At 70.3% G+C, this 56,593-nt stretch carries 50 protein-coding genes and 1 pseudogene (2 of these 51 only partly in view); 34 read left to right on the top strand and 17 right to left on the bottom strand.

Features of this window, described 5'->3' with window-relative positions; translation table 11 throughout:
• Positions 1–318: the beginning of an NAD(P)-dependent oxidoreductase gene (locus JI746_RS28220; RefSeq protein ID WP_330893024.1), read on the bottom strand. Its footprint begins 660 nt before the window's first position; the window shows 318 of its 978 coding nt (coding positions 1–318); its start codon is at positions 316–318; its stop codon lies beyond the left edge, outside the window.
• A gap of 82 nt (positions 319–400) precedes the next feature.
• On the opposite strand from JI746_RS28220, the gene JI746_RS17060 reads away from it, so the two are divergent.
• Both JI746_RS17060 and JI746_RS17055 read left to right on the top strand, forming a co-directional pair.
• The gene (locus JI746_RS17060) at positions 401–1,753 is read left to right on the top strand and encodes a hypothetical protein (protein ID WP_236599912.1); all 1,353 of its coding nucleotides are present in this window, start codon (positions 401–403) and stop codon (positions 1,751–1,753) included.
• Between the two features lie 51 nt (positions 1,754–1,804).
• A complete protein-coding gene (locus JI746_RS17055; RefSeq protein ID WP_201691182.1) occupies positions 1,805–2,704 on the top strand; it encodes an alpha/beta fold hydrolase in 900 nt (299 codons plus the stop codon).
• Positions 2,705–2,752: 48 nt separating this feature from the next.
• On the opposite strand, the gene JI746_RS17050 is transcribed toward JI746_RS17055, so the two are convergent.
• From JI746_RS17050 to JI746_RS17040, 3 genes are all read right to left on the bottom strand, one after another.
• Positions 2,753–3,211 carry a hypothetical protein gene (locus JI746_RS17050; RefSeq protein WP_201691181.1) on the bottom strand — a complete coding sequence of 153 codons (459 nt, stop codon included), beginning with the start codon at positions 3,209–3,211 and terminating at the stop codon, positions 2,753–2,755.
• Positions 3,212–3,315: 104 nt separating this feature from the next.
• A complete protein-coding gene (locus tag JI746_RS17045) occupies positions 3,316–3,837 on the bottom strand; it encodes an MOSC domain-containing protein (RefSeq protein WP_201691180.1) in 522 nt (173 codons plus the stop codon).
• Between the two features lie 8 nt (positions 3,838–3,845).
• Positions 3,846–4,112, bottom strand: a complete 267-nt coding sequence (locus tag JI746_RS17040; protein WP_201691179.1) for a KTSC domain-containing protein — start codon at positions 4,110–4,112, stop codon at positions 3,846–3,848.
• Positions 4,113–4,269: 157 nt separating this feature from the next.
• On the opposite strand from JI746_RS17040, the gene JI746_RS17035 reads away from it, so the two are divergent.
• Complete coding sequence (locus JI746_RS17035) at positions 4,270–4,545, top strand: hypothetical protein (protein ID WP_201691178.1); 276 nt, start codon at positions 4,270–4,272, stop codon at positions 4,543–4,545.
• 182 nt (positions 4,546–4,727) lie between these two features.
• On the opposite strand, the gene JI746_RS17030 is transcribed toward JI746_RS17035, so the two are convergent.
• Entirely contained in the window at positions 4,728–4,874 is a 147-nt protein-coding gene (locus JI746_RS17030) for a hypothetical protein (protein ID WP_201691177.1), read from the bottom strand.
• 262 nt (positions 4,875–5,136) lie between these two features.
• On the opposite strand from JI746_RS17030, the gene JI746_RS17025 reads away from it, so the two are divergent.
• The gene (locus JI746_RS17025) at positions 5,137–5,442 is read left to right on the top strand and encodes a hypothetical protein (RefSeq protein ID WP_201691176.1); all 306 of its coding nucleotides are present in this window, start codon (positions 5,137–5,139) and stop codon (positions 5,440–5,442) included.
• On the opposite strand, the gene JI746_RS17020 is transcribed toward JI746_RS17025, so the two are convergent.
• Positions 5,443–6,408, bottom strand: a complete 966-nt coding sequence (locus tag JI746_RS17020) for a threo-3-hydroxy-L-aspartate ammonia-lyase (RefSeq protein WP_201691447.1) — start codon at positions 6,406–6,408, stop codon at positions 5,443–5,445.
• Between the two features lie 142 nt (positions 6,409–6,550).
• Here JI746_RS17020 and JI746_RS17015 point away from each other — a divergent pair, with 142 nt between their 5' ends.
• Positions 6,551–6,826 (top strand): hypothetical protein, encoded by a 276-nt coding sequence (locus JI746_RS17015; protein ID WP_201691175.1) that lies wholly within the window; start codon positions 6,551–6,553, stop codon positions 6,824–6,826.
• 81 nt (positions 6,827–6,907) lie between these two features.
• On the opposite strand, the gene JI746_RS17010 is transcribed toward JI746_RS17015, so the two are convergent.
• Entirely contained in the window at positions 6,908–7,183 is a 276-nt protein-coding gene (locus JI746_RS17010; protein ID WP_201691174.1) for a hypothetical protein, read from the bottom strand.
• 202 nt (positions 7,184–7,385) lie between these two features.
• Between JI746_RS17010 and JI746_RS17005 the strand changes: the two genes are divergently transcribed.
• Positions 7,386–7,826, top strand: a complete 441-nt coding sequence (locus JI746_RS17005) for a DUF7673 family protein (RefSeq protein ID WP_201691172.1) — start codon at positions 7,386–7,388, stop codon at positions 7,824–7,826.
• A gap of 12 nt (positions 7,827–7,838) precedes the next feature.
• Here the strand turns inward: JI746_RS17005 and JI746_RS17000 are convergent, their stop codons facing one another.
• Genes JI746_RS17000 through JI746_RS16990 form a run of 3 tightly spaced genes read right to left on the bottom strand, consistent with a single transcriptional unit; the run spans position 7,839 to position 12,079 of the window.
• A complete protein-coding gene (locus JI746_RS17000; RefSeq protein WP_201691170.1) occupies positions 7,839–9,494 on the bottom strand; it encodes an alpha-amylase family protein in 1,656 nt (551 codons plus the stop codon).
• On the bottom strand, positions 9,491–10,669 hold the full coding sequence (locus JI746_RS16995) for a serine hydrolase domain-containing protein (protein ID WP_201691168.1): 1,179 nt from the start codon (positions 10,667–10,669) through the stop codon (positions 9,491–9,493). Before JI746_RS16995 ends, JI746_RS17000 begins: the two co-directional genes overlap by 4 nt.
• Before the next feature lie 3 nt (positions 10,670–10,672).
• Positions 10,673–12,079, bottom strand: coding sequence for an amidase (locus JI746_RS16990; protein WP_201691166.1), 1,407 nt, complete (start codon positions 12,077–12,079; stop codon positions 10,673–10,675).
• 120 nt (positions 12,080–12,199) lie between these two features.
• Between JI746_RS16990 and JI746_RS16985 the strand changes: the two genes are divergently transcribed.
• The 3 genes from JI746_RS16985 to JI746_RS16975 all read left to right on the top strand — a co-directional run bounded on the left by JI746_RS16985 (position 12,200) and on the right by JI746_RS16975 (position 15,759).
• On the top strand, positions 12,200–13,819 hold the full coding sequence (locus JI746_RS16985; RefSeq protein ID WP_201691164.1) for a toll/interleukin-1 receptor domain-containing protein: 1,620 nt from the start codon (positions 12,200–12,202) through the stop codon (positions 13,817–13,819).
• 100 nt (positions 13,820–13,919) lie between these two features.
• Entirely contained in the window at positions 13,920–14,525 is a 606-nt protein-coding gene (locus tag JI746_RS16980; RefSeq protein ID WP_201691162.1) for a hypothetical protein, read from the top strand.
• Positions 14,526–14,538: 13 nt separating this feature from the next.
• Positions 14,539–15,759 (top strand): glycosyltransferase, encoded by a 1,221-nt coding sequence (locus JI746_RS16975; protein ID WP_201691160.1) that lies wholly within the window; start codon positions 14,539–14,541, stop codon positions 15,757–15,759.
• A gap of 24 nt (positions 15,760–15,783) precedes the next feature.
• Here the strand turns inward: JI746_RS16975 and JI746_RS16970 are convergent, their stop codons facing one another.
• Positions 15,784–16,965 (bottom strand): acyl-CoA dehydrogenase, encoded by a 1,182-nt coding sequence (locus JI746_RS16970; RefSeq protein ID WP_201691159.1) that lies wholly within the window; start codon positions 16,963–16,965, stop codon positions 15,784–15,786.
• Between the two features lie 113 nt (positions 16,966–17,078).
• Between JI746_RS16970 and JI746_RS16965 the strand changes: the two genes are divergently transcribed.
• Entirely contained in the window at positions 17,079–17,975 is an 897-nt protein-coding gene (locus tag JI746_RS16965; protein WP_201691157.1) for a LysR substrate-binding domain-containing protein, read from the top strand.
• Here JI746_RS16965 and JI746_RS16960 read toward each other — a convergent pair.
• Together JI746_RS16960 and JI746_RS16955 are read right to left on the bottom strand one after the other, a co-directional pair.
• Positions 17,965–19,095 carry a 6-phosphofructokinase gene (locus JI746_RS16960; RefSeq protein WP_201691156.1) on the bottom strand — a complete coding sequence of 377 codons (1,131 nt, stop codon included), beginning with the start codon at positions 19,093–19,095 and terminating at the stop codon, positions 17,965–17,967. The two genes, JI746_RS16965 and JI746_RS16960, sit on opposite strands and share 11 nt — an antisense overlap.
• Positions 19,096–19,227: 132 nt before the next feature.
• Positions 19,228–19,598 (bottom strand): annotated as a pseudogene (locus JI746_RS16955) (c-type cytochrome).
• On the opposite strand from JI746_RS16955, the gene JI746_RS28375 reads away from it, so the two are divergent.
• From JI746_RS28375 to JI746_RS16915, 8 genes are all read left to right on the top strand, one after another.
• Positions 19,520–19,858 carry a hypothetical protein gene (locus JI746_RS28375; RefSeq protein WP_408004113.1) on the top strand — a complete coding sequence of 113 codons (339 nt, stop codon included), beginning with the start codon at positions 19,520–19,522 and terminating at the stop codon, positions 19,856–19,858. The pseudogene JI746_RS16955 and the gene JI746_RS28375 overlap by 79 nt on opposite strands.
• 179 nt (positions 19,859–20,037) lie before the next feature.
• Positions 20,038–20,565: a hypothetical protein gene (locus tag JI746_RS16945; protein WP_201691153.1), complete on the top strand. Its 528-nt coding sequence runs from the start codon at positions 20,038–20,040 to the stop codon at positions 20,563–20,565.
• Positions 20,566–20,635: 70 nt separating this feature from the next.
• Positions 20,636–21,172, top strand: a complete 537-nt coding sequence (locus tag JI746_RS16940; RefSeq protein ID WP_201691152.1) for a glycine zipper 2TM domain-containing protein — start codon at positions 20,636–20,638, stop codon at positions 21,170–21,172.
• Between the two features lie 22 nt (positions 21,173–21,194).
• Positions 21,195–21,431: a PepSY domain-containing protein gene (locus JI746_RS16935; protein ID WP_201691151.1), complete on the top strand. Its 237-nt coding sequence runs from the start codon at positions 21,195–21,197 to the stop codon at positions 21,429–21,431.
• A gap of 3 nt (positions 21,432–21,434) precedes the next feature.
• On the top strand, positions 21,435–22,106 hold the full coding sequence (locus JI746_RS16930; RefSeq protein ID WP_201691149.1) for a response regulator transcription factor: 672 nt from the start codon (positions 21,435–21,437) through the stop codon (positions 22,104–22,106).
• Positions 22,107–22,125: 19 nt separating this feature from the next.
• Positions 22,126–23,457, top strand: coding sequence for an ATP-binding protein (locus JI746_RS16925; protein ID WP_201691147.1), 1,332 nt, complete (start codon positions 22,126–22,128; stop codon positions 23,455–23,457).
• Positions 23,458–23,580: 123 nt separating this feature from the next.
• Positions 23,581–23,856, top strand: coding sequence for a YkvA family protein (locus tag JI746_RS16920; RefSeq protein WP_201691145.1), 276 nt, complete (start codon positions 23,581–23,583; stop codon positions 23,854–23,856).
• 100 nt (positions 23,857–23,956) lie between these two features.
• Positions 23,957–25,345, top strand: coding sequence for a sensor histidine kinase (locus JI746_RS16915; protein WP_201691143.1), 1,389 nt, complete (start codon positions 23,957–23,959; stop codon positions 25,343–25,345).
• Positions 25,346–25,715: 370 nt separating this feature from the next.
• On the opposite strand, the gene JI746_RS16910 is transcribed toward JI746_RS16915, so the two are convergent.
• Positions 25,716–27,140 carry an FAD-binding oxidoreductase gene (locus JI746_RS16910; protein WP_201691141.1) on the bottom strand — a complete coding sequence of 475 codons (1,425 nt, stop codon included), beginning with the start codon at positions 27,138–27,140 and terminating at the stop codon, positions 25,716–25,718.
• A 122-nt stretch (positions 27,141–27,262) separates the two neighbouring features.
• Between JI746_RS16910 and JI746_RS16905 the strand changes: the two genes are divergently transcribed.
• From JI746_RS16905 to JI746_RS16895, 3 genes are all read left to right on the top strand, one after another.
• The gene (locus JI746_RS16905; RefSeq protein ID WP_201691139.1) at positions 27,263–28,498 is read left to right on the top strand and encodes a four-carbon acid sugar kinase family protein; all 1,236 of its coding nucleotides are present in this window, start codon (positions 27,263–27,265) and stop codon (positions 28,496–28,498) included.
• A complete protein-coding gene (pdxA, locus tag JI746_RS16900; protein ID WP_201691137.1) occupies positions 28,495–29,514 on the top strand; it encodes a 4-hydroxythreonine-4-phosphate dehydrogenase PdxA in 1,020 nt (339 codons plus the stop codon). Before JI746_RS16905 ends, pdxA begins: the two co-directional genes overlap by 4 nt.
• Positions 29,515–29,737: 223 nt before the next feature.
• On the top strand, positions 29,738–30,067 hold the full coding sequence (locus JI746_RS16895) for a hypothetical protein (protein WP_201691135.1): 330 nt from the start codon (positions 29,738–29,740) through the stop codon (positions 30,065–30,067).
• A gap of 4 nt (positions 30,068–30,071) precedes the next feature.
• Here the strand turns inward: JI746_RS16895 and hutH are convergent, their stop codons facing one another.
• Both hutH and hutU read right to left on the bottom strand, forming a co-directional pair.
• Complete coding sequence (gene hutH, locus JI746_RS16890) at positions 30,072–31,628, bottom strand: histidine ammonia-lyase (RefSeq protein WP_201691133.1); 1,557 nt, start codon at positions 31,626–31,628, stop codon at positions 30,072–30,074.
• Positions 31,625–33,328 carry a urocanate hydratase gene (hutU, locus tag JI746_RS16885; protein ID WP_201691131.1) on the bottom strand — a complete coding sequence of 568 codons (1,704 nt, stop codon included), beginning with the start codon at positions 33,326–33,328 and terminating at the stop codon, positions 31,625–31,627. Before hutU ends, hutH begins: the two co-directional genes overlap by 4 nt.
• 54 nt (positions 33,329–33,382) lie before the next feature.
• Here hutU and hutI point away from each other — a divergent pair, with 54 nt between their 5' ends.
• From hutI to JI746_RS16845, 8 genes are all read left to right on the top strand, one after another.
• Positions 33,383–34,603: an imidazolonepropionase gene (hutI, locus tag JI746_RS16880; protein ID WP_408004108.1), complete on the top strand. Its 1,221-nt coding sequence runs from the start codon at positions 33,383–33,385 to the stop codon at positions 34,601–34,603.
• Positions 34,600–35,397, top strand: coding sequence for an N-formylglutamate deformylase (gene hutG, locus JI746_RS16875; RefSeq protein WP_201691127.1), 798 nt, complete (start codon positions 34,600–34,602; stop codon positions 35,395–35,397). The genes hutI and hutG overlap by 4 nt, the downstream gene beginning before the upstream one ends.
• Positions 35,390–36,742, top strand: a complete 1,353-nt coding sequence (locus JI746_RS16870) for a formimidoylglutamate deiminase (protein ID WP_201691125.1) — start codon at positions 35,390–35,392, stop codon at positions 36,740–36,742. The genes hutG and JI746_RS16870 overlap by 8 nt, the downstream gene beginning before the upstream one ends.
• An 86-nt stretch (positions 36,743–36,828) precedes the next feature.
• On the top strand, positions 36,829–37,428 hold the full coding sequence (locus JI746_RS16865; RefSeq protein ID WP_236599911.1) for an NUDIX hydrolase: 600 nt from the start codon (positions 36,829–36,831) through the stop codon (positions 37,426–37,428).
• Positions 37,429–38,236: 808 nt separating this feature from the next.
• Positions 38,237–49,444: a peroxidase family protein gene (locus JI746_RS16860; protein WP_201691123.1), complete on the top strand. Its 11,208-nt coding sequence runs from the start codon at positions 38,237–38,239 to the stop codon at positions 49,442–49,444.
• A 76-nt stretch (positions 49,445–49,520) separates the two neighbouring features.
• Complete coding sequence (locus tag JI746_RS16855; RefSeq protein WP_201691121.1) at positions 49,521–49,841, top strand: hypothetical protein; 321 nt, start codon at positions 49,521–49,523, stop codon at positions 49,839–49,841.
• 43 nt (positions 49,842–49,884) lie between these two features.
• On the top strand, positions 49,885–51,564 hold the full coding sequence (locus JI746_RS16850) for a type I secretion system permease/ATPase (RefSeq protein ID WP_201691119.1): 1,680 nt from the start codon (positions 49,885–49,887) through the stop codon (positions 51,562–51,564).
• Positions 51,565–51,589: 25 nt separating this feature from the next.
• A complete protein-coding gene (locus tag JI746_RS16845; protein ID WP_201691117.1) occupies positions 51,590–52,924 on the top strand; it encodes an HlyD family type I secretion periplasmic adaptor subunit in 1,335 nt (444 codons plus the stop codon).
• 6 nt (positions 52,925–52,930) lie between these two features.
• Here the strand turns inward: JI746_RS16845 and JI746_RS16840 are convergent, their stop codons facing one another.
• Positions 52,931–54,256, bottom strand: coding sequence for a class I SAM-dependent methyltransferase (locus JI746_RS16840; RefSeq protein ID WP_201691115.1), 1,326 nt, complete (start codon positions 54,254–54,256; stop codon positions 52,931–52,933).
• A gap of 350 nt (positions 54,257–54,606) precedes the next feature.
• On the opposite strand from JI746_RS16840, the gene JI746_RS16835 reads away from it, so the two are divergent.
• The 5 genes from JI746_RS16835 to JI746_RS16815 all read left to right on the top strand — a co-directional run.
• Entirely contained in the window at positions 54,607–55,119 is a 513-nt protein-coding gene (locus JI746_RS16835) for a hypothetical protein (protein WP_201691114.1), read from the top strand.
• Positions 55,120–55,220: 101 nt separating this feature from the next.
• Entirely contained in the window at positions 55,221–55,556 is a 336-nt protein-coding gene (locus JI746_RS16830; protein WP_236599910.1) for a hypothetical protein, read from the top strand.
• A 40-nt stretch (positions 55,557–55,596) separates the two neighbouring features.
• Positions 55,597–55,827 (top strand): DUF2630 family protein, encoded by a 231-nt coding sequence (locus JI746_RS16825; protein ID WP_201691110.1) that lies wholly within the window; start codon positions 55,597–55,599, stop codon positions 55,825–55,827.
• Between the two features lie 5 nt (positions 55,828–55,832).
• Positions 55,833–56,066: a hypothetical protein gene (locus JI746_RS16820; protein WP_201691108.1), complete on the top strand. Its 234-nt coding sequence runs from the start codon at positions 55,833–55,835 to the stop codon at positions 56,064–56,066.
• A gap of 23 nt (positions 56,067–56,089) precedes the next feature.
• A protein-coding gene (locus JI746_RS16815; protein ID WP_201691106.1) for an alpha/beta hydrolase family protein crosses the window boundary here: on the top strand, positions 56,090–56,593 show its 5' portion. The gene runs 174 nt beyond the window's last position; only the first 504 of its 678 coding nucleotides appear in the window; it begins with the start codon at positions 56,090–56,092; the stop codon falls past the right edge of the window.

The following is a 56,593-nucleotide window of genomic DNA, read 5'->3' as shown; positions in this document are numbered from 1 at the left end:
TCCGGCCGGCCCGGCGATCACCTCGGCCACGGCGGCCGAATGGGGCAGCATCGTGATCACCACGTCGGCCTCGCTCGCCACGTCGGCGACGTCCCGCGCGGCGCGCGCGCCGGCCGCCACGAGGTCCTGCACCGGCCGCGGATCGATGTCGTGCACGACCAGGCGGAAGCCCTTGCGGCACAGGTTCAAGGCCATGCCCCGGCCCATGCGGCCCAGGCCGATGAATCCGGTCAGGCGCTTGCTGCTGTCGTCGGCCATGGTCGCTCTCCACGCCCTGTGGCCAGGGCTGCGCCGTCCTTGTAGCCCAGGGCGCCGCACGCCCGGGAGCGGGGAAACCACGTGGCGGCGGGTGCGCTCCCGCGGCCTGCGCGCGCTGCTTCGCTCTGCCACACTGGGCCACTTGCAAGCCGCCCAGGACCTCCTGCTCGCCGCGCTGCGCGAGGCGCCGCGCCGCTACCGCCTGCCGCCGCTGCCGGCGGACCCCGCCGCGGCGCGCGCGGCCGGCATCGAAGCGGCGCTGGCCTTCGCGATCGAGGCGGCGCGCCTGGCCGCCGAGGCCGGCCGGCCGGCAGGCGATGGGGTGCCCGGCCTCTTCACGTGGGCGCTCGGTGCCTTCCTGCGCGAGGCGATGGCGCCGCAGGGCGGCGACGCGTCCTTCCAGGCGCTCGTCCTGCAGGCGCACGACGCCGCCGTCGGCGAATACGTGCGGCTCTCGGGCGGCGCGGCGGCCGACCGGCGCAGCGTGCGCAGCCTCGTCGACGCGATCGCCCACCCGGGCAAGACGCGCGCGCTGGCGCCCGGCGCCGTGCGCGATCGGCTCGCCACGCTGCATGCCCTGGTGAGCGCGGACGCATGGACCGCGCTGCGTGACGCGCTGGAAGATGCTCTGCCCTCAGAGGATGCCGACCTGGCGTGCGCGCTGGCGCCACTGCGCGGGCACGCCAGCCTGCAGCGGCTCGTCCGGCGCGAGTCGCTGCAGGGCGGCGCCACCGTGCAGCGTTACCTGGCGCTGTGCGAGCGCCGCGGCCCCTGCGCCGGCAGCCGGGCCGCCGCCGCCCACGGCCGCAGTGCCGCCCGCGCCGGTGACGATGCCGAGCGCGCCACCATCGAAGCCTTCCGGCAACTCGCGGCGCTGCTGCCTGCGCGCGCCGCGGGCGCGTACCGCGTGCTGCGCAGCCTGCGCCCGCCGCCCGGCTTTCCCGGTGACCGCGGCAAGGCCAAGGACGAATGGGATGCGGCCATCGCCAGCGTGGCGGCCGAAGGCGCCGAACTCCTCCTGCTCGCCGAAGTCAAGGCCGCGCCAGCCGCCGCCAGTTCCGACTTCTCGCGGCTGCACCGCGGCCTGCAGCGGCTGGCGCAGGCCGACCCGGCGCGCGACTACGCCTTCACCAGCGCCGACGACGAGGTCCGCCTCCACGGCGCGTCGCTGCGCCGCTTGCAGCCGCCCGGCCGCGAGCTGCCGCCGCACGTGATCTATTGCTGCACGGCGGCGGCCGAGACGCGGCCGCCGCTGTTGTCGGCCGCCAGCAAGGCCGTGCTCGCGGCGGAGCCCGCCAGCCTCCGCTACGCGCAGCAGCTGGCGTGCGGTGCATCGCCGCAGCAGGCGCAACTGCTGCCCGTCTGGGACGCGCTCACGCAGGCCCCGCGGCTGCGCGCCACGCTGCACCAGGACGCAACCGCGCGGCTCGTGCGCGGGGCGATGCTGCATCCGCAGGACCTCGTCGCCAGCCTCGCCGCGCTCGCCCACGGGTGAGCGCGGCGAAAGCGCTTTGGCATTTCGCCGTCGCAGTGGCAAGCTCGCCCCATGCAAGCCCTGCACACCACGCGCGCCGGCGTCCTCGAAGTCGCTTCGTCCCGGTGCGGTCCCGCCGACGGACCGCCGGTGTTCCTGATGCACGGCTTCCCGTACGACATCCACGCGTATGCGCAAGTCGCGCCCCTGCTCGCGGATGCGGGCTGCCGCGTCATCGTGCCTTACCTGCGCGGCTTCGGGCCGACACGCTTCCTCGACTCCGGCACACCGCGCTCGGGCGAGCAGGCTGCGCTCGGGGCCGACCTGCTGGCCCTGATGGACGCGCTGCAGGTGCCGCGTGCCGTGCTCGCCGGCTACGACTGGGGCGGGCGCGCGGCCTGTGTCGTGGCGGCCTTGTGGCCCGCGCGTTGCGCCGGGCTGGTCTCGTACAACAGCTACAACATCCAGGACATCGCCCGCGCGCTGGAGCCGGACACACCGGCCAACGAACAGCGCCTCTGGTATCAGTACTACTTCCATTCCGAGCGCGGGCGCGCCGGGCTGGCGCAGGACCGGCGCGCGCTCACGCGCCTGCTGTGGCAGCTCTGGTCGCCGACCTGGCACTTCGACGATGCGAGCTTCGAGCGTTCCGCGGCCGCCTTCGACAATCCCGATTTCGTCGAGGTGGTGATCCACTCCTACCGGCACCGCTTCGGGCTGGTCGCCGGCGATCCCGCCTATGCCGACATCGAGCGGCGGCTGGCCGCGCAGCCGGCGATCACCGTACCGACGATCACCTTCGACGGCAGCGATGACGGCGTGCGCCCTCCGGCGCCGGCGCAGGCGGCTGCGCACCGCTTCACCGGCCCACGCTCGCACCGGGTCGTGCCGGGGGTGGGCCACAACATGCCGCAGGAAGTGCCGCGGGTGTTTGCGGATGCGGTGCTGGAACTGGTGCGCGGCGCGGGCTGAGCCCTCCCCCGACCCTTTCCCCAGGGGGAGAGGGAGCAAGACCGGCTCTCAGCTTTCCTCCAGTTCGAAGCGGGTCCACGCGTGCGCCAGCTGGTGGCGCAGCGAACTCTGGCGCTGGTCGTAGGCGGCGGCCGGTTCGTCGGTGGTGGGCGCCACGCCTGCCAGTGCGCTTTCGAAACTGATCTGGTAGGACCGCAATGCGCTGCGCGCCGCCTTCCTGCGCACGCCGCGCAGAGCCGCCTCGAGTTGCAGGCGGCTGTCCTGCATCCCGGTGGCGATGCAGCCGCTCAGTTTCTGCGCGTTGACGATCGAGATGCTCTCGCGATAGCGCACTTCCACCCAGCGCGAGCAATTGGCCAGGAGCTGGCGCGTGAAGTTGCGGTAAGCGTCGACGCGTGCGTTGCAACAGGGCTGCAGTCGGCCATCCGACGCTTCGTCGGCCAGCGAGACGAAGGGCAGACACGCCAATGCAAGCGCCGCGGCGACGGCACGTCGGTTCTCTCGCATGTTCTCTCCCTTTACTGCGGGGCAGGGTAGCCCTCGCACCATGGGGTGCATAACGCCCGAAGGTGCCTCCCCCGTGCAACGCAAGGTGACATCATCGGCGCCTGTTACACCGGGTGCTGGACCACGAAGCAGGCCACCGGATCGCCCTGCGCCATCGTGCCGCCTTGCAGCACGCGCGCCGTCAAGCCGCCATGGCCGCGGAGGGCGTTCCAGGCACCGGGGCCGAAGACGTCCTCCATCTTCGAGCACGGCTCGCAAGGCCCGCTGATCTCCAGCAGCACCTCGGCCCCGATGCGCAGGCGCACGGCCTGGTCGCGGAACATCGCACGCGCGGCCAGCAGGTTGAGGCCGGAGACCACGAGATTGCGCCGCAGGTCGGCAGGGTCCACCGCGGCGCGCCGCAGCAGCGCGGCGAGCACGGGCAGGTGCTCGGACTGGAACAGCGTCACCTGGCGCTTGCCGCCGCCGCGACCGGCCGCCGCCCGATCGCCCGCCAGGCCCAGCCCCTCCAGCGCCTGTACGGATGCGATTGCCTGCGCCCGCTGCCCGCGGGCGGGTCGCAGCAGGATGCTTTCCAGTCGACCCGCATAAGGGAACGCGGTGGCGAGTGCACGCAGGTCCTTCATGCGCCGCGCTAGTCCTCGCCAAACAGGTCGCCCAGTGTCTTGCCGCCGGGGCGCGGCGCCAAAGTGCGGGGCGTGCCCTTCGGATACTCCTCGGCGATGCGGTCCTCCCAGTAGGTGGCGGGGTTCGGTGCGCTGCACAGGCGCCGGAACACCTCCTCGGGCACGTGCTTGTAGGCCAGCACGGAACCGTTTTCCCAGTGCAGGTCGAGCTGCCGCGTCCCGGCGTCGTAATCGGCCCGGCGAATCCGGCCGCTGGCGAAGGCTTTTGTTAGCATTTGCAACTCCGGTGGACCTTGGTGTCGGTCGAATGCACTCTAGATGCCTTGCCGTCGGTCGACGGCCGGTCGGACGGGCCTGCAAAAAGGCACTTTCGTCCATTGGTCCCCAAACACCTCGCTAGTAACATTTTTCACAGTTCCTAGGGGGAGCCCAATGAGACTGAATCTTTGCGACTGCGGTGTCGCTTACCTGGTGCGATTGAACCGATCCTTCTGGATGCGGTTCGTGCCCGGCCGCCGCCATTATTTCTGCGTGCGCTGCAAGTCGCACCAGCTGCTGTCACGGTACGGGTTGCGGCGCGCGTTCCCGAGCCTGCCGCCGCAGATGGATACCTCGGTCACCGCGCCGGGTGCCCTCGAACAGCCGGCCCCGCCGTCGGAACTGTTCGCGGCCACCACGCGGGTGCCGACCCGCGTGCGGACACGCTAGGCGGCGGCCGGCTCCCCCTCCTGCGGCGCCAGGCGCCGCCAGGGCCGCTCCCTCTCGATCCGGGCCGCGACGGAAAACAGCACCCCCTCGGACTCCGCGCGTCCCAGCAGTTGCGCCCCCACCGGCAGGCCCCCCCTTGCAGGCCGGCGATGGCGCCGGCGGCCGGCCTTCGCCCGGGCCGCTCAGCCCGAGATGTTGTGGTAACGCTCGACCTGGCAGGCGTAGCTGTTTTCGCCGGCGTCGCAAGGCGAGGGCTGCGCGTGGTAGGGCGTCATGCTGGAGCAGGCCGCCAGCGGCAGCAGCAGTGCGAGCAGGAATTTCCTGGCCATGTCTCCTCCGTGGGAAGTGCGCGCTGTGCGGCGCAAGGCGGCTGCCAATGTACGGCAGACCCGGCTCCCCTGCACGGCGCGTCCGGTCACCTCCCAGGAGGGATTTGGCCTAGGCGCAGCACCGAATCCGGGCCGGATGTCAACCCACGTATCTGAGTGTGACAGTCGCTGTTGCGCCGATCCCCTCTCGGGGCGAGGTCGGCACCAGCGGCATCTTGTCATGGCCGAGCGGGCCCGCTAAAACTGAAGACGGAGGCCCGACATGTTCCAAACCAGACGTACCCATGACACCGCCCTCCTCAAGCTTCTCGCCAGCGTGGCTGCGCTGGGCCTCGTTGCCTGCGTGCTGGGGGTTGCCATGCTGGGCATGAACACGCTCGCGCGCAGCCCGATGCTGGCCACCAGCGTGCTGCTCGTGGCCGGCGCCCTGGCCGTGGGCCTGCGCCGGCTGGTCGCCGAGATCGCGGACCGCCGCGCCTCCGAAGACCTGGGCGCCTCGGAGCTCACCACGCTCACCTTCCCGCCGGAATCGCGGGTGCACCGTACGCGGCCCTCGCCGCTGCGCTGATCACTGCGCCAGCAGTTCGCAAAAGCGCGCCAGGTCCACGTTCCCGCCGCTGACGATCACGCCCACCCGCGCGCCGCGCAACTGCTCGCGGCGCGCCCGTGCCGCGGCGAAGCCCAGGCAGCCGGTCGGCTCGAACAGCACCTTCATGCGTTCGGCGGCGAAGCGCATGCAGGCGACCAGTTCGGCGTCGCTCGCGGTGAGGATGTCGTCCACGTTGGCGCGGATCAGGGGAAAGGTGATGTTCCCCAGGTGCTGCGTCTGCGCGCCGTCGGCGATCGTGCGCGGCGTGGCGATGTGCACGATGGCGCCGCTGCGAAAGGATTGCTGGCCGTCGTTGCCCGCCTCGGGTTCCACGCCGTAGATCCGGCATTGCGGCGCCAGGGCGCGCGCGGCCAGCGCCGTGCCGGCCAGCAGCCCGCCGCCGCCCAGCGGCACGAACAGGTGGTCGAGCGGCCCCACCTCCTCCAGCAGTTCCTTGGCGGCCGTGCCCTGCCCGGCGACCACGTCGGCGTGGTCGTAGGGCGGCACCAGCGTGAGGCCGTGCTCCCGGGCGAGGTCGCGGCCGATCTGCTCGCGGTCGTCCTTGTAGCGGTCGTACAGCACCACGTTGCCCCCGTAGCCCCGGGTGGCCGCCACCTTGGCCGCGGGCGCATCGCTGGGCATCACGATGGTGGCCGGCATGCCGAGGATGCGCGCGGACAGTGCGATGGCCTGCGCATGGTTGCCCGACGAGAAGGTCACCACGCCGGCGCGGCGTTGCGCGGCGTCGAAACGCGACAGCGCATTGAAGGCGCCGCGGAACTTGAAGGCGCCCATGCGCTGCAGGTTCTCGCACTTGAAGAACACCTGCGCGCCGAGCTCCTCGTCGAGCGTGCGCGAGGTGAGCACGGGCGTGCGGTGCGCATGGCCGCGGATGCGCTCGGCCGCGGCCAGCACCTCCTCGTAGCCGGGCAGGTTCAGGGTCATGGTTTGCAACGATCGCCTCCTTGCATCTGTGTGCGGCAGGTCCATACTAGCGGCCCCGATGCCGAAGGAGCTCGCGATGTGCTACCTCGTTCGTCAACAGCAGCCTGAATTCGAACCCCGGGGCGTGTCGCAGCCTCCGGGCATGCCCGGTGTGCGTCCACGCTGGGCGGGCGCCGGCGCCATCGCGGTGTTCGGCGGCCTGGCGCTCGCGGGGGCCCTGCTCACCACGCCGTCCATGGCGCCGCAGGCGCACGATGCGAAGGAGCGCGCCGCACCGCTGACGACCGCGGAGCGCTCGACGCCGCTGCCCGCCGGCGGCAGCGTGCAGGAGACCTCGCTGCAGATGGACGACGGCGTACCGAGCAGCGTCGGCGACACGCCGAGGGCTTCTGCCGGCAACTGCCACCACGGGCTGTAGCCGCGCGAGCGCCGGCCGGCAGCCAGCCGGCGGCGAAGACGGGCGTTGCAGGGACCTGACTGCGCCGGGCGCAGCCGGGGTTCAGTGTGCCTTGGTGCGGACGGCAGCCGTCCGGGCGGTCGGCTGCGCGCCGGCCTGGGCGCGGGCTTCGGCGCGCTGCTGTGCGCGTGCCAGGGCCTCGTCCTCGCGCTCGTGGGCGTAGAAGCGGTAGGCGGCGCCCAGCATCACGATCGAGAACAGGGCCATGTAGCGGTGTTCGTTGCGTTTCGTCGCGCTCAGCAGGGCCGCCATCAGGGCGAGGGCGCCGGCGACGAGCAGCAGTTTGACGTCGGTCTGCAGGTTGCTGAGGAATTCCATCGATGCTCCCGGGGGGAGGCCTCACACTACCTGACCACGGCCGGGCTGACCAGCCGGAGACCCTCCGGCGGCCCGGAAGTGTGGCGCCGGCGGTACGCCACCTGCCCAGGAATGCCCTCTTACCAGCCGGCCGCCTCCTGCAGTACAAAAACCGCACGGCCGGTGCGTGCCAGCCGCCGGCGGCCAACAAAGGAAAGCGGCCATGAACCACGCGGAACGCGAGCGGCGGCACCACGCGAGCCTGGAACGCATCAACCGCGTGCAGCTGGTGGTCGGCCGCGGCGACCGCATGCGCGTCGACCACGAAGGCACCCTGCTGGAGCGCGCGCGCATGCTGGCCGAGGAAATGCGCTCCCACCAGGCTACCGAGCTCGGGCTCGCCGCCTTCGACCGGCTGCTGCGCCGGGCGGAGGAGCGCGACGCGCGCCATACCCGCGACATCCTGGCCTTCGTCTCCGCGCTGTGGAACAACCGGCCGCTGCCGTTGAACACGCTGCGCGGGCTGGACGTGCCGGTCGGCGACGACATGCTGGCCGTGCTCGACGCCTTCCGCTATGCCCGGCTGGACCTGGTCGAGGCCGTCGAGGGCGGGCCCCGGCGGGTCGCCCGGCTGCTGAACGAACGCAAGCTGTCACGGGCCTGAGCGCGGCCGGCCTCAGGCGCTGGTGCGGTCCAGCAGGTAGCCCAGGCCACCCGCCCGGTACCAGTGGTAGCCGTAGGGCTCCATCACGATGCGGTGTACCCCGCGGCCGTCGGCCTCGCTGTGGTCCTGCGTCAGGAGGTTGATCAACTGCCGCCCCTTCTGGTCGACGGAGCGCATCCGGATCTCCGTGGCTTCGCCGAGGAAGTTGTGGATGACCACCACCGCGTTGTTGCGCCAGTCGTAGCGCAGCGCCAGCACGCCCACGTTGCCGGTCTCCAGCACGGTGAAGTCGCCCCACCCGAATTCCGGGACTTCCTTGCGCATGCGGATGATGCGTTCCGTCCAGTTCAGGAGCGATTCGGCGTCGCGGCGCTGGTCGGCCGCGTTGATCTTGCGAAAGCCGTAGGGACCCTCTTCGAGCACGGGCAGAACCGGCTTGCTGGCGCGCGTGAAGCCCGCGTGCGGCTCGGTGGACCACTGCATGGGCGTGCGCGCGCAGTTGCGCTCGGGCAGCGCGAGGTCGTCGCCCATGCCCAGCTCGTCGCCGTAGCGGATCACCGGCGTGCCGGGCAGGGTGAACATGAGGCTGTAGGCGAGTTGCAGCTTGCGGGGGTCGCCACTGAGCATGGGCGCCAGGCGCCGGCGGATGCCGCGGCCATAGAGCTGCATGTCCTTGTCCGGCCCGAGCGCGTCGAAGACCTGCTGGCGCTGGTCCTCGGTGAGCCGGCCGAGATCGAGCTCGTCGTGGTTGCGCAGGAAGTGGCCCCACTGCGCGTTCTCGGGCCGGCCCCGCGTCTGCTCCAGCGCCTTGACCAGCGGCTGCGCGTCGCCGGTGGCCAGGGCATAGAAGACGCGCTGGTTGACCCAGAAATTGAACATCATCTGCAGCCGCTCGCCGTCGTCGCCGAAGTAGTGCACGTTGTTCTTCGGCTCGACGTTCGCCTCGGCCAGGATGATGGCGTCGCCGCGGCGCCACTGCAGGAACTCGCGGAACTCGCGCAGCATCTCGTAGCGCTCGCGGCTCTTGATCTCCGGCCCCTTGGTCTGGATCACGAAGGGCATCGCATCCATGCGGAAGCCGCACACGCCCAGTTCCAGGTAGAAGCCCATGATCTTGCGGATCTCGGCCAGCACCAGCGGGTTCTGCGTGTTCAGGTCCGGCTGGAACTCGTAGAAGCGGTGGAAGTAGTACTTGCCGGCGACCGGGTCGCGCGTCCACGTCGTCTTCTGCACGCCGGGGAACACCATGCCCTTCTCGGCATCGGCCGGCTTCGTGTCCGACCAGACGTAGAAGTCGCGGTACTTCGACGCCGGGTCCTTGCGCGCTTCCTGGAACCAGGGATGCTCGTTGCTGGTGTGGTTGATGACGAGGTCGATCATCACGCGGATGCCGCGCTGCTTGGCCTGGTTGGTGAAGTCGACGAAGTCGCCCAGCGTGCCGAAGCAGGGATCGACCTGGTAGTAGTCGCTGATGTCGTAGCCGTCGTCCTTGCGCGGCGACTTCTGGAACGGCATCAGCCACAGGCAGGTGACGCCCAGGCCCTGCAGGTAGTCGAGGCGGCGCGACAGGCCCTCGAAATCGCCGATGCCGTCGCCGTTCGAGTCCATGTAGGTCCCGACGTGCAGGCAGTAGATGATCGCGTTCTTGTACCAGAGGTCCTTGATCATGGGCTGCTTCCTTCGAGGGCCGCGCACACCAGCGACTTGAATTCCGGCCAGAAAGGCAGGTCGGAGCCCATGTAGCGCTGCGCCATGAGCGCGACCGCGACCTTGCGGGAGGGCCAGATCCACCACTTGGTGGCGGCCAGGCCGCCCCACTGCAGGTCGCCGGGGCGGCTGCTGGGGTCGGCATCGGACGCTTCGACCGTCACCGAGCCGGCATAGCTGTGGCCGCGGCCGATGGTGCGCGGCGCGTCGGGAAAGCCGATCCAGAGGCCGGGCGGCAGCTGGTTGTCGAACACCAGCGGCAGCGATTTCGCCTGCAGCAGGGGCGCGCCTCCGTTGGCGAGCGCCGCCAGCAGCCGGCTGAAATCGCCCAGGCTGGTGACCAGGCCGCCGCCGGCGTTCAGGCGCGGCACCGGTTGCAGGTAGGCGCCGGCAAACGGCAGGTGGTCGGCGCGCCGCAGTCCGCGCTTCATGGGATCGCGCAGGTCGCCGATGTACAGGCGCGCAAGGCGGCCCTGCTCGCGCGGCGGCACGAAGAAGAAGGTGTCGTGCATGCCGAGCGGCGCGAAGACGTGGCGCTGCAGATGCACGTCCAGCGCTTCGCCGGCGACGACCTCGATCACGCGGCCCATCACGTCGGTGGCGACCGAGTAGTTCCAGTCGGCGCCGGGCTGGAACAGCAGCGGCAGGCGTGCGAGCACCTCCACCATCTGCGCCAGCGTGAGCGCCGGATCGGCCAGGCCCGCGGCCATGTAGGCCTTGGCGATCGGCGCATTCGGCTGCAGGAAGGCGTAGGTGAAGCCGGCGGTGTGCGTGAGCAGGTGGCGCAGTCGCACGGGCTCGCGCAGCGCCTCGGTGTCGTCCAGCGACTGCGCGGCCGGCCGCAGCGCGCGCAAGGCGCGCAGGGCCGGGATGTATTCGCCGACCGGATCGTCCAGGCCGATGCGGCCCTGCTCCACCAGCCACAGCGCCGCGCAACTCGTGACCAGCTTGGTGTTGGAAAAGACGCGGAACAGGTGATCCTCGCGCAGCGGGACCTGCGCTTCGCGGTCGGCCCGGCCGAGGCAGTTCCGCGCGACCAGCTCGGTGCCGCGCAGCACGGCATAGGAGGCGCCGGCGAGTTCCTCGTTGGCTATCCGCCGCCGCAAGGCGGCATCCACCGCGGTGAAGTCCGGCATCCTTCAGACGAGCCGCGGCGCCGCGATCGGATGCAGCCGTTCGATGGCGCTGGCCACGCGCAGGATCGCGCCCTCGCCGTCCAGCGGACCGACGATCTGCAGCCCGATCGGCAGACCACCGCCATCGAAGCCGACGGGAAACGAGGCCGCCGGATGGCCGGTGAGGTTGAACGGATAGGTGAAGTACGACCAGTCCACGGCATTGCGCCCTGCATGGCCCGGAGGGACGTCGACGCCGACCGGAAGCGCCGTGACCGGCAGCGTGGGCGTGAGGAGCACGTCCACGGTGCGGAACACGGACTGCGCCCGCGCCCACGTCTCCTCGCGCAAGGCCGCGAGTTCGGCCTCGGCCGGGGGACCGAAGGCCTCCAGTTGCGCGACGGCCGCGCGCAAGGCCGGATTCACCAGTTCCCGCTGGGCGGGGGTGGGCGCGAGTTCGGCCAGGCGCTCGCCGATGCGGCCGTAGAACAGGCGGTTCCACGCCGGGCCGGGGTCCCGCGCGAACGGCGGCTGCAGCTCCATCACCTGCGCGCCTTCGGCCTGCAGCTGCCAGGCGGCCTGCTCGCAGGCCTCGAGCACCGCAGCGTCGGCGCGGCCGTAGCCCAGTGCGGGACACCAGCCGATGCGCAGGCCGCGCAGCCCCTCGTCGAGACTGGCGAGGAAGTCGGGCACCGGCGAGCGCAGCGAGGCTTCGTCGCGCGCGTCGCGGCCGGCGATCACCGACAGCACCAGGGCCGCGTCGCGCACGCTGTGGGTGATCGGTCCGACGTGCGCCAGCGCCGGCGCAGCCGACGGCGGCCACACCGGGACCCGGCCGAAGCGGGCCTTGATGCCGAACACGCCGCAGAAGCTGGACGGGATGCGGATCGAGCCGCCACCGTCCGTGGCCAGCGCCACCGGAACCATGCGCGCCGCGACCTGGGCCGCCGCCCCGGAACTGGATCCGCCGGGCGTGCGCTCGGCGTTCCAGGGGTTGCGGGTGACGCCCGTCAGCGGCGAATCGCCGACCGCCTTGGACCCGAGCTCGCTGGTGGTGCTCTTGCCGACGATGCAGGCGCCGGCATGGTGCAGCCGTTCGACCGCAGGCGCGTCGTGCTGTGCGACGTTGTCGGCCAGCAGCTTCGAGCCGAAGGCCTGCCGCACGCCGCGCACCGCGATCAGGTCCTTGACGCTCACGGGCACGCCGGCGAGCGGGCCGGGATCGCGCGCGCCGGCGATCAGCTTGTCGGCGTGGTGGGCCTGCTGCAGGGCCGCTTCGGCCGTGAGGGTGGCGAAGGTGTTGAAGCGGGGTTCGAGCTGCTCGATGCGATCGAGGAAGGTGCGCATCACCGCGACCGCCGTGATCTCCCGCCGGCGCACCGCCGCCGCGATCTCGGCCGCACTGGCCTGGGTGACGTGGGACAGGTCCATCGCAGCCTCCGCGGTACGTGGGCCGACGATGATGCCAGAGCGCACCGGCCTTGTCATGGCCTGCCACCCAGCACATCCGCGTGCTAAGGTCCGGGTCCGAGCGCACACGGGCCCCGAGCGATGGACCAGCGGTTCGAAGCCGAAGCAATGCCGCAGGCCGGTGCCGGCGGCCTCAAGATCTTCGTTTCCTATTCGCGCAAGGACCTCGCGTTCGCCGACCAGCTGGTGGCCTCGCTCGAAGCGCTTGGCCACAAGGTGGTGATCGACCGCAGCGGCATCCAGGGCGCGGAGCGCTGGGAAGCGCGCCTCGGCCAGATGATCCTCGAGGCCGACACCATCGTGTTCATCCTCACGCCCGCGTCGGCGGCCTCGCCGGTGTGCCGCTGGGAACTGGAGCAGGCCGGCGCATCAGGCAAGCGGATCGTGCCGGTGCTTGCGGGCGCGTTGGCGCCCGATACGCAGGTACCGGGGACGCTCGGCACGCTGAACTACATCCACTTCTATGCCGAACCGTCCTTCCCGGGCGCGGGCTGGGGCAGCGGTCTCGCTCGGCTGCAGGCCGCCCTGCGGGTGGACATCGAATGGATCCGCGAGCACACCCGCGTCGCCGAAATGGCGGCGCGCTGGCAGGCAGAAGCTTCGGCGCCCGACTTTCTCGCGCGCGGCTCCGAGCTGGCCCATCTGCAGCAGTGGCGCGATGCGCGACCGGCGGGCGCCCCGGAGCTGACGGGCGCGCAGCGGTCCTTCCTCCAGGCCAGCGAGCAGGCGGAGGCGTACCGGCTGGACGAAGAGCGCCAGCAGATCGAGCGCATGCGCCGCGCCCAGGAGGGGCGCGAGCAGGCGCTGCAGGCCAGCACCCGCGCGCAGGAGGATAGGGCGCGCGCGCTGCGGCTCGTGGTGCGGCGAACCATCGTCGGAATCGCCGTGACGGGCGTGCTGACGCTGGCTGTCGCGGGCGCGGGCTACGTGGCCTGGCGCAATGGCGAGAAGACCAAGGTGGCCCTCAGGCAGGTGCAGGAGGAGCGCAACCTGCAGGACCGGCTGATCCGGCTGGCGCACAACCGGGACTATCCGGCGCCGCCGTACAGCGTCGACACGCTTGCCCGCCGCTACGAGGGCGAAACGCCGGAGCATTTCGGCACCGATTTCATCGGCGGCAGGTACTACGGCACGTTCCGCATCCGGGCCGACGCGCAGATGGAGGAATTCCTCGGCTTCCTGGACCAGTGGAAACCGGAGCAGGGCGCGCGGCTGGTGGCGTCCGGCGCGGCGGAAGCGGCGCGCCGGGGCGATCCGGCCTTCGAGCGCGCCTGGCACGCCCTGGGCACCGAGGCTGCCAGCGCCGAAGACTTCGCCCGCCTGCAATCGGCGTTCGTCGAAAAGACCGTCTACCGGCCGCTGGTCCGGCGCCTGGGGGCCGGCGCGCGGACCGACGGCGCGGCCAGCCCGGTGCAACTGGACGTCGAGCGGCGCTCGATCGCGCTGCAGGCGGTGATGTTCTCGATCGCCGTGCAGTACGGGCCCAACAGCCCTTTGGTGCGCGATGCGCTCGGGGGGCTGGGCAACTTGTCGGAGCAAAGCGATGAGACCATCATTCGCAGGCTCTACGCCTACCGCGACAAGGTCGAACAGTATTTTCCGGGGATCGAGGCGCAGAGTTCGAACTTCGCGGCCCTGATCCGCGAACGTAACCACTGGGAGCTCACGGATGCCCTCCACATGCTCAAGCAGCCGGGTTGATGCACCCCGCTCCCTGTTTGCGTCGCTGCTGCTCGGACTGGCCGCCGCCCCTTGCGCGCTCGCAGCCGACACTGCAACTTGCGCCCTGACGGCGCCGAAGGTGCAGGCGGCCGCCGCCATCCGCTTCGAAATCACGCTCGATTGCACGGCGCAGGCGCAGGCCGGGGCGGCAAAGCCCTTCCCGGTCGGCAGCGACGTGGTCGTCGGCCTGACCGTCTACGCGGGCCCCAAGGTCCCCAGTTCGCTGCGCAACGACAGCGCCAACTTCCAGCGCCGCGAGCTCGATGCGGCCGCAAACGTGCGCTCGGCGCTGGAGCGCGCGACGCGGTCCACTGCGCTGGTGGGAACTGCGCCGAAGTGGATCGTCCTGAGCGACGACGCGGCGGCTTCCCATGACGTCACCCCCAAGAAGGTGCGCATCGAACGGGCGGGCTGGTCCACCACGCTGCAGTTCGACGTCGATCCGAAAGCCATCGCCGGCAAGGATCATTTCCTGTTCGCCGCCTGGCCGGCGGCAGCGCTGGTGCCGTGCGACAAGAAGAGCACTTATGCGCGCAGCGGTTGCAAGCGCGACGGCCAGGTGATCGACACGGGCGACGGCGTCAAGCCGCTGGCGGCCTATCCCGGGCTGGAGATCAATCACTTCGAGCATCCCAGCGGCGAAAGCTGGGATTCCGAGCGCTGGATCGTGGAGCGCTTCCGCTGACCGCCGCGCCACGATGATCGCGCGCGCCGCGGAGCTGACGCTGGTCCTCCTGTGGGTGCGGATGGTGCTCACATGCATGCTGGGCGCCTGGGCGTGCCGCAGGCGCAGGACGGGTCCACCGCGCGACGCGCCGGACCCGGGTGAGCCCGCGTCCTTCGCCACGGCGCGCGTTTCCATCGTCGTCCCCGCGTTCGACGAGGCGCAGGCGATCGAAGCCACGCTGCGTGCGCTGCAGGGCCTGGTTCCCGCGCCGCTGGAGATCATCGTGGTCGACGACGGATCCGGTGACGCGACTTGCGCCATCGCGCAACGCTGCCTGGACTGCGACGGTCAAGGACGGGTGATCCGCCTGGCGGCCAACGCGGGCAAGGCAGCCGCGCTGCGGATCGGGATCGCGGCTGCACGCGGCGATTTCGTCCTGACCGTCGACGCCGACACCTGCCTCGCGCCCGACTCCCTGGCCGCCGCCCTCGCCACCCTGCAGCATCGACACGCCGACGCCGTGGCGTTCTGCCTGGAGGCGGCGCCGGCGAACGGCATGCCGGCCAAGCTGCAGCGGCAGGAATACGCGGCCTCGCTCGACTTTGAACGGGCGGCGCAGGATGCCGTCGCCGCGATCTCGGTCCTGCCGGGAGCGGCGTGCCTGTTCCGCCGCGAAGTGCTGCTGCGGCATCCGTTTTCCGCCCGCACCCGGACCGAGGACGCGGATCTCACGCTCACCCTGGCCCGCCACGGGGCCTGCATCGTCCGGGCGCCGGAGGCCGTCGCCCGCACGCTCGTTCCTGCGTCATGGTCGGGGCTGGTCGCGCAGCGCACGCGCTGGATCACCGGGCACGTGCAATGCTGCGCCCGGCAGGCGGCGCGGCTGCCGCAGGCGACGTGGCGCTTTCGACTGCTGGTGTTTCCCAACTTCGTGCTGTCGACGTTCCTCGCGCCGGCCGGCGCGCTGTCGCTGCTCGCCTTGTGGGCCGGCGGCGGCGGGCGCCTCCTGCCGCTGGACGCGTGGGGCGCCACGGCCGTCTCCACCCTGCTGGTCTACCTGCAGCGAGGCGTGGGACTGCGCTGCGCGCCGCGCCGCTTCCGACCGCTGGTGCGCCACTTCGTGCTGGAGCCGGCAGTCAGCGGCCTGGTGGGCACCGTCTGCTTTGCCTGTGCCGTGCGTGATCTGCTGCTGGACGCCCTGCGCGGCTCGCTGGGCCGCGCGCGCGGCACCGCGTGGCGCGCCGGCAAATGAGCCGGGGCGCCCCGCCGCGGCGCCTCAGCTGAACGCCTGGATCCCCGTGATCGCGCGGCCCAGGATCAGCGCATGGATGTCGTGCGTGCCTTCATAGGTGTTCACGACTTCCAGGTTCACCAGGTGGCGCGCCACGCCGAATTCGTCGCTGATGCCGTTGCCGCCCATCATGTCGCGCGCCATGCGGGCGATGTCCAGCGCCTTGCCGCAGTTGTTGCGCTTGAGGATGGAGGTGATCTCCACCGGCGCCGGACCTTCGTCCTTCATGCGGCCCAGGCGCAGGCAGCCCTGCAGGCCCAGCGAGATCTCCGTGAGCATGTCGGCCAGCTTCTTCTGCACCAGCTGGTTGGCGGCCAGGGGACGGCCGAACTGCTTGCGATCCAGCACGTACTGGCGCGCGCGGTGGAAGCAGTCCTCCGCCGCACCCATCGCGCCCCAGGCGATGCCGTAGCGCGCCGAGTTCAGGCAGGTGAACGGGCCCTTGAGGCCGCGCACTTCGGGGAAGGCGTTCTCCTCCGGGCAGAACACCTCGTCCATCACGACCTCGCCCGTGATCGAGGCGCGCAGGCCGACCTTGCCGTGCACGGCGGGGGCGGACAGGCCCTTCCAGCCCTTTTCCAGCACGAAGCCGCGGATCTGGCCGCCGTCGTCCTTGGCCCAGACGACGAACACGTCGGCGATCGGGCTGTTGGTGATCCACATCTTGCTGCCCGAAAGCTTGTAGCCGCCATCGACCTTGCGGGCGCGGGTGATCATGCTGGCGGGATCGGAGCCGTGGTTCGGCTCGGTCAGGCCGAAGCAGCCGATCCACTCGCCGGTGGCGAGCTTGGGCAGGTACTTCTGCTTCGTCTGCTCGTTGCCGAATTCGAAGATCGGCACCATCACGAGCGAGGACTGCACGCTCATCATGGAGCGGTAGCCGGAGTCGACCCGCTCGACCTCGCGCGCCACCAGGCCGTAGCAGACGTAGTTCAGGCCGGCGCCGCCGTACTGATCGGGGATCGTCGGGCCCAGCAGGCCCAGCTCGCCCATCTCGCGGAAGATCGACGCGTCGGTCTTCTCGTGGCGGAAGGCTTCCTGCACGCGCGGCAGCAGGCGGTCCTGGGAATAGGCGCGGGCGGCGTCGCGGACCTGGCGCTCGTCGTCGGTGAGCTGCTGGTCCAGCAGGAAGGGATCGCTCCAGGAGAAGGTGGCTCGCGTGCTCATGGTCGTGAAGGAAGCTGATGGATGGCCCGATGTTAAGGGAGCGCACCCCGCCGACGAAAGCGAAAGTTTCTGCAGCAGTTATGCTCGCCTTTCATGACTGATGAGGGGGACGCGTGCGACGCAAGCTGCCTTCGACCCAGACGCTCGCCTGCTTCGAGGCCGCGGCACGCCACCGCAGCCTCACGCGCGCCGCGCAGGAGCTGGCCCTGACCCAGGGCGCGGTGTCGCGCCAGCTGGGCCAGCTGGAGGAATTCCTCGGCGTGAAGCTGTTCCGCCGCGCCCAGCACGGGATCGCGCTCACGCCGGCCGGCGAGGACTACGCGCGCAACGTGTCGCTGCGGCTCGATGCGATGGAGCGCGACGCGCTGGACCTGATGGGTCGCCAGGGCCAGGGCGAATCGGTGACGCTGGCGGCGGTGCCGACGTTCGCGACCCGCTGGCTGATCCCGCGGCTGGCGCAACTGGCCCGCGAGCAGCCGGACCTGAACGTGCACATCGCGGCGCGCACGCGGCCCTTCCTGTTCGCCGACAACGAGTTCGACGGCGCGATCTACGCAGGCACGCCGCAGCAGCTCGCCCAGTGGGCCGGCACCCACGCGACGCTGCTGCTGCAGGAGGAAGTGGCGCCGGTGTGCAGCCCGGCGCTGCTCAAGGGTCGCCGGCCGGTGGCGCCGCGCACGCTGGCCAGCCTGCCCCTGCTGCAGCAGTCGACCCGCCCCGACGCCTGGCGCGACTGGTTCGACGCGCAGGGCATCGATGCGCCCAAGGCCATGGCCGGCCCGCGTTATGAGCTTTTCTCGATGCAGGTGGCGGCGGCCACCTGCGGCATGGGCGTGGCGCTGCTGCCCACGCTCCTGATCCAGGCCGAGCTCGCCGCCACGGCGCTGATGCCGGCCTGCGAGGGCGGCGCGATCACCCGGCGCGCCTATTACCTGGTGCAGCCGGAACAGCCGGAGCGCGCTGCGATGACGGCTTTCAAGGCCTGGCTGATCGAACAGGTCAGGTCATGAAGCCCGAGGGCACCCGGCCGTCGAAGCGCATCTTCATTCCCGGCACGCCGAAGGAGGTGCCCACCGCCATCGCCGTCGCCACCATGGGCGCGTCCGGCGACACGGTGCGCTGCCGGTTCGCCACGTCCGCGATCGCCACGCTGGTCAACCGGCCCTGCTGCACCGCCGCCATGCGCCCGTACTGCCCGTCGGCGACCATGGCCGCGGCATAGGCGCCGAAGGCGGTCGCCAGGTTGCGGTCGTACGCGCTCGGCGTGCCGCCGCGCTGCACGTGGCCGAGGATCGCGGTGCGCACCTCGCTGTCGATCCGCTGGCACAGCTGGTGTTCCAGCACCGTGCAGACGCCCCCCAGCCGCAGCGGGTCGGGGCTGTCCGTCACCACCTGCCGCACGGCGAGCTCGCCGCCCTTCGCCTTGGCACCCTCGGCGACGCAGATCAGCGTGAAGCGCTGGCCGCCCGCCTGCCGATCGCGGCAGATCCGCGCCACTTCCTCGATGTCGTACTCGAACTCGGGGATGAGGATGATGTCGGCGCCGCCGGCCACGCCCGCATACAGCGCGATCCAGCCGGCATAGCGGCCCATGGTCTCGAGGATCATCACCCGGTGATGGCTCTGCGCCGTGGTGTGCAGGCGGTCGAAGGCCTCGGTCGCGATCGCCACCGCGGTATCGAACCCGAACGTCCGGTCGGTGTACATCAGGTCGTTGTCGATGGTCTTGGGCACGCCCACCATCGGGATCCCGAGCTGCTGCAGCCGGTGCGCGATCGACATGGTGCCGTCGCCGCCGATCACGACCACGGCGTCGAGCTTCAGTTCCTCGCGCACATAGCGCACCACCTCGGGCGACAGGTCCGCGTTGCCGCGGGCGTGGTAGGCGAAGGGATTGGCCTTGTTGCTGGTGCCCAGGATCGTGCCGCCGAGCGTGAGGATGCCGGACACGTCGCGGTAGCTGAGGGGCCGCGCCTGGCGGTCGATCATGCCGGCGAAGCCGTCGACGAAGCCGATCACCTGCGCGCCGGCATCCTGCATCAGGCTCTTGGCGACCGCGCGGATGACGGCGTTGAGGCCGGGGCTGTCGCCGCCGCCCGTGAGGATGCCGATGCGCTGGGGAGTCGTCATGGTGTTCTGCGGAAGCCGGCCACTGGGCAGGCGCGCCATGATACGGCCCACGTTGCCCGCGCCGGCGCCGCAGCGACTGCGGGGTGCATGCCGCAGAGCATGCACCCCAGAGGACCGCGGGCAGCGCCTGCGCTACTTCGACTGGTCGACCATGAAGTCGACGGCGGCCTTCACGTCCGCATCGGGCAGCGAGGTGTTGCCACCCTTGGGCGGCATCATGCCCTTCTTGCCCTGGAAGCCGGCGAGCGCGTGCTTGTACAGCGTGTCCTTGCCCTGGGCGATGCGCGGGCCCCAGTCGGCCTTGTCGCCGGGCTTGGGTGCGCCGGTCACGCCGGCGGCGTGGCACAGGGCGCAGGTGCTGCTGTAGATCGTCTGGCCGTTGCCGCCGGCGCCCATGGCGGCGGTGTTGTTCGCGCTGCTGTCCATGCCGGACGAGGAACCGGAGGACGAGGCGACGGTGCTGGAGGAGGACGGGTCCGTCGTGCTGCCGGTCGCGGGGGCAGCGGCCGTGGTGGTGCTGCTGTCGGTCGTCGCAGGCGCGGTGGCCATGCTGGTGCTGCTCTCGTTCGTCGAAGGCGCAGTGGCGATGTTGCTGCTGCTGTCGCTCGAAGACGGAGCGCTGGTGGAGGGTGACGAGGAGGTCGAGGCCGTGGTGGCGGCGCTGTCGTCCTGGCGTCCGCAGCCGGCGAGTGCGGCGGCAAGCGCGACGGCCGTGGCGGCGAGCGTGAGCTTCTTCATGGGTCTCTCCGATGGCTGGCGATGAATTGGAGGATTCTAGGAGCCGCCCCGCGCCGGCGGGGGCCGCATGCCCCTGCCGTCCCCGTCCGACAGGCAGCGCGGCCGTGCGGAACGTGCAAGCGGTTCAGGCAACGTTCATGCGCTCATCAGCACACTGGTCTCCAGGCCAGGACAAGCGACTGGCTGCCAACCTGGAGGTAACCCATGCAAACGAATCTTCGCAACTCTTTCGCAACCACTGGCCTGTTTCTGTCCTGCGCCGCAGCGCTCTTCGCGCAGCCGGCCGCCGCCGGCCCGGCCCACTCGGTGGCGCAGGCGGTGACCGTGGTGGCCCAGCCTGCGGCACGCGACCGGGACGACGACCATGACCGCGACGGCTGGCGCCACGCAGGCCCGCAACGGGACGAACGGGCGCCGAAGATCAAGGATCTGACCCCGTTGCCCGGCGCGCGCGTCGGCGATCGCCAGCGCATGATCGTCTCGGCCCGTTTCAGCGACGAAGGGAGCGGCGTGAACCCCGCCTCCGTGCGGCTGCGCATCGACGGTCGGGACGTCACCTCGTCCTCCCGCATCGTTGCCGACGAGGTGCGTTTCAACAACAATCTGCTCCCGGGCCGGCACGTCGCCGAAGTGATCGTGCGCGACCGCGCGGGCAACACGGCACGCCGCTCCTGGAAGTTCGACGTGGCGTTGCGCCCCCACGTCGAAAAGCCGGCCCTTCACCTTCGTTGACCTTCGTTCATATTGCGTTCAGGCAGCGCCACCTAAGCTTCAGGCACAACGATCCCCGAAGGAGTCCTCCATGAAACGCACCGCCCTTGCTCCCGCCCTCCTGCTCGCCACCCTGGCCGCCGCCACTGCGCAAGCGCAGAGCTTCACCGACCAGGCCCGCGTGCGCGCCGTCGAACCCCAGTACGAAGTGGTCCAGACGCCGCGCCAGGAATGCACCAGCCAGTGGGTGCAGGAACAACCCCGCGCTGCCGCTCCCAGCGGCGGCTACGGCGGCGCCATCATCGGTGGCGTGGCCGGTGGCCTGCTCGGCAACCAGGTCGGCAAGGGCCATGGCCGGGAAGCCGCCACCGCCGCCGGCGCAGTGATCGGCGCCCTCACCGGCGACCGCCTCGCCAACAGCGGCACGGCCGTCGCGGCGCCCGCCCCGGAAGCGCGCGAAGTGCGCAACTGCCGCACCGTCTACGACCAGCAGAACCGCCTGACCGGGTATCGCGTCATCTATGATTACCGCGGCCAGGAAGCCTCGACGGTGATGCGCGAGCAGCCGGGATCCACCATCCCGGTGCGCGTGTCCGTCACGCCGCTCGAGCCCGAATTCCGCCGCTGACCCCGACTGCCCACCGCCGCCCATGGACCTCGTTCGCAAGCTGATCCTCGCTGCCGCCGTGGCTGCCGCGCTGCCCGCCTGGGCCGACGTCAGCCGCGACGACGCGGCCGCGATCGCGCAGCGCGTGAGCCAGGGCCGGGTGCTGGCGGTGGAGCGCGCCGATGCCGGCAACCGGCCGGTCTGGCGGGTCAAGATCGTCACCGCGGCCGGCGAGGTGCGGGTGGTGCTGATCGACGTGGCGACGGGCCGCCCGGTCTGAGCCATGCGCCTGCTGCTGATCGAGGATGAAGCGGCCCTGCGCCTGACGCTGCAGCGCCAGCTGGAGCAAGACGGCTACCGGGTCGACGGCGCCGTCGACGGCGAGGAGGGCCTCTACATGGCCCAGGAATTCCCCTTCGACCTGGCGATCGTCGATCTCGGGCTGCCCAAGCTGAGCGGCCTGTCCATCGTGCAGAAGCTGCGCGCCGACGGCCGCGCGATGCCGATCCTGATCCTCACCGCGCGCAGCACCTGGCAGGACAAGGTGCTGGGCCTGGAAGCCGGCGCCGACGACTACCTGGTCAAGCCCTTCGAATACCCGGAGCTGGCGGCGCGCGTGAAGGCCCTGCTGCGCCGCTCGCTCAAGGCGACCACCGACGTGCTCACGCTCGGGCCCCTGAGCCTCGACCTCTCGGCCCAGGCCGTGAAGCTGCACGATGCGCCGCTGGACCTCACGGCCTACGAATACCGCCTGCTCGAATACCTGGTGCGCGAGCGCGCGCGCGTGGTGACCAAGCAGGAACTGTCGGACTACCTCTATCCGCACGGCGACGACCGCGACAGCAACGTGCTGGAAGTGCTGGTCGGCCGGCTGCGGCGCAAGCTCGATCCCGACGGCACCCTGGCGCCGATCGAAACCCTGCGTGGGCGCGGCTACCGCTTCACGCTGGAATGACGCCGGGCTTCACCCTGGGATGACCCCCGGCTATTCGCTCCGGGCCCGACTCCTCCTCGGCGCCGCGCTGGTGCTGGTGTTCTTCATCGCCGCCGCCGGCATCGCCGTGCAGCGCGCCCATGCGGACAGCGTGCGCGCGGCCCACTACGCCAGCCTGCACGGCACGGTGGACCTGCTGCTGTCGCGCGCGGAAGTGGATGCGTCCGGGGCGCTGGTGATGCCGACCGCCCTGGGCAATGCGCGCCTGTCGCTGCCCGGCTCCGGCCTGTACGCCAGCATCGCCAACACCGGCCGCCGCGAGCAATGGCGCTCGGCGTCCAGCGTGGGCGTGCAGCCGCCGTTCCGCGACACGCTGGAAACCGGCCAGCTGCGCACCGAGACGCTGCAGGACGGCGAGCGCAGCTACCTGGCCCTGAGCTATGCCGTCAACTGGCAGGCCGGCCCGCGCCCCGCCCATCTGGTCCTGTCGGTGCTGGAGGACGAGTCCGAATACCGGCACGAGGTGGCCGTGTTCGCGCGCACGCTCTGGGCCTGGCTGGGCTCGGCCGGCGTGCTGCTGCTGGTGGCACAGGTGCTGCTGCTGCAATGGGGCCTGGCGCCGCTGCGGCGCGTGGCGGGCGAGATCCGGCGCGTGGAGGCGGGCGAGCAGGCGAAGATCGAGGGCCGCTACCCGACGGAGCTTTCCGGCCTCACCGACAACCTGAACACGCTGATCCAGCAGGAACGGGTGCGCCAGACCCGCTACAAGGAGGCCTTGAGCTACCTGGCACACAGCCTGAAGACCCCGCTGGCGGTCCTGCGCAGCGCGCTGCAGGAACCCGCGCGCCTGCCCGAGGCCGTCACGCAGCAGGTCAGGCGCATGGACGACATCGTGCAGCACCAGCTCGGGCGGGCCGCGGCCGGCGGCGCGACGCGCTTCGCCCCGCCGGTGACGCTCGCGCCCGTGCTGGAGCGCATCCGGGAGGCCCTCTCCAAGGTGTATGCCGACAAGGGGCTGGAGTTCCGCCTCGACTGCCCCACCGACCTCGCCTGGCGCATCGACCAGGGCGACGTGTTCGAGATGATGGGCAACCTGCTGGACAACGCCGCCAAATGGGCGCGCCAGCAGGTGCTGGTGCGCGCCTGGCGCGAGGGCGAGCGCCTGCGCATCCAGGTGGACGACGACGGCCCCGGCTTCAGCGACACGCATTCGGTGCTGCAGCTGCACGTGCGCGGCGACGAGCGCGTGCCCGGGCATGGCGTCGGGCTGGCCGTCGTCAACGACCTGGTGGCGAGCCACCGCGGGGAGCTGAAGCTGCTTCGCTCGGGGCTGGGCGGCGCGCGCGTCGACATCACCCTGCCGGCACCGTGAAGAAATTGCACCTGGGCCATTGCGGTGGCACCATGGCCCGTGCGTGCCTTGCAATGGGCCGCCGGGGTGCCAAGTGAGCCGTCGCACGGCCCCGTGGGGGGCCTTCACCGGAAGCAACCAGCCATGTGGAAACGCCTGACCCTCTTGTGGACCCTGGTGCGCGGCGACGCGCGGCAGCTGTGGTTCGCGCTGCGGCACCCCGCCGCCCCCCGGTGGCTCAAGATCGGCGCCGTGCTGGTCGTGCTCTACGTGCTCTCGCCGATCGACCTGATCCCGGATGCGATCCCCTTCGTCGGCGCGCTCGACGACCTGGTGCTGGTGCCGCTGGCGATCCGCTGGCTGCTCAAGCGCCTGCCGCCGGAGATCGCGGCGGCAGCGGCGGCGCGGCGGACGGTCTAGAAGCCGGGTCCTAGGGGGAAGTCCCTGCTCCTTTGCGGGTCAAGGCGGCACTTTGGTGCCTCCCCACCTTAGTACCGTCGGGTTAAGTTCGCGGGACGCCATGCCCCTGCGTTCGCCCCTGACCCTCTCGCGCCAGTTCCTGGTCGCCAGTTTCCCGATCGTGCTGCTCGGGATGCTGGCGCTCGGCTGGTATGTCGGCACGGCCATCGAGCGCGGGGTGAGCAACCGCATCGCCGGGGTCACGAGCCTCTACGTCGACAGCTTCATCGCGCCGCACCTGCAGCACCTGCAACCCGGCGGCGACCTGAGACCGGAAGACCGGGCCGCGCTCGACCGGCTGATGACGGAGACGCCGCTCGGTCGCAAGATCGTCGCCTTCAAGATCTGGGACGCGCGCGGCCGCATCGTCTACAGCACCAACCCGGCCCTGATCGGGCGTCAATATCCCATCGACGAAGGCCTGGCCAGCGCCTTCCAGGGGCGGGTGCAGTCGGGCCTCAGCGAGCTCGACGAGAGCGAGAACGAGCTCGAGCGCACGCGCTGGAAGCGCCTGCTCGAAACCTACAGCCCGGTGCACGCCGCCGGCCGCGGCACCGTGCTGGCGGTGGCCGAGTTCTACCAGACCACCGACGAGATGGCGCAGGAGGTGCGGACAGCCCAGATCGGCAGCTGGCTGGTGGTGGGCGGGATCATGCTGGCCATGTACCTGCTGCTGTTCGGCGTGGTGCGCCGCGGCAGCGAGACCATCGATTCGCAGCGCGAGCAGCTGCGGGCCAAGGTGGCGGAGTTGTCCGGGGTGCTGAAGAGGAACCAGGAGCTGAGCGACCACATCCGGCTGACCGCCGTGCGCACGACCACGCTGAACGACCAGTTCCTGCGCCAGATCGCCGCCGACCTGCACGATGGCGCCGCCCAGGACCTGGCGCTGGGCCTCATGCAGTTCGAGTCGCTCGCGCGCAAATGCGAGGCGCATGGCAACGGCGAGGAGGCCGCGCTGGTGCGCGCCGCGCTGCAATCGGCCATGCGCGAGCTGCGCGCCACCTGCGTGGGGCTGCAGCTGCCGGAGATCGATCGCCTCGACGCCTTCGGCGTGGTGCAGCGCGCCGCCCAGGACTTCGAGCGCAAGACCGGCTCGCACATCACGGTGTCCAACGGCGGTGGCGGCGGCAGCGGCCAGCCCGCCGGGCCCGTGAAGACCACGATGTACCGCCTGATCCAGGAAGCGCTGGGCAACGGCCTGCGCCACGGCGGCGCCTCGGCCCTGAAGGTCGACCTGTCCTGCGACGCCGACTCGGTGCTGGTGGAGGTGGGCGACAACGGCTGCGGCTTCGACACGGCCGGCGCCGCGCCGCCGGGCCACCTCGGCCTGGCCGGGATGCGCGAGCGGGTCGAACTGCTGCGCGGCTCCATGGTGGTCCGCAGCACGCCTGGCCGCGGGACGCTGGTGCAGGCCCGGCTGCCGATGACGATCGAGGGCTACGCGGAGTAGCTGGCGCGGTGACCGGGGGTGCCGCGCCGAGGGATGAGCGGCGTCGCCTCCGGTCCGGCCCCTGAGGAGCATCGTAGCGCTGCGCTCCTGGCTGACCCCGGGGCAACGGCTGCTCCAACATGCAACGCCGCAGGCGCAGGACGGCTTTGTCCGACTCCGGAAGTAAAGGAGGAGCGCGGGCGCCTTATCAGCCAAGGCCCGTGCTCTCAACCGCGCCGGGGGACATGGAGTGAGGCGGACAAAGCCGTCCTGTGCCGGACCGAAGGCAACGAGCGCAGCGCGGCACCGCAACGCAATCGCCTGCGGTGGAAGCCCTCTCGCCTTCGCATTCGGTCCGGGTCGGTTTCGCCGAGCAGCCTAGACCTCCGCACTAATCCGCGAAGATCTTCCCCGGATTCAGGATGTTGTGCGGATCGAGCGCGCGCTTGATCGTGCGCATCATGTCCACCGCACCGGGGCCGGCCTCCTCCTCCAGGAACTGCATCTTGTGCAGGCCGATCCCGTGCTCGCCGGTGCAGGTCCCTTCCATGGCGAGGGCGCGCGCGATCAGGCGTTCGTTCAGCGCCTCGGCGCGGTCGCACTCGCGCTCGTTCGCCGGGTCCACCAGGTAGCCGAAATGGAAGTTGCCGTCGCCGACGTGGCCCACCAGGAAGTACGGGATGCCGCTGGCATCGGCCTCCGCCACCGATTCCAGCAGGCAGTCGGCCAGCCGCGAGATCGGCACGCAGGTGTCGGTCGTGATCGAGCGGCAGCCGGGGCGCGACTGGACGGCGGCGAAATAGGCGTTGTGCCGCGCCGTCCACAGGCGGGTGCGCTCCTCCGGCGTGGTGGCCCATTCGAAGGCCTTGCCGCCGTGGCCGGCGGCGATCTCCTGCACCGTCCCGGCCTGCTCCTGCACGCCGGCGGGGGAGCCGTGGAACTCCATCAGCAGCATCGGCTCCTCGCGCAGCGCCAGCTTGCTGTGCGCGTTGACCATCCGCACGCTGTTGGCGTCGATCAGTTCCACCCGCGCGATCGGCACGCCGAGCTGGATCGTCTCGATGGTGGCCTGCACGGCGTCGGCGATGGTGGGGAAGGAGCACACCGCCGCCGAGATCGCCTCGGGCAGCGGATACACGCGCAGCGTGACTTCGGTGATCAGCCCCAGCGTGCCCTCGCTGCCGACGAACAGGCGCGTGAGGTCGTAGCCGGCGGAGGACTTCTTCGCCCGGGTGCCGGTGCGGATCACCTCGCCGCTGGCCGTCACCACCTGCAGCGCCAGCACGTTCTCGCGCATGGTGCCGTAGCGCACCGCGTTCGTGCCGGAGGCGCGCGTGGCGCTCATGCCGCCGAGGGAGGCGTCCGCGCCCGGATCGATCGGGAAGAACAGGCCGGTGTCGCGGATCGCCTCGTTCAGCTGCTTGCGCGTGACGCCCGGCTGCACCGTCACGGTGAGGTCGTCGGCATCGACGGCGAGCACGCGGTTCATGCGGTTCACGTCGATGCTGAGGCCGCCGCGCACGGCCAGCAGGTGGCCCTCGATCGAGGAGCCGGCGCCATACGGGATCACCGGCGTGCGGTACTGGCTGCACAGCGCCACTGCATCGGAGACGTCGGCCGTGCTCTCCGCGAACAGCACGGCGCCGGGCGGCGGCACGGCGAAGGGTGATTCGTCGCGGCCGTGCTGCTCGCGCACCGCCATCGCGGTGGACAGGCGCTGGCCGAAGCGGGCCTGCAAGGCCTGCAGCAGCGCAGGCGGGATCTCCTGCTGGTCCACATGAGGCAGCAGCCGGGCGTGGGAGATGGGCGCGTTCATGGCACGAGGTTATCGGCCAGGCAGGCCGGCGGCGCAAGGGGAAGTGTCACATCCCGGCCACGGGAAGGCCCCGGCGCTCGGGGATACTGGCGGGATTGAACAGTTGCCGCGAGTCCCGTTCCATGTCCCGTTGCCTGCAGGTCATCGCCGACGATCTTTCGGGTGCCGCCGAGTGCGCGGCGGCGCTCGCGCAGGCCTCGGTCAGCCCGGCGCCGCTGGTGGTGACGGGCCCGCTGCCGGTGGGCGGCAACTGGGTGGTCGACAGCGACACCCGGGTCCACGAAGCGCCCGTCGCCGTGGCCCGCGTGGCAGCCATCGTGCGCGACGCGAGCTCGCACCGCGCGGGCGGCGACCTGCTGTTCAAGAAGATCGATTCCACCCTGCGCGGCCACCTGGCCGACGAGCTGCGCGCCGTGCTCGATGTGCCCGAGGCCGTCCAAGCCGCGATCGTCTGCCCGGCGCTGCCCACGCAGGGGCGTACGCTCAGGCAGGGCGTGCTGCACGTGCACGGGCAGGCGCGGCTGGACGCCACCGGGCAACCGCTCAACCTGATCGGGCTGCTCGCGCCGGTGGACCCCGAGGCGCTGCTGCTGCACCCGCCGCAGGGCCAGACCGCCGCCGCACTGGCGCGCGAATTGCTGTGCCGGCTGGAACAGGGCACCCGCGTGATCGTCGTCGACGCGAGCGACGCTGAGGACCTGCGCCGGCTCGCGCTGGCCATCGTGATCGTCTCGCGCAGTGTGCGGCTGCTGGCCGTGGGGGCGGCCGGCCTGTGCAAGGCACTGGCCACCGAGCTGCTGCAGGCCGGCGGACGGGATCATCCGATGCTGGCGCCCAGCCGCGACCATCCGCCGATCGTGGCGGTGATCGGCAGTTTTTCGGCCGTGACGACCCAGCAGGTCGACGAGCTGGCGAGCCAGGCGGACGTGCACGTGGCCCGCCTCGATCCGTCGACGTGGCTGGAGAGCCCCGCCGTGGTGGCCGAGACCGTCGCCACGGCGCAGGCCTGCGCCGAACGCGGCGCCCCGGTGGTGCTGGCCGTCTCCGGCACCGCGCCGGCCGCATCCTCGCGCATGCTGGTCCATCGCATGGCGCAAGCTGCGGAACCGCTGCTGCGGCGCGCGTCGACCCTGGTGCTGACCGGCGGCGACACGGCCCGGGCGGTGCTGGACCGGCTCGGCGTCGAACGGCTGCAGGTGCTGGGCGAACTGGAGCCGGGCATCTGCCTGAGCCGTGACGGCGCCCGCTTCGTCGTCACCAAGGCCGGCGGCTTCGGCGACAGCCAATCCCTGGTGCGCGTGCTGCGCCACCTGCGCAACGTGAGCGGCGGCCAGCCCACCCCCGGAAACAAGGCATGACACAACCCCTCATCGGCATCACCATGGGCGACCCGTGCGGCGTCGGCCCCGAGGTCATCGTCAAGGCGCTGGCGCGCCCGGACATCCACGCGCGGATGGCCGCCGTGGTGCTGGGCGACCCGCAGCGGCTGGAGCAGGCGGCGCATCTCACGGGCAGCGCGGTCGAGGTGCGCGAGGTGCAGCGCTGCGCCGAAGTCCGCAAGACGCCCGGCGTGGTGCATTGCCTGCGCGTGGGCGAGGCCACCAGCGCGCTGCCTTTCGGGCGCCTGCAGCCGGCCGGCGGCGCCGCCGCCTATGCCTACATCGCCCAGGCCGTGCGGCTCGCGCTGGCCGGCGAACTCTCGGCCATCTGCACGGCGCCCCTGAACAAGGAGGCCTTGCACGCCGCCGGCCATCGCTACCCGGGCCATACGGAGATGCTGGCGCAGCTGACCGGCACGCCCGAGGTCTCGATGCTGCTGATGGCGCCGCGCCTGCGCGTCATCCACGTCACCACGCACATCGGCCTGCTCGACGCCGTGGAGCGCATCGAGCCGGGGCTGGTGGAACGCACCATCGCCCGCGGCTACACCCTGCTGCAGCGCGCCGGCGTTGCGGCGCCCCGGGTGTGCGTGTGCGGCATCAACCCGCATGCCGGCGAGAACGGCCTGTTCGGCCGCGGCGAGGAGGAAAGCAAGATCCAGCCGGCCGTGGAAGTCTGCCGGGCCCGGGGCTGGGACGTGCAGGGCCCGCTGCCGGCCGACACGCTGTTCTACCGCGCGCTGCGCGGTGATTTCGACCTGGTGGTCGCGATGTACCACGACCAGGGCCACGGCCCGGTGAAGGTGCTGGGCCTGGACGCGGGGGTGAACGTCACGGTGGGCCTGCCCTTCGTGCGCACCTCCGTCGACCACGGCACGGCCTTCGACATCGCCGGCAAGGGCGTCGCCGACGAGCGCAGCCTGGTTGAAGCGCTGCGGCAGGCGGTGGAACTTGCTCCCACGACGGGCGAGCGACCGTTCATCAGCTTCCCGTAAGGAAGTGGCTGACAGGGCCTAGGCAAACCGTCATCTGGCGCTGCCCGACCATGGCGGGCACACTTCCGCTCTGCGTAAAGGAAGAAACCAGATGTACGGGCACGAAAAGAGGCCACTTCCGGCAGAAGACGCGTTCGATGGGAGTCATGCTTACCGCCTGAAACACTGGCCGCGGATTCCGGAGCCCCTCCGGACCGCGCGGGTGCTTGGCGCTTGCAGCCGCATGACGCTGGGGCCGGTCACCGCCGGCTGGCTGCTCTCCCAGACCGGACTCGACCTCGCCGGCGCCTCCGAATTGATCACCGCCCTCCAGGCCCAAGGTGCGCTGGAGCGCATCGACCTGGGCTGGCGCGTGCCCGCCGAGCCTGCGGTCAAGCGCGTGCCCCTCTCGCCCGTCGCCAGGCTGCGCGGGCGCCTGGCCCAGCGGTTCGCCTGGAAGCAGGCGCTGGCCGCCACCATCGTGTGCCTGGGCGTCTCCGCCGCCCTGGACCACCGCATGCCGGCGGACCTGGGAACCCTCGCCCTCCCGAACCTGCCCGCCGTTTCCGGCTGAGCCCTCACCCGATCCGCAGCGCCTGCAGCTCCGCGATCTGCCTTTCGGTGGCATGGCCGACGTCGCCGGCCGCCACCAGGTGGTGCACCGCCTCGATGTCCCGCGCCAGGCTGCGGTCGGCCACCATCGCGGGCGAGATGCTGCGCACCAGGCGCAACACACCTTCGAGCGCCGGCGCGCTTTCCAGCGGTCGCAGGAACTCGATGCCCTGTGCCGCCGCCAGCAACTCGATGGCGACGATGTGCGCAGTGTTCGCGAGCATGGGCTGCAACCTGCGGGCCGCGAAGGTCGCCATGCTCACATGGTCCTCCTGGTTGGCCGAGGTCGGCAGGCTGTCGACGCTGGCGGGATGCGCCAGCGACTTGTTCTCCGAGGCGAGCGCCGCCGCCGTGACGTGCACGATCATGAAGCCGGAGTTGAGCCCCGGCTCGGGCGTGAGGAAGGGCGGCAGGCGCGACACCACCGTGTCGACCAGCATCGCCACGCGCCGTTCGGCGATGGCGCCGATCTCGGCGATGGCCAGCGCCAGGCCGTCGCAGGCCAGCGCCACCGGCTCGGCGTGGAAGTTGCCTCCCGAGAGCATCGCGCCCCCGTCGGCGAACACCAGCGGGTTGTCGGTCACCGCATTGGCCTCGCGCAGCAGCACCTGCGCGGCATGGCGCATCTGGTCCAGGCACGCGCCCATCACCTGCGGCTGGCAGCGCAGGCAGTAGGGATCCTGCACCCGGTCGTCCTGCTCCAGGTGCGAGCGGCGGATCTCGCTGCCGACCAGCAGGGCACGGTAGGCGGCGGCGCAATCGACCTGCCCCGGCTGGCCGCGCAAGGCGTGGATGCGGGGATCGAAGGGCGCGTCGCTGCCGCGGGCGGCATCCAGCGTCAGCGCGCCGGTGATCACGGCGGCCTCGAACAGGCGGTCGGCCGCCAGCAGCGCATCGAGCGCCAGCGCCGTCGAGACCTGCGTGCCGTTGATCAGCGCCAGGCCCTCCTTGGGTCCGAGCTGCAGCGGCGCCAGGCCGACGTGCGCCAGCGCCTGCGCGCCCGGCATGCGCTCGCCGCCGACGAAGGCCTCGCCCTCGCCGATGAGAAGCAGGCCCAGGTGCGCGAGCGGCGCCAGGTCGCCGGAAGCACCGACCGAACCCTGGGCCGGCACCACCGGCACCAGGCCGCGGTTGTGCAGCGCGAGCAAGCCGTCGACCACCTCCTCGCGCACGCCCGAGTAGCCGCGCGCCAGGCTCGCCGCCTTGAGCAGCAGGACGAGGCGCACCACGCGCGCCGGCAGCGCCGGGCCGACGCCGACGGCATGCGAGCGCAGCAGCCGCAGTTGCAGCAAGGCCAGGTCCTCGCGCGCGATGCGGGTGCTGGCCAGCTTGCCGAAGCCGGTGTTGACGCCATACACGGGCGCATCGCCGGCGGCGGCGCGCCGCACCGTCTCGGCACCGGCGCGGATCGCCCCGCGGCAGGACGGATCCAGCGTCACGCGCGGCAGCTCCGGCGCTTCCCAGAGCCTGCGAATCTGGGCCAGCGTGAACCCGCCGGCTTGCAGCACCTCGCCCTGGCTCATTCCAGCATGGGCAGCTTCAGCCCGTGTTCGCGGGCGCAGGCCCGGGCGCTCTCGTAGCCCGCGTCGGCGTGCCGCATCACGCCGGTGGCCGGGTCGTTCCACAGAACGCGCCGGATCTTCTCCGCCGCCTCGTCAGTGCCATCGCACACGACCACCACGCCGGCGTGCTGCGAATAGCCCATGCCGACGCCGCCGCCGTGGTGGAAGCTGACCCAGGTGGCGCCGCTGGCGGTATTGAGCAGCGCGTTGAGCAGCGGCCAGTCGCTCACCGCGTCGCTGCCGTCGGCCATCGCCTCGGTCTCGCGGTTCGGCGAGGCCACCGAGCCGCTATCGAGGTGGTCGCGGCCGATCACGATCGGCGCCTTCAGTTCGCCGCTCCGGACCATCTCGTTGAAGGCAAGCCCGGCGAGGTGCCGCTCGCCCAGCCCGATCCAGCAGATGCGCGCCGGCAGCCCCTGGAACCGGATGCGCGAGGCGGCCATGTCCAGCCAGCGGTGCAGGGACGCGTTGCGCGGGAACAGCTCCTTCATCCGGGCGTCGGTCCGGTGGATGTCCTGCGGATCGCCCGAGAGCGCGACCCAGCGGAAGGGGCCGACGCCGCGGCAGAACAGCGGCCGGATGTACGCCGGCACGAAGCCCGGATAGGCGAAGGCGTCGGCGACGCCGAAATCCTGCGCCACCTGGCGCAGGTTGTTGCCGTAGTCCACGGTCGGAATGCCCAGGGCGTGGAAGGCGAGCATCGCGCGCACGTGCTCGGCGCAGGATTCGCCGGCCGCCTGCCTCAGGGCCGCATGCTGGCCCGGGTCTTTCTGCGCCGCCTGCCATTGCTCCACGCTCCAGCCGATCGGCAGGTAGCCGTTGATGATGTCGTGCGCCGAGGTCTGGTCGGTCACGATGTCCGGCCGCGGGCCGCCCGCCTGGGCGCGCCGGGCCAGCTCCGGGACGATCTCGGCGGCGTTGCCGCACAGGCCGATCGACACGGCCTCCTTGCGTGCCGTGTGGTGGGCGATGAGCGCCAGGGCTTCGTCGAGGTCCTTCGCTTCCTTGTCGAGGTACTGGGTGCGCAGGCGGAACGCGATGCGCGAAGGCTGGCATTCGATGGTGAGCGAGCAGGCGCCGGCGAACGAGGCCGCGAGCGGCTGCGCGCCGCCCATGCCGCCCAAGCCCGCCGTGAGGATCCAGCGGCCCGCGAGGTCGCCGCCATAGTGCTGGCGGCCGGCCTCGGCAAAGGTTTCGTAGGTCCCTTGCACGATGCCCTGGCTGCCGATGTAGATCCAGCTGCCGGCCGTCATCTGGCCGTACATCATCAGGCCCTTGCGGTCCAGTTCGTTGAAGTGCTCCCAGGTCGCCCACTTCGGCACCAGATTCGAGTTGGCGATCAGCACGCGCGGCGCACCGGCGTGGGTGCGGAAGACGCCGACGGGCTTGCCGGACTGGACCAGCAAGGTCTCGTCCGGCTGCAGGCCGCGCAGGCTGGCGAGGATCGCCTCGAAAGCCGGCCAGTTGCGGGCCGCCTTGCCGATGCCGCCGTACACCACGAGTTCGTCCGGCCTTTCGGCGACGGCCGGATCCAGGTTGTTCTGGATCATGCGGAAGGCCGCCTCGATCTGCCAGTTGGCGCAGCTCAGCTGGGTGCCTTGCGGTGCCCGCACCGGGCGGGCGCCGGCGGCGAGCGACGGGGGTTGCGAGAGATCGGACATGGTCGGGCTCCCGCGGGACACGAGGCCCCGCCTCGCGAGGATACGATGGGACGCATGCGCACGGAGGGCCTGCAGCTGTGGACGAATGCCCGCGTCGCCACCCTCGCGGTGGGCGCGGCCACGCCCTACGGCCTGATCGAGGATGGCGCCCTGGCGGTGCAGGACGGCCGCATCGCCTGGGTCGGGGCACGCAAGGAACTGCCGCTGGCGCTCGACGATGCCGCGGTGGAACACGATGCGCAGGGCGCGCTCGTCACGCCCGGGCTGATCGACTGCCACACGCACCTGGTCTACGGCGGCGACCGCGCGGCCGAATTCGAGGCGCGGCTGAACGGCGCGAGCTACGAAGAGATCGCACGTGCCGGCGGCGGCATCCTGGCGACCGTGCGGGCGACGCGCGCGGCCGACGAGGAGAGCCTGTTCGCGCAGTCGCGCCGTCGCCTGCGCGCGCTGTGCGACGAAGGCGTGACCACGATCGAGATCAAGTCCGGCTACGGTCTCTCCCTGGCCGAGGAGGCGAAGTGCCTGCGGGTGGCGCGCCGCCTCGGCGCCAGCGAAGGGGTGACCGTGCGCACGACCTTTCTCGGCGCACATGCCGTGCCGCCCGAGTTCGACGGCCGGCCGGAGGACTACGTCGACGCGGTGTGCCGCATGCTGCCCGCGCTGCATGCGCAAGGCCTCGCGGATGCGGTGGATGCGTTCTGCGAGCGCATCGGCTTTTCCGCGGCGCAGACGCGGCGGGTGTTCGACGCGGCGCAGGCGCTGGACCTTCCCGTGAAGCTGCACGCCGAGCAGCTGAGCGACAGCCAGGGCGCGGCGCTCGCTGCGTCCTTCGGCGCCTTGAGCTGCGACCACCTGGAGTGGCTCAGCGACACCGGAGCGCGCGCCATGGGGCAGGCCGGCAGCGTCGCGGTGCTGCTGCCGGGCGCCTTCTACTTCCTGCGCGAGACCCGCGTTCCGCCGATCGCGCTGCTGCGCGAGCACCGGGTGCCGATGGCGCTGGCCACCGACTGCAATCCGGGGACCTCGCCATGTACCTCCCTGCTCCTGATGCTGAACATGGGCTGCACGCTGTTCCGCCTCACGCCCGAGGAGGCCCTGGCCGGCGTGACGCGCAACGCGGCGCGCGCCCTGGCGCTGGACGACCGCGGCGTGCTGGCCCCCGGCCTGCGCGCCGACTTCGTGCTGTGGGATGCGCGTCATCCTGCCGAACTCTGCTACGCGGTGGGCTTCAATCCCCGGCGCACCACCGTGATCGAAGGACGCATCGCATGAGCTTCCGACTGCACCAGGGCAGCGCGCCGCTGCTGGTGAGCATCCCGCACATGGGCACCGGGATTCCCGAGGCGCTGCGCGGCGGCTACGTGGAACGCGCGCTCGCCATGGAGGACACCGACTGGCACCTCGATCGCCTCTATGCCTTCGCCAGGGATCTGGGGGCCAGCATCCTGCAACCCTTGCATTCGCGCTATGTGATCGACCTGAATCGGCCGCCGGACGACCAGCCGATGTACCCAGGCGCCGCCAACACCGAGCTGTGCCCCACCCGCTTCTTCAACGGCGAGCCGCTGTACCGCGAAGGCGCGGCGCCCGCCGAGGCGCAACGAGGCGAACGCCTGCAGCAGTATTGGCAGCCCTATCACGACGCGCTGCAAGGCACGCTGGACCGCCTGCGGCGCCAACACGGTTTCGTGCTGCTGTGGGATGCCCACAGCATCCGCTCCGAGATCCCGTGGCTGTTCGAGGGCCGCCTGCCGGACCTGAACATCGGCACGGCCGGCGGCCAGAGCGCCGCGCCGACCGTGGCCGCGGCGGTGGTGCGGGCGGCCGCCGGCTACCCGCGCTACACGCACGTGCTCGATGGCCGCTTCAAGGGCGGCTACATCACGCGCCGGTACGGGCGGCCCGCCGAACACGTGCACGCCGTGCAGCTGGAGATGTGCCAGTGCACCTACATGCGCGAGGAGCCGCCCTACGACTGGATCGCGCAGCGCGCCTCGCAGGTGCAGCCGGTGGTGCGCGCGATGGTCGAGGCGGCGCTCGCGGCCTGCCGCAAGCTGTATGGCTGAAGGGCGCCGGTTCTTCGCACCGCACGCCTGGATCGCCGGCGACTGGGCGCGCGACGTGCTGCTGGTCGCCGGCGCGGACGGCGCCTGGTCCGATGTGCGGGTGGAGTGCGACGGTGCCCAGGGCGCCGAGGTGCTGGCGGGCCCCATCCTGCCGGGGCTGGTCGACGGGCACAGCCACGCGTTCCAGCGCGCCATTGCCGGCCTCACCGAACGCAGCGCAGCCGGCGCCGACGACTTCTGGAGCTGGCGCGACCGCATGTACGCCGCGGCGCTGCGCATCACGCCGCAGCAGCTCGAGGCGATCGCGGCCTTCCTCTACACCGAGCTGCTGCAGGCCGGGTACACGCACGTCTGCGAGTTCCACTACCTGCACCAGGACGTCGATGGCCGGCCCTATGCCGATCCGCTGGAAATGTCGCTGGCGCTCGTGCGCGCTGCGCAGCACGCCGGCATCGGCCTCACGCTGCTGCCCACCCTGTACATGCGCTCGGGATTCGGCGCCGGCGGGCTGCGCGAGGACCAGCGCCGCTTCGCCTCGACGCCGGAGTTCGTGCTGCGGATCGCGGAAAAGCTGCGCCGCGAGGGGGGACCGCGCCTGACCTGCGGCATCGCGCTGCATTCGACCCGCGCCGTCGACGAAGGCGCGCTGCGCGAGACGGCCGCCGCCGCGCGTGCCGCAGCCATGCCGGTGCACCTGCACATCGCGGAGCAACGGGCCGAGATCCGCGAGTGCCTGGCGCGCCACTGGCAGCGGCCCATCGAATGGCTGCTGGAACATGTCGATCTCGACGCCCGGTGGAGCCTGGTGCACGCCACGCACGGCACCGTCGCCGAGTTGCAGGGCCTGCGCGAGGCCGAGGCCTGCATCGTGCTGTGCCCCAGCACCGAAGCCAACCTGGGAGACGGCGTGTTCGACCTGGGAACCTGGCTGGAGCTGGAGGGGCGCTGGTGCATCGGTTCGGACAGCCACGTCACGCGCGACTGGTGCGAGGAACTGCGGCTGCTCGAATACACCCAGCGCCTGGTGCTGCGGCAGCGCAATGTCGCCGCCCGTGCCGTGGGGCAGGAGAGCTCCGGTGGTGCGCTGTTCGGGCAGGCACTGGCCGGCGGCAGCGGCGCGGCCGGACTGCGCCTGGGCGGCTTAGCGGTCGGCGAGCGGGCGGATTTCTGCCTGCCCGACCTGCAGTCGCCCGCGTTGCTGGGCGTGCCCTTGCCACAGTTGCTCGACGCGCTGGTCTTCTCGTCGCCGCGCGCGCCCATGGCGCGCGTGTGCGTCGCCGGACGAGACGTGGCGTTCCCGCGTGAACCCGAGGCGTTCGCCAGCGCCGTGCAGTCGCTGTGGTGATGCCCGGCGCCGGCCGTGCGCCCGCCCTGCTCCTGGACGACGTGCTGCGGGCACGCATCCACCAGGCTTTGCAGCCATTCGTACCCTTGCACGCAACGCCTGGCAGCCGGCGCCCCGCCGCCGTTGCCCTGACGCTGATCGAAGAAGGGGACGGCGCGCGGCTCGCCGACGTGCCCGCACCGGTGGGCTGGAGCCGCGAGGCCGCCATCCTGCTCACGCGGCGCGCCACCGGTCTGCGCGCCCACGCGGGGCAGTGGGCCCTCCCTGGTGGGCGCATGGATGCGGGCGAGGCGGCCGAACAGGCGGCCTTGCGCGAGCTGCACGAGGAAGTGGGCCTGGAACTCGGGCCGGCAGCGATCCTCGGGCGCCTCGACGACTACGTGACCCACTCGGGATTCGCGATCACCCCGGTGGTCGTGTGGGGCGGCGAGGCGCGCCTGCTGGCGCCCAACGCGGGCGAAGTGGCGAGCATCCACCGCATCCCGCTCGCCGAATTCCTGCGCGCCGACGCTCCCATGCTGGAACCCTGCCACGACAGCGTGCACCCGATGCTGCGCATGCCGGTGGGCAGCGGCTGGATCGCGGCGCCGACCGCCGCCTTCCTGTATCAGTTCCGCGAAGTCTGCCTGCTGGGGCGATCGACGCGCGTGGCGCATTTCGAGCAGCCGGAGTTCGCGCGGCGCTGAGGTGTATCAGGCCAGGCGCGCGGCGCCAGGAAACAAAAGCTGGCTCCCACCCACGCAGCGCACGCATTTTCGACGCGCTATCTGCCATTGGAGAGCGCCGGCAGTGACCTTCCTCACGCCCGGAAGCGTTGCCGAAAGGATTATTCGGGAAAGTACTGAATACCGTTCGTCGGATTAGAAAAATGCGAACTTTGTGGGGACCCTTGATGTAAATCAATGACTTACAAGACGCAGCGTGTTGCATCTCACGCAACCTGGGCAGTTTCTCACAACGCGACCACTGTAACTAAGTGTGTCATGAGTTAGCAGTGAAACTCATTTCGACCTACAACCCTGTTTCGATGAGGTTAACGAAGTAACACATTCGAACGCTTCGGCAAAGCAAACAAAAACGCCGGAGGGAGAGTTCGACCGATTGGTGGCGAGTTGAGGAGGCAGCCAGCTTGGCTGTCCGAGGAGTGCCCCATGCATAAGCCTTCAGGACGGGCTGTGTTTTCTGAATGCCGGGCCCGCGCGCCCGGCGGCGGCATCGGCTGCCGAGCCGGGACGCAATGCGGCCACGGCTTCGCCCATCCATGCGGCCCAGTCTATGGCCGGGCCGCCGCGTTCGCGCTTGCCGGCCGCACCAAACCCATGCCACAGCGACCACCGGTGCGCTGACCGGCGCGTCCCCTGAGGACGCTCCCATTCCCATCCGTCGCTGGTCCGGTCGACCAGCAACTGCATACCTGCCCCAGTGGCGGGCGCGGAGGGGCTTTGCCCGCAGGAAGCGCGCCCGTCGGTCCCTTTTCTAGCGAGGAGAAGCGAAATGGCCAATTTGAACCGTGGTGATCTGGAATTCATCCTCCAGCAGATCCAGGTTGCCGAAGCCCACGCGGCGGGCGCGGACCTGAGGACGCTCGTTCCGACCGCGTTCTTGCCGATCGGCCTGAGGACGGTGGACGGATCGTTCAACAACCTCGTGCCCGGCCATGAGAACTTCGGCGCCGCGGACCAGCCCTTCCTCGACCTGATCCCGCAGAACCCGCGGCCGGCCAACAACAACCCGCCGCAACTCCCGCCGTCGCTGGTGGATCCGGAACCCCGCATCATCAGCAACCTGATCGCCGACATGACCAGCAGCAACCCGGCTGCCGTCCAGGCGTTCGTGCAGGCGGGCCAGGGCACGATAGGCGCAGGCGGCGTCCTGCTGGATCTCGACGGCCACGTGATCCCGCCCGGCACGCTGCTGACGATCCCCAACATCGCGCCTGACGAGGGCCTGTCCGCCTCCTACAACTCCTGGTTCACCTTCTTCGGCCAGTTCTTCGACCACGGCCTCGACCTGGTGAACAAGACCGCCACCGAGTTCGTGATCATGCCGCTGCAGGCGGACGACCCGCTGTTCGTGGCCGGCAGCCCGACCAACTTCATGGTGCTCTCGCGCGCCACGCTGGACGCCGACGGACACCCCGTGAACGCGACGACGCCCTTCGTCGACCAGAACCAGACCTACACCTCGCACGCCTCGCACCAGGTCTTCCTGCGCGAGTACGTGCTCGATGGCAGCGGCCGCCCGGTCGCCACCGGCAACCTGCTCAATGGCGCCGACGGCGGCCTCCCCACCTGGGCCGACGTGAAGGCCCAGGCGCACGACCTGCTGCACATCGACCTCGACGATCGCGACGTCCTCGACCTGCCGCTGCTGGTCACGGACCCGTACGGAAAGTTCGTTCCCGGACCCAACGGCTTCCCGCAGGTGGTGACCCAGGCCGGCCCGCCGCCGGTGACGGTCTCCGCCAATGCCGGCAATACGATCGACGGCAGCCTGGGCCTGCGCACCGGCCATGCCTTCCTGAACGACATCGCGCACTCCGCCTCCCCGGTGTCGGACATCGGCCAGCAGCTGGTCGCCGACAACGACAACGTCATCAACGACCCCGCCGCCGGCCCGCAGCCAGCCGGGACCTACGACGACGAACTGCTGGACCGGCACTTCATCACCGGCGACGGCCGCGGCAACGAGAACATCGCGCTGACCACCGTGCACCACGTGTTCCACTCGGAACACAATCGCCAGATCGACGCCATCAAGGCCACGATCCTGGGCACCGGCGACGAAACCTTCATCGACACCTGGCAACTGCCCGATGGCTCCTGGAACGGCGAACGCCTGTTCCAGGCCGCCCGCTTCGCCACCGAAATGCAGTACCAGCACCTGGTGTTCGAGGAGTTCGCCCGCCGCGTGCAGCCGAACATCAACGAGTTTTTCATCCCGGACGGCTACAACGTCAACATCAATCCGGCGATCTTTTCCGAGTTCGCGCATGCCGTGTACCGCGTGGGTCACACGATGCTCACGGAATCGGTGGACCGATTCGACCCGAACTTCAACTCCAGCGACATGTCGCTGATCGAGGCCTTCCTCAATCCGGTCGCCTTCAATGACGGCGGCGCACTGACGCCCGAAGAGGCCGCCGGCGCCGTCGTGCGCGGCATGACGCGCCAGGCCGGCAACGAGATCGACGAATTCGTCACCGACGCCGTGCGCAATTCGCTGCTCGGGCTGCCGCTGGACCTGGCCGCGATCAACATCGCCCGCGGCCGCGAGACCGGCGTGCCGACCCTGAACGAGGCGCGCCGCGGCTTCTTCGAGATGACGAGCGAGAGCAAGCTGGCCCCGTACATCAGCTGGGTCGACCTGACGCAGCACCTGAAGCACGAAGCTTCGGTCATCAACTTCATCGCGGCCTACGGCACCCATGCCGCGCTGCACGAAGCGGATGTGGACACGGTGGAGGAACGCCGGGCCATCGCCACCGCCCTCGTGCTGGGCGGCAGCGCCGTCATCCACGACGCCGTCACCAACACGAACCGGACCTTCACCGCGGACGAAAACGACCGCCTGGACTTCCTGAACAGCAGGGGCATCTACGCCAACACCCCGGCCGGCGTGACGACCACCGGCGTCGACGACATCGACCTGTGGATCGGCGGTCTGGCGGAAGAGCAGATGCCCTTCGGCGGCCTGCTCGGCTCGACCTTCAACTTCGTGTTCGAACTGCAGCTGGAGAACCTGCAGAACGGCGACCGCTTCTACTACCTGTCGCGCACCGCCGGCCTGAACTTCGGCACCGAGCTGGAGAACAACACGTTCGCCCAGCTGATCATGCAGAACACGGACGCGACGCACTTGCCGTTCGACGTCTTCTCGTTGCCGGCCTGGACGCTGGAAGCAGATCGGACCCGCCAGCACACCGGCCTCGGCGCCGACGGCCGCGCCGACCCGACCGAGGGCGGCACCGCTTCGATCCCGCTGGTGATCCGGGATGACCCGTCGACCCCCGGCCCGGATGCCCACTACGTGCGCTACACCGGGGAGGACCACGTCGTCCTCGGCGGCACCGAAGGCAACGACACGCTGATCGCCAGCATCGGCGACGACACCCTGTGGGGCGACGGCGGCAACGACCGGCTCGAGGGCGGCGACGGCAACGACACGATCGAAGGCGGCGCCGGCGACGACATCATCACCGACATCGGCGGCGACGACGTCCTCCACGGCAACGCCGGCAACGACGTGATCAGCGGCGGCAAGGGTCTCAACATCATCATCGGAGGCGATGGCAGCGACTTCATCATCACCGGCGACGACGTCAGCACCACCTTCGGCAGCCAGGGCAACGACTTCATCCTGGGCTCCCCGCTGAACCTGCCCACGCTGGGCGGTGAAGGCGACGACTGGATCGAGATCGGCACGCAGGACGGCGCCGGCGGCGACAACTTCGACCCGCTGGGCCTGGGCACCATCATCGGCCACGACGTGTTCATCACGGGCGGCGGCTTCGACGAGGGCGAGGGCGAAGGCGGCGACGACATCATGGTGATGTCCGATGGCGAGGACCGCTTCACCGGCGGCGGCGGCTTCGACTGGGGCAGCTACGCCAACGATACGGAGGGCGTTACCGCGGACCTGGCCCTCAATCCGATCCTGGAGCCGCCGGTCGCGGGCTCCAACCAGGGCATCCTGGACAAGTTCTTCCAGGTCGAAGGCCTGTCCGGCTCCGCCTTCTCCGACATCCTGCACGGCACCAAGCTGGACGTCGTCCCGACCGGCGCCGCCGAGGTGCTGTTCGGCAAGATGACCAACCCTTCCCTGTACGAAGGCATGCAGGCGCTGCTCGGCGAGGGGGTCACCAGCTTCAGTTCCGGCGACATCCTCCTCGGCGGCGGCGGCAGCGACATCCTCGACGGGCGGCAGGATGACGACCTCCTCGACGGCGACCGCTGGCTGAACGTGCGCATCAGCGTGCGCGAGCACGCCGACGGGAGCGGCGCGGAAATCCGCAGCGTCAACAGCATGAAGGACCTCGTACCGGACATGCTGTCCGGCGCGATCAACCCCGGCCAGCTGCAGATCGTGCGCGAGATCCTGACGGCCGCGCCGGCCTTCGACACCGCCATGTACTGGGGCAAGCGCGAAGACTACACCATCACGCACAACGCCGACGGCAGTACGACGGTGGCGCATTCGATCGATGGCGGCGTCACTGTCGGTGCCGACGGCATCGACACGCTGAAGAACATCGAGCGCGTGCAGTTCGCCGACCAGGCCGTCGTCCTGGTGGAAGGCCTCAACGCCGAGGCCGTGGGGCAGCTGACGATCGAAAGCGCCACGCCAGGCGTCGCACCCGCAGTGAACCAGGTGCTCACCGTCTCCGACCTGGGCATCACCGACGCCGACAACGCCGGTGGCATCGTCCACGGGCGGCCCATCACCTACCTGTGGCAGGTCGAGCGGCTCGCCGGCAGCGGCATCTTCGAGGACATCGTGATCCCGTTCGGCAACCAGCCGACCCTGATCGCCGGTCCGACCTTCAAGGTGACGTCGGACCTCAACGGACTCGTCCTGCGCGTGCGCGGCATCTACCAGGATGACCACGGGGTGCTGGAGAACGTGTACTCGGCGCCCACGGCGGCGGTGAGCGGCACGATCGCGACCGCGCCCGTCACGCCGCGCCCGGTCGAAAGCGAGGTCGCGAATCCGAGCAACGGCCTGCACATGATCCGCGACGATCTCGAGTTCATCCTGGACCAGATCAAGATCGCGGAAGCGCATTCGGGCGCCTACGGCACGCCGTCGCAGGACCTCGCCTCGATGATCCAGAACACGCGCCTGCCCTACGGCTTGCGGACCGTGGACGGCTCGTTCAACAACCTCAACGCCGGCAAGATCACCTTCGGCGCCGCGGACCAGGACTTCCCGCTGATGCTGGACCAGGTGTTCCGCAACGAGGGCGACGATCCCAGCTTCTTCGGCGTGAGCAACAACAACTATGCGGCGGTCGTGAGGGACGCCAACGGCAACGTGGTCCTCGACGCCAACGGCGTTCCCCTGGTCCAGAGCGTGGTGGACGCCGACCCGCGGATCATCTCCAACCTGATCGCCGACCAGACGCCCGGCAATGCCGCCGCGGTGGCCGCCGCCGGCGGCTCGTCGCCGGTCATGAGCCCGGGCATGGACGGCATCTTCGGCACGGCCGATGACCGTCCGGTGTTCCTGATCCCCAACGTGACGCCGGACGCAGGCCTCAGCTCGCCGTTCAACGCCTGGTTCACGTTCTTCGGCCAGTTCTTCGACCACGGCCTGGACCTGGTTGACAAGAGCTCGAGCGCCGTCTTCATCCCGCTGCAGGCGGATGACCCGCTGATCAAGGGCGCCGACGGCATCCTCGGCACGGGCGACGACCTGCCGGTGAACCAGCGCTTCATGATCCTGTCGCGGGCGACGAACACGCTGGTGCAGGCCGGTGACGACCACGTGCTGGGCACCGCCGACGACGTCCACTTCCACAACAACGAGACGACGCCCTTCGTCGACCAGAACCAGACCTACACCTCGCATCCGTCGCACCAGGTGTTCCTGCGCGAATACAAGTTCGACGCCTCCGGCCACACCGTCGCGACCGGGAACCTGCTCGATGGCGCCGAAGGCGGCATCGGCAACTGGGCCGAGGTCAAGGCACAGGCCGCGCAGTTCCTCGGCATCAAGCTGACGGACATGGACGCGCTGGACGCGCCGATGCTGGCGACCGACCCGTACGGCAAGTTCATCCCTGGCGCGCACGGCTTCGCCCAGCTCGTGACCAACCACGGCCTGGTCGAAGGTGTCGCCGGCGGCCTCGACATCCACAACCTCGGGATCGACCCGGTCACCAACACCCCGATCCTCGCCGGGCGCACGGGCCATGCCTTCCTGGTGGACATCGCGCACGATGCCGCCCCGGTCTCCGACACGGGCCAGGTCCTGACCGCCGACGCGAACAGCGTGGTCGGCGGCCCGCTCGCCGCCGGCCAGTACGACAACGAACTGCTGGACAAGCACTTCGTCACCGGCGACGGCCGCGGCAACGAGAACATCGGCCTGACGACCGTGCACTTCATCTTCCATGCGGAACACAACCGGCTGGTCGAGCACATCAAGGACGTCACGTTCGCTTCCAACGACGCCGCGTTCGTGAGCCAATGGCTGGCGAACGACATCACCCAGGCGCAGGTCGACGCGATCAACGGCCTCGGCGCTGCAGCCAGGATGGCGGCCATCGACGCCCTCGCATGGGACGGCGAGCGCCTGTTCCAGGCGGCGCGCTTCGGCACCGAGATGCAGTACCAGCACCTCGTGTTCGAGGAATTCGCCCGCCGGGTGGAGCCGAACATCGACGTCTTCCTCACTGAAGGCCAGGGCTACGACGCCTCCATCGACCCGGCGATCGTCGCCGAGTTCGCCCACGTGGTGTACCGCTTCGGTCACTCGATGCTGACCGAGACGGTGGATCGTTTCGATCCGAACATGAACACGATCAACGGGGATCCGCAGCTCGGACTGATCGCTGCCTTCCTGAACCCGCTCGAGTTCTCCGCCAGCGGTGGCACCGATGCGCAGTCGGCCGGCGCCATCGTGCGCGGCCTGACCCGTGAAACCGGCAACGAGATCGACGAATTCGTCACCGAGGCGCTGCGCAGCAACCTGCTGGGGCTGCCGCTCGACCTGCCGGCGCTCAACATCGCCCGCGGCCGTGACGCCGGCGTGCCATCGCTGAACGAAGCGCGCAAGCAGTTCTTCGACATGACCGGCGATTCCGTGCTCAAGCCCTACGAGAGCTGGGCCGACCTCGGACTGAACCTGAAGCATCACGAATCGCTGGTGAACTTCGTCGCCGCGTACGGCAAGCATGCCTCTCTCACCAGCGCGACGACGCTGGCCGCCAAGCGTGGCGCCGCGTACGCCCTGGTGTACGGCGCGAACGGCCTCGACGGCATCGCGGGCACGGCCGACGATACGACCGGCGTGCCTGCGGACCGCCTTGCATTCATGAACGGGCCGGCCGCGACCACGGGCGTGAACGACATCGACCTCTGGATCGGTGGCCTGGCGGAGAAGCAGACGCAGTTCGGCGGCCTGCTCGGCTCCACCTTCACCTTCGTCTTCGAGACCCAGCTGGAGGCCCTGCAGGCCGGCGACCGCTTCTATTACCTGGAGCGCACCGCGGGCCTGAACATGCGGACCGAGCTCGAACAGAACTCGTTCCAGAAGCTGATCAGCGCCAACACCGATGCCATCCACCTGCCCGGCTTCGTGTTCTCGGACATGGCGTACACGCTGGAAGTGGATGCGTCGAAGCAGCTCACCGGCCTGAATGCCGACGGCAGCGCCAACCCGGCCGGCCGCGCGGATCCGCTCGGTGACGTGATCCGCGACGACCCGAACACCGTCGGCCCCGATACGCACTACCTGCAGTACACCGGCGAGGAGCATGTCGTCCTGGGCGGCACGACGGGCAACGACACGCTGATCGGGAGCATCGGAGACGACACGCTGCACGGCGACGGGGGCGACGACCGGCTCGACGGCGGTGACGGCAACGACATCGTCTTCGGCGAGGCCGGCGACGACATCATCACCAACACCGGCGGGGGCGACGACAACTTCCAGGGTGGCGACGGCAACGACGCCATCCACGGCGGCAACGGGCTCGTGCTGATCCTGGGTGGCTTTGGCGCCGACTACATCGTCACCGGCCAGGACGCCTCCGAGGGCTTCGCCGGCGGCGGCAACGACTTCATCTCGGGCTCCCCCGCAACCGAGATGCTGTTCGGCAACGAGGGCGACGACTGGCTCGAGTTCGGCATGATGGACGGTGCAGCCGGCGACAACTTCGACGCCCGCGGCCTCGACGCCGTGCTCGGCAACGACGTGTTCTTCGGCGACATCGTCGGCGACCGCATGTTCGGCGAGGGCGGCGACGACATCATGATCGGCAACGGCGGCTCGGTGGACCGCTACCTCGGCGCCTCCGGCTTCGACTGGGCCAGCTTCCGGCATCCGACCCTGGGCGCAGCGGCCGACATGAACCTGCGGGTGTTCAACCCGACGGCACCCGTCGACGTGGTCCCGAACACCGGCGCCCGCTTCATGTTCGTCGAAGGCATGTCCGGCTCGGCCTTCTCGGACATCCTGATCGGCGACGACGTGAACTCGACGAGCATCCTGGTCTCCGGCTTCACCGGCAGCGTGCTGCGGAACTTCGACCTGATCCACGGCCTGCGCGACTTCGTCGGCGCCGAGGGCAATGGCGCGGACGGCGTGGCCGGCACGCTCGACGACCAGTTCGACGGCGGCAACATCATCCTCGGCGGCGAAGGCAGCGACCTGCTGGAAGGCCGCGGCGGCAACGACCTGATCGACGGCGACCGCTGGCTGAACGTGCAGATCAGCGTGCGGACCAACAGGGACGGCACGGGCCCCGAACTGTTCCGGTCGAACACGATGCTGGAACTGGAGTCGCGGATCTTCTCCGGCGAGATCAACCCCGGCCAGCTGACGATCGTGCGGGAGATCATGGCCGGCACCGATCCGAACTTCGACACGGCGGTGTACCGGGGCAACTTCGCCGAGTACTCGATCGACACCGACGCCAACGGCGTGACCACCGTCACGCACAACATCCTGGACGGCGCCGGCAACGTGGTGGGCGTGGGCATCGACGGCATCGACCGGCTGACCAATATCGAGCGGGTGCAATTCGCCGACATGGCGGTGGACATCGCCGGGTTCGAGAACGCCCCCGATGGCGCGCTGAGCATCAACGACACGACGCCCAGGATCGGCCAGCTGCTGACGGTTTCGGCCGCCGGCGTGACGGACCTGGACAACGTGAGCGCCACCAATCCCACGGGTGCCGTGAAGAACGTCTCCTATACGTGGCAGTCGGAAACAGCCCCGGGCTCCGGCGTCTTCGTGGACATCAGCGCGATCACGCCGGCGGGTGACATCATCATCACCGGCCCGACCTTCACGCCGAGCATCAACGAGGCCGGCCTGGCACTGCGGGTGAAGGCGTCGTACCAGGACGCCAATGGCGTGCTGGAGACGCTCTACCTGGCCCCGACCGCCCCCGTGTTCGACGGGGCGCCTGGCGGCATGCTCGCCGTGTCCGACGTGACGCCGACCGAAGGCTCCACGCTGACCGTGGTCAACCAGATCACGGACGCGGACGGCCTCGCGGGCGTGGTGTTCCACTACCAGTGGCAGCAAAGCGAACTGGGCGGCGGCGGCGCCTTCACCAACATCTCCGGCGCGACGGGCTCCAGCTTCACACCCACGCAGGGCCAGGTGAACCGGCAATTGCGCGTGGTGGCGACGTACACCGATGAGGGCGGGAATGCGAACACGGTGACGTCGCAGGGGACGATCGTCACGGGTGACTTGGTGGCACCGAATGACGCTTCGCAATCGGTCATCGGCACCAACGGCCAGGACAACATGAGCGCCGGCGGCGGCAACGACATCGTGAGCGGCTTGGACGCCGACGACCTCCTGGACGGCGGCCCGGGCAATGACCTGATCAACGCGGGAGCCGGCAACGACACGATCAACTACACGGCCGGTGAGGGCGTCGACACCGTGAATGGTGGCAGCGGCACGGACACCCTGGTGATCTCCGGCACGGCGTCTGCGAATACGCTGGCGGTGACCCTCGGCACCGGCGGGCTGTCGACGGTCGGCGGCGGCAGCTTGTCCGACGTCGAAATCGTGACCGCCAACCTGGGCGGCGGCGTGGACACCCTGAGCTATGCCGGCACCTCCAATGACATCACTGTCGACCTCGGTGCGGGGACCGCCTCGGGCTTCGCGTCCATCGTGGGCATCGAGAACGTGACGGCCGGCAGCGGCAACGACTTGCTGGTCGGAGCGGCCGGCGTGACGAACATGCTCATCGGCGGTGCCGGCGACGACACCTTCGTGGTGCACGACACGTCGGACGTGGTGTCCGAAGCCGCCGGGGGTGGCCTCGACACGGTCCGCTCGATGGCCAACGCCTACACGATCGGCAACGTCAACGTCGAAAACCTGACCTTCGTGGGAGCGGGCAACTTCACAGGCACCGGCAATGCTGCGGCCAACGTGATCACCGGCGGCACCGGGAACGACGTGCTGGACGGTGGCGCCGGCGACGACACCCTCACGGGCGGTGACGGCAACGACACGCTGCTGGGGAATGCCGGCAACGACACGCTGATGGGCGGCGCGGGCGACGACACCATCGACGGCGGCCTCGGCAACGACACCATCGATGCCGGTGCCGGCAACGACACCATCCTGCGCTCCGTCAACCAGGGCATCGACAGCGTCGACGGCGGTTCGGGCGTGGATACGGTCAACGTGACCGGCAGCGCTTCGAACGAGATCCTGCGGGTCGTGATCTCCGCTGGCACGCTGACCGATCTCGGCGGCGGCTCCGTGGTGAACGTCGAGGCCGTGACCGCCAACCTGCAGGGCGGCACCGACACGCTGATGTACGTAGGGGCGACGGAGGCCATCAACGTCAACCTGGCAACCGGCACCGCTTCGGGTTTCACCTCCGTGGCAGGCATCGAGAACGTCACCACCGGCAGCGGCAACGACTTCCTGGGTGGCATGGCCGGCGTGGCCAACGTGCTCAACGGCGGCAGCGGCAGCGACGTCTACGTCGTGCATGACGTGACCGACACGGTGGTGGAAACCGGCGCCGCGGGAACGGACGAAGTGCGCACCACCCTGGCGAGCTACACGCTGGGGACCAACCTGGAGAACCTCACCTTCATCGGTACCGGCGACTTCAGCGGCACGGGCAATACCGTCGCCAACGTGATCGCCGGCGGTTCCGGCAACGACCTGCTGTCCGGGTTGGCCGGCAACGACACGCTGGGCGGGAACGCCGGCAACGACACGCTGCTGGGCGGCGATGGCAACGACACCCTCGACGGCGGGCTGGGCAACGACACCATCGATGGTGGAGCCGGCAACGACACCATCGTGCACACCGCCAACCAGGGGGCCGACACCGTGGACGGCGGCGCCGGGAGCGATACGCTGGCGGTGACGGGCACGGCTGCCAACGAGGTGCTGCGGGTCTTGTTCTCGGGTACCGCCCTCACCGGGGTCAGCAACGGCACCCTGGCCAATATCGAGTCCGTGACGGCCAACATGCAGGGCGGCACCGACACGCTGACGTATGCCGGCACCACGGCGGCCGTCGCGGTGAATGTCGCTGCCGGGACCGCTTCGGGCTTCACGTCGATCAGCGGCATCGAGAACGTCACCGGTGGCAGCGGCAACGACGTGCTGACGGGCAACGCCGGTGCCAACGCCCTCTCCGGCGGCGCCGGCGATGACAGGCTGAACGGCGGAGCCGGCAACGACACCCTGGACGGCGGTGCCGGCAACGACGTCTTCGTCTTCCAGCCCGGCTTCGGCACCGATCGCATCACCGGCTTCGACGCCAATGCCGTCGGCGGCCAGGACCTTCTGGACCTGAGCGGACTCGGCATCACGGCGGCGAACTTCGGCGCCTCGGTCGGGATCTCCATCGGCGACCTCAACGCCGACGGGATCCTCGACACGCTGGTATCCGTCGCCGGCGGTTCCATCGAGATGCTGGGCGTCACCGGTGTCGGTACCAACGTCGTGAACCAGTCCGATTTCATCCTGTCCTGAACCCAGGCTGCCTCCCCGCGGGTCCCGGCCCGCGGGGGAAGCAGCAACCACCACCACCCCTGAAGGAGAAGTAGCCATGAACGAGCAGTTGAAATCCATGGAGAGCCCCCAGCCCCCGGCGGCGGCGCAGCCGGGGCCCGGCGCCGAAACCCAGAAGCCCATGCGCACGGTCAGCGACCCGCGCGAGGTTGCCGCCCTGGTGATGCAGCGGATGCAGCACGTGAGCGCCAAGAAGGACGAACTGGACCTGGCGATCAAGGGCCTGGTGGACATCACCAAGCAGCTCACGCGCACCTATGGCGAGCAGCTGATCGCCGTCGAACACCTGCGCCGCCGCGTCAAGGCGCTGGAGGCGGCCGCAGCCGGTACCGCAGCCTCCGGCACTCCGATGCAGTGATCGGCATCCCGACCGCAAAACCTGAAGACGGAGGAGAACTTTCGTGAAATCCCTTTGGTCCCTGCTACGCCCGCTGCTGGTCGGCATCGCGGTGTTTTCCTTCGTCATCAACCTGCTGTTCCTCGTACCAGCCTTCTTCTCGCTGCAGGTCTTCGACCGGGTCATCTCGACCAACAGCCGCGACACCCTGCTGGTGCTGATGCTCGGGACAGGCGTCGCCCTCGGCATCCTGCTGCTGCTGGATTACGTCCGCACCCGGGTGCAGAGCCTGCTGGGCAACCTGCTGGATGAACACCTGTCGCCGCCGGTCGTCCACGCCATCGTGGAACGCTCGGCCCGCGCCCCCGGCACGCGCATGGACGGCATCCGCGACGTCGCGGCCCTGCGCACCATGTTTTCCGCGAACGCCCTGATCGCGCTGTTCGACGCGCCCTGGGTGGTCGTCTACGTCGCGGTGATCTGGATGTTTCACCCCTACCTCGGCATGGGTGCCGTCCTGTCCACGTCCGTCATGGTGATCCTGGCGTGGCTGAACGACCGCATGAGCCGCCGCGCGCTGGAGGACCTGCAGAAGGAAGGCCGCCGCGCCTCGCAGTACGTCGAGAATTCGCTGCGCAACGCCGAAATCCTGCAGGCGCTGGGCATGACGCACCGCCTGCTGGCGCGCTGGCGCACGCTGCAGAACCGCATCGCCGCCACGCAGATCAGCGTCGGCCGCAGCACGGTGGCCTTCACGGCCCTGACCAAGTTCGCCCGCCAGGCGATCCAGATCCTCATGCTGGCCCTGGGCGCCTGGCTGGTGCTCACGCAGCAGGCCTCGGCCGGCATCATGATCGCGACCAGCATCCTGCTGGGCAAGGCGCTGCAGCCGGTCGAACAGCTCGTGGGCAGCTGGCGCGTGCTGATCGAGGCGCGCGCCGCCTACCGGCGGCTGGTCGAACTGTCGCAGGACTTCGCGCGCGACGAGCCGCGCCTGACGCTGCCCCGTCCGGAAGGCCGCCTGTCCGCCGAGAACGTGGCGTTCCGGCCCGCCGGTGTGGAGACCCCGGTGCTCTCCAACATCACGTTCCAGATCGCGCCCGGAGAAGCGCTGGCCATCCTCGGCCCGAGCGCGGCCGGCAAGTCGACGCTCGCGCGGCTGCTCACGGGCGTGTGGGCGCCCAACTCCGGGCACGTGCGGTTGGACGGGGCGGACCTCTCGCACTGGAAGCGCGAGGAGCTCGGCCCGCACATCGGCTACGTGCCGCAGGACGTGGAACTGTTCGACGGCACCGTGGCCGAGAACATCGCCCGCCTCGACAAGGTCGATGCGAAGGCGGTGGTGGAAGCCGCCACGCGCGCCAACGCGCACGAGATGATCCTCACCCTGCCGCAGGGCTACGACACGCCGGTCGGCGACCACGGCGCCCGCCTTTCGCCCGGCCAGCGCCAGCGCGTGGCGCTGGCCCGCGCGATCTACGGCAACCCGCAGCTGGTGGTGCTGGACGAACCCAATTCGAACCTGGACGGCGCCGGCGAGGCCGCCCTCGCGCAGGCCATGGCGGGATTGCGCAAGGCCGGCGTGACGACGGTGGTGGTGACCCACCGTCCCTCGCTGATCGCGCACGTCGACAAGATCATGCTGCTGGCGGCCGGCCGCATCCAGCAGTTCGGCCCCGCCGCGGAAGTGATGAAGGACATGCAGCGGCAGGCCCAGGCCCTGGTGGATCGCAAGGCTGCGTGAGCGCGCAACGAGGAGGAGAGAAACCATGAACACCGCCACCCTTTCACCGGCCGCGGCCGGCCCGAGCACCAGTGAGAAGTACGCCCGCCGCCTGGTGCGGGCGGGCACGTGGATCGTCTTCGGCGGCTTGCTGCCCATCGGCCTGTGGATGGGGCTGGCGCCGCTGTCGATGGCGGTCGTCGCGCCGGCCGTCGTGAAGGTCGACCTCAACCGGCGCCAGGTGCAGCACCTCGAAGGCGGCGTGGTCGCCGAGTTGCTGGTGCGGGACGGCCAGCACGTCAACGCGGGCGACCCGGTCCTGGTGCTCGGCGACGTGCGCGTGGACGCGGAACGCAACCGGCTCGACTACCGCGTGCTCGTGGAACGGGCCGCGCTGGCACGCCTGGAGGCGGAACATGCGGTGGCCCCCACGTTGACCTTCCCCAAGGAACTGCTCCAGGAGGCGCGCCAGGATGCGCGCATCGAACAGGCACTGCAGAAGGAGTCGGGACTGTTCCGCGCCCAGCGGCACGCGCTCACCAGCGGCACCACGCTGCTGCGCGCGCAGCGCGAGCGCGTGGAGCAGGAGATGGTCGCGATCCGGGCGCAGATCGCGCAGGGACAGAAGTCCCTGGAACTGCAGCGCAGCGACCTCGAATCCAACCGCCGCCTGATCGGCGAAGGCTTCATCTCGGCAAGCCGCATCGCGCAGCTGGAAGCGGTGGTGATCGACTATGGTGCCAAGCTGGAAGAACGGCGCAGCGAACTCGCGCGCGCCGACCAGCGCCTGGCCGACCTCGACATGCGCATCGAGTCGCTGCGCAACGAGTACGTCAAGTCCGCCAGCGACCAGCTGAAGCAGACCACGCAGCGCCTGAGCGAAGTGGAGCAGGAACTGCGCAAGTCCGAGGACGCCGCCAAGCGGCAGGTCGTCGTGGCTCCGGTCAGCGGCGAGATCATCGACCTGAAGGTCGCCTCGCCGGGCGCGGTGGTCCGCGCCGGCGACCCGATCGCGGACATCGTGCCCAGCGACACGCAGCTGATGGTCGAAGCGCGCGTGCGGCCGGAGGACATCGCCAACGTCCACCAGGGACAGCAGGCGCGCCTGAAGTTCACGGCGCTGCGCTACCGCAATGCCACGATGGTGGAAGGCAAGGTGGCGTATGTCTCGGCCGACCGCCTGACCGATCGCCAGACCGGCGAGCCCTACTACACCGCATCGATCGTGGCCGACTCGCAGTCGCTCGCCTCGCTCGGCGACTTCAAGCTGCAGGCGGGCATGTCCGCGGAGGTCTACATCCAGGGCACGCAGCAGACCACGCTGCAGTACATCGCCGAGCCGGTGATGACCACGCTGCGGCGCTCGGCCCGCCAGCTCTGAACGTCCTCAGGCCACCGGGACGAGCGCAGCAGCGTCGCCCCGGAACGGCCAGGCGAGCATGGGCGGCGCCGGCAAGGCCCGGTGCCGCAGCGCCACCCAGTTCAGCGCATTGAAGCGATCGAGGTCGGCGGCCGCAGCGGCCGCCACGTCGTCGACCGCGAGCGCCAGCGCGCCGGCGACCTCGCTCCAGATGTCGGACAGGGGCCGTGCCCCGTCGATGCGGGCGAGGCACGCCAGGCCCGCAGGGCTGGGCGCGAGCTCCAGCCGCAGCTGCGAGGACAGCTTCACCGTGGCCACGCGCCGCTCTGCGAGCTGCCGCGCCGCCTCCTCGCCCGCCACGCTCAGGAAGAAGGGCACCATGTCGGGATCGAGGAAGCTCGCCGGCGTCCGGCCGGGCCGGGCGGCATAGAAGCCGTGCACGTACATGTGGCCGTGCAGCAGTTCGCCGATGCCGTGACGCTCCTTCGGAGTGCGCGCTGCGAGCCGGGCTGCGAGCGCCTGGCCGCCCAGGTAGCTTTCGGGCTCGTACTCCAGGCGCAGCGTGCGCGCGAAGTTGGTGAAGTTGACGATCGCCAGCCCCGCCTGCTCCACGAAGCGATGCAGCTCCGGCACCGTATAGGCGCGATCCTGCGCATGCAGGAAGGTGTCCGCCAGGTTCGCGTCGTCGGCCAGCTGCGCTTCGAGCTGCTCGCGGCTGCGCCCGCGCATCAGCAGGTGCGCCGGCGGCAGGGCGCGCATGCAGGCCTTCAGGTCGGCCAGCTGCGTCGGCAGGTCCGCTTCGCCCGGATCGACCAGCCGCATCAGGTCCTGCATCGCGTAGATGTCGGTCCGGCCATAGCGGCCGTACACCATCAGTCCCATGGCGCCGTCGTCGTCCAGCACTTCCGCTAGCGCGCGCAGGCCGGCTTCGGGGTCCGGCAGGTGGTGCAGCACGCCCAGGCAGCTCACGTAGTCGAAGCGGCCCAGGCCCAGGCGGGGCGCGTCGAGCAGGGAGCCATGCACCCAGCGCACGCGGTCTTCCAGCCCCCGCAGCGCCGCCCGGCGGCGCGCGAGCTCCAGGCTGTTCGCGCTCAAGTCCAGGCAGACGATCTCGGCATCGGTATCGCGCAACTGCGCCGCCAGGAAGATCGCCGAGTCGCCGGTGCCGCCTCCCGCCACCAGGACGCGGAAGTCGCGGGTCAGGTCGCGCCGGCCACCGAAGCCATGGTGGTTCACCTTGGCCAGGATGTCGGTGCGCGAGAGCGGAAGGCTGCCCGGGTTTTCCTTGACGGGATCGCGGGCCGGGAACGGAAGGGCCTCGTACATCGCCCGGACTTTGGGGTTATCCGCCATCGGCGCAGTTTAGCGGCGTGTCGACGCTGTACCGCTCGTGGGCATGCAGCGCGCAACTCAGGCAAGGGCCGCGTCGATGAGAAAGGGCCGGTGCACGCGCACGAGGCACGATCCGGGCACCGCGGCCCAGCCGCCGCTACACTCGCGCCGTGGAGATCGAGGAGTTTTTCGCCAGCGCGCAGTACTGGGGCTACCGGCTCGGCGCCTTCGTCATCCTCAACGTGCTCGATGATCCCGCCTGGCTGGCCCTGATCTTCTGCTGAGGCTGACGCCCCTGTCGGTCGCTCGACTACAGCGATCAGCAGCCCTCGCCTGCTGATCAGGGCCTGCGTGCCGGGCACCATGGCTGCATGTCCTCAACGCGCAAGAAGTATCTGATCGGCCTCGCCCTGGTCCTGGGTGTGGGAGCCGGCGGCGTGGTCTACAGCGCCGAGACCGCCATGAACAAGGATGCGTACAAGGCGGCGCAGCACCGCATCGAGGCGCAGGGCAAGGCGCAGCGCAAGGCCTGCGGCCGCTTCAAGGGCAACGCCAGGGATGTCTGCGAGGTGCGGGCCAAGGGCTGGGAAAAGATGGCCAAGGCGCAGCTCGAGACGCAGTACAAGCCGGGCCCGGAGGCGGAGAAGATGGCCAAGTTCGCGCGCGCCGACGTCGATTTCGCCATCGCGAAGGAGCGCTGCGAAGCCTTGAAGGATCGCGCCCACGATAGCTGCATCGCCAAGGCGAAGCACGACCGCGAGGCCGCCATCCGGCTCGCGAAGGTGGAGAAGGTCCAGGAGCTCAACGCGCTCCGGCGCGAGGCCCATGAACAGCGCCAGGCGCAGCAGAAGGCGGCGGCGGCGCCGGCACCGCACAAGTCCTGAGCTTCGGGGCGTAGTGCGCACCCGGCGGAAGCTTGCGCGCGGTCAACACCGCTGCGCACGGCCGCTCCACGATGCAGTCCACAACTAGATCGGAGCTGCAGGTGGGGAACGGTCGCGGGCGCATCGCCGCTGCGGGTGCATTGGCGCTGCTGGCCCTGGGTTGCACCATGCAGCCGCGCCGGGCGGACGCGCCCCCGCCCTTGAACGCCAGCCGCGCGGCGCGCGAGGCGCAGATCAACGCGCAATGGCAGAACCACCCGGTGCGCGAACTGATAGCCCGCTGGGGCCCGCCGCGGCAGGTGCTCGACATCCCCGGCGGCGGCAATCCGCCCGGCTTCCTGCTCCTGTACCCGCGCGACGCGGGCACCGGCTGCGTCGACACCTTCTCGGTGCTGTACGGCGCAGTGGCCCGCGTGCGCAGCTATCACTGCCGCTGAAGCGGCGATAGGATGGCAGCCCCACCAAGGAGAGCCTGCCATGAGCGACCAGACCATCCTCGCGCACATCTCATCCCTGATCGACGAAGAGCACGCGCTGCGTTCCGGCGGCGCCGCGCAGGAGAGCGCGCAACGCCTCAAGCAGCTGGAAGTGGAACTCGACCAGTGCTGGGACCTGCTGCGGCAGCGGCGTGCCAAGCGCGAATACGGCGAGGACCCCGAGGCCGCGACGCCGCGCGACCCCGGCACGGTGGAGGGCTACATCGGCTGAGCCGCATGCACCATTCTCCGGACCAGCTCGATGCCCTCTGGGGCGCGCTCAAGAGCGCGGACCCTGCGCAGCGCAGCAAGGTGCTGCAGCGCTATTCGAATCCCAGCATGGCCGGCGCCCTGCCGCAGGTCGTCTGCGACGATGAACACGCGCAGGTGCTCAGCATCCCGACGCCGGACCATCCCGGGCGGCACGTGTACGTGCGGCGGCCGGGCGGCACCTGGGCGGAGCAGCACTAGGGCAGCCTGGCGCCGGCGAATCCATGAGCGATGCGTTCGCGCTGCAGCTGCCCTCCGGTGAAGTTTCCGCCCTGATCGACGCGGAGGCCGGCGCGCAGGCGGCGCTGGTGCTTGCACACGGCGCCGGGGCCGGCATGCGGCATGCCTTCATGGCGGCGATCGCGGAGGGTCTCGCCGCGCGCGGCGTCGCCGTGCTCCGCTTCCAGTTCCCCTTCATGGAGCAGGGATCGAAGCGGACCGATCCACCGGCCGCGGCGCAGGCGGCGGTGCGTGCCGCGGTCGCAGAGGCGGGCCGGCGCTGGCCGGGCTGGCCGCTGTTCGCAGGAGGGAAATCGTTCGGTGCACGCATGACGTCGCAGGCGCAGGCGCTCGCGCCGCTGCCCGGCGTGCGCGGGCTGGTGTTCTTCGGCTTTCCGCTGCATCCCGCAGGCAAGCCTTCCACCCAGCGGGCGCAGCACCTGGCCGAAGTGGAATTGCCGATGCTGTTCGTGCAAGGGACACGCGATGCGCTGGCGGACCTCGACCTG

The organism is Ramlibacter alkalitolerans (assembly GCF_016722765.1).
GTDB lineage: Bacteria > Pseudomonadota > Gammaproteobacteria > Burkholderiales > Burkholderiaceae_C > Ramlibacter > Ramlibacter alkalitolerans.
The sequence above is the reverse complement of the archived record's forward strand: the minus strand, read 5'-3'. Positions and strand labels throughout refer to the sequence as shown.

What these genes read in the sequence shown, in the direction of transcription:
- JI746_RS16920 (WP_201691145.1), top strand. Translation starts at nt 23,581, where the DNA reads ATGTGGAAACGCCTGACCCTCTTGTGGACCCTGGTGCGCGGCGACGCG.
- pdxA (WP_201691137.1), top strand. Translation starts at nt 28,495, where the DNA reads ATGACACAACCCCTCATCGGCATCACCATGGGCGACCCGTGCGGCGTC.
- JI746_RS16840 (WP_201691115.1), bottom strand. Translation starts at nt 54,256, where the DNA reads ATGGCGGATAACCCCAAAGTCCGGGCGATGTACGAGGCCCTTCCGTTC.
- JI746_RS28375 (WP_408004113.1), top strand. Translation starts at nt 19,520, where the DNA reads ATGCCGGACGAGGAACCGGAGGACGAGGCGACGGTGCTGGAGGAGGAC.
- JI746_RS16995 (WP_201691168.1), bottom strand. Translation starts at nt 10,669, where the DNA reads ATGCCGGACTTCACCGCGGTGGATGCCGCCTTGCGGCGGCGGATAGCC.
- hutH (WP_201691133.1), bottom strand. Translation starts at nt 31,628, where the DNA reads ATGAGCCAGGGCGAGGTGCTGCAAGCCGGCGGGTTCACGCTGGCCCAG.
- JI746_RS16845 (WP_201691117.1), top strand. Translation starts at nt 51,590, where the DNA reads ATGAACACCGCCACCCTTTCACCGGCCGCGGCCGGCCCGAGCACCAGT.
- JI746_RS16930 (WP_201691149.1), top strand. Translation starts at nt 21,435, where the DNA reads ATGCGCCTGCTGCTGATCGAGGATGAAGCGGCCCTGCGCCTGACGCTG.
- JI746_RS17030 (WP_201691177.1), bottom strand. Translation starts at nt 4,874, where the DNA reads ATGGCCAGGAAATTCCTGCTCGCACTGCTGCTGCCGCTGGCGGCCTGC.
- JI746_RS16915 (WP_201691143.1), top strand. Translation starts at nt 23,957, where the DNA reads ATGCCCCTGCGTTCGCCCCTGACCCTCTCGCGCCAGTTCCTGGTCGCC.
- JI746_RS17010 (WP_201691174.1), bottom strand. Translation starts at nt 7,183, where the DNA reads ATGGAATTCCTCAGCAACCTGCAGACCGACGTCAAACTGCTGCTCGTC.
- JI746_RS16860 (WP_201691123.1), top strand. Translation starts at nt 38,237, where the DNA reads ATGGCCAATTTGAACCGTGGTGATCTGGAATTCATCCTCCAGCAGATC.
- JI746_RS17025 (WP_201691176.1), top strand. Translation starts at nt 5,137, where the DNA reads ATGTTCCAAACCAGACGTACCCATGACACCGCCCTCCTCAAGCTTCTC.
- JI746_RS16825 (WP_201691110.1), top strand. Translation starts at nt 55,597, where the DNA reads ATGAGCGACCAGACCATCCTCGCGCACATCTCATCCCTGATCGACGAA.
- JI746_RS17000 (WP_201691170.1), bottom strand. Translation starts at nt 9,494, where the DNA reads ATGATCAAGGACCTCTGGTACAAGAACGCGATCATCTACTGCCTGCAC.
- JI746_RS16945 (WP_201691153.1), top strand. Translation starts at nt 20,038, where the DNA reads ATGCAAACGAATCTTCGCAACTCTTTCGCAACCACTGGCCTGTTTCTG.
- JI746_RS17040 (WP_201691179.1), bottom strand. Translation starts at nt 4,112, where the DNA reads ATGCTAACAAAAGCCTTCGCCAGCGGCCGGATTCGCCGGGCCGATTAC.
- JI746_RS16970 (WP_201691159.1), bottom strand. Translation starts at nt 16,965, where the DNA reads ATGAGCACGCGAGCCACCTTCTCCTGGAGCGATCCCTTCCTGCTGGAC.
- JI746_RS16985 (WP_201691164.1), top strand. Translation starts at nt 12,200, where the DNA reads ATGGACCAGCGGTTCGAAGCCGAAGCAATGCCGCAGGCCGGTGCCGGC.
- JI746_RS16940 (WP_201691152.1), top strand. Translation starts at nt 20,636, where the DNA reads ATGAAACGCACCGCCCTTGCTCCCGCCCTCCTGCTCGCCACCCTGGCC.
- JI746_RS16870 (WP_201691125.1), top strand. Translation starts at nt 35,390, where the DNA reads ATGGCTGAAGGGCGCCGGTTCTTCGCACCGCACGCCTGGATCGCCGGC.
- JI746_RS17020 (WP_201691447.1), bottom strand. Translation starts at nt 6,408, where the DNA reads ATGACCCTGAACCTGCCCGGCTACGAGGAGGTGCTGGCCGCGGCCGAG.
- JI746_RS17015 (WP_201691175.1), top strand. Translation starts at nt 6,551, where the DNA reads ATGCCCGGTGTGCGTCCACGCTGGGCGGGCGCCGGCGCCATCGCGGTG.
- JI746_RS16855 (WP_201691121.1), top strand. Translation starts at nt 49,521, where the DNA reads ATGAACGAGCAGTTGAAATCCATGGAGAGCCCCCAGCCCCCGGCGGCG.
- JI746_RS17045 (WP_201691180.1), bottom strand. Translation starts at nt 3,837, where the DNA reads ATGAAGGACCTGCGTGCACTCGCCACCGCGTTCCCTTATGCGGGTCGA.
- hutU (WP_201691131.1), bottom strand. Translation starts at nt 33,328, where the DNA reads ATGTCCGATCTCTCGCAACCCCCGTCGCTCGCCGCCGGCGCCCGCCCG.
- JI746_RS17005 (WP_201691172.1), top strand. Translation starts at nt 7,386, where the DNA reads ATGAACCACGCGGAACGCGAGCGGCGGCACCACGCGAGCCTGGAACGC.
- JI746_RS17035 (WP_201691178.1), top strand. Translation starts at nt 4,270, where the DNA reads ATGAGACTGAATCTTTGCGACTGCGGTGTCGCTTACCTGGTGCGATTG.
- hutG (WP_201691127.1), top strand. Translation starts at nt 34,600, where the DNA reads ATGAGCTTCCGACTGCACCAGGGCAGCGCGCCGCTGCTGGTGAGCATC.
- JI746_RS16925 (WP_201691147.1), top strand. Translation starts at nt 22,126, where the DNA reads ATGACCCCCGGCTATTCGCTCCGGGCCCGACTCCTCCTCGGCGCCGCG.
- JI746_RS16975 (WP_201691160.1), top strand. Translation starts at nt 14,539, where the DNA reads ATGATCGCGCGCGCCGCGGAGCTGACGCTGGTCCTCCTGTGGGTGCGG.
- JI746_RS16990 (WP_201691166.1), bottom strand. Translation starts at nt 12,079, where the DNA reads ATGGACCTGTCCCACGTCACCCAGGCCAGTGCGGCCGAGATCGCGGCG.
- JI746_RS17050 (WP_201691181.1), bottom strand. Translation starts at nt 3,211, where the DNA reads ATGCGAGAGAACCGACGTGCCGTCGCCGCGGCGCTTGCATTGGCGTGT.
- JI746_RS16895 (WP_201691135.1), top strand. Translation starts at nt 29,738, where the DNA reads ATGACGCTGGGGCCGGTCACCGCCGGCTGGCTGCTCTCCCAGACCGGA.
- hutI (WP_408004108.1), top strand. Translation starts at nt 33,383, where the DNA reads ATGCGCACGGAGGGCCTGCAGCTGTGGACGAATGCCCGCGTCGCCACC.
- JI746_RS16905 (WP_201691139.1), top strand. Translation starts at nt 27,263, where the DNA reads ATGTCCCGTTGCCTGCAGGTCATCGCCGACGATCTTTCGGGTGCCGCC.
- JI746_RS16910 (WP_201691141.1), bottom strand. Translation starts at nt 27,140, where the DNA reads ATGAACGCGCCCATCTCCCACGCCCGGCTGCTGCCTCATGTGGACCAG.
- JI746_RS16835 (WP_201691114.1), top strand. Translation starts at nt 54,607, where the DNA reads ATGTCCTCAACGCGCAAGAAGTATCTGATCGGCCTCGCCCTGGTCCTG.
- JI746_RS16935 (WP_201691151.1), top strand. Translation starts at nt 21,195, where the DNA reads ATGGACCTCGTTCGCAAGCTGATCCTCGCTGCCGCCGTGGCTGCCGCG.
- JI746_RS17055 (WP_201691182.1), top strand. Translation starts at nt 1,805, where the DNA reads ATGCAAGCCCTGCACACCACGCGCGCCGGCGTCCTCGAAGTCGCTTCG.
- JI746_RS16820 (WP_201691108.1), top strand. Translation starts at nt 55,833, where the DNA reads ATGCACCATTCTCCGGACCAGCTCGATGCCCTCTGGGGCGCGCTCAAG.
- JI746_RS16960 (WP_201691156.1), bottom strand. Translation starts at nt 19,095, where the DNA reads ATGACGACTCCCCAGCGCATCGGCATCCTCACGGGCGGCGGCGACAGC.